Annotated in this window: 46 protein-coding genes and 1 pseudogene (2 of these 47 running past the window's edge); 30 read left to right on the forward strand and 17 right to left on the reverse strand. The window is 75.5% G+C overall.

Features of this window, described 5'->3' with window-relative positions; genetic code table 11:
- The 3 genes in view from lnt to fxsA are tightly spaced (at most 3 nt apart) and all read left to right on the forward strand, a layout consistent with a single transcriptional unit that may run on beyond the window.
- Nucleotides 1-540, forward strand: partial view of an apolipoprotein N-acyltransferase gene (lnt, locus tag ACTWP5_RS12620; protein ID WP_443220967.1) — the 3' portion only. Its footprint begins 1,125 nt before the window's first position; only the last 540 of its 1,665 coding nucleotides appear in the window; the start codon falls outside the window, past its left edge; its stop codon occupies nt 538-540.
- Nucleotides 537-1,328, forward strand: coding sequence for a polyprenol monophosphomannose synthase (locus ACTWP5_RS12625; protein WP_443220968.1), 792 nt, complete (start codon nt 537-539; stop codon nt 1,326-1,328). Before lnt ends, ACTWP5_RS12625 begins: the two co-directional genes overlap by 4 nt.
- A gap of 3 nt (nt 1,329-1,331) precedes the next feature.
- The gene (gene fxsA, locus ACTWP5_RS12630; RefSeq protein WP_443220969.1) at nt 1,332-1,937 is read left to right on the forward strand and encodes an FxsA family membrane protein; all 606 of its coding nucleotides are present in this window, start codon (nt 1,332-1,334) and stop codon (nt 1,935-1,937) included.
- A gap of 142 nt (nt 1,938-2,079) precedes the next feature.
- On the opposite strand, the gene ACTWP5_RS12635 is transcribed toward fxsA, so the two are convergent.
- Nucleotides 2,080-2,454, reverse strand: coding sequence for an RNA polymerase-binding protein RbpA (locus ACTWP5_RS12635; protein ID WP_443220970.1), 375 nt, complete (start codon nt 2,452-2,454; stop codon nt 2,080-2,082).
- A gap of 229 nt (nt 2,455-2,683) precedes the next feature.
- Nucleotides 2,684-3,328, reverse strand: coding sequence for a membrane protein YczE (gene yczE / locus ACTWP5_RS12640; protein WP_443220971.1), 645 nt, complete (start codon nt 3,326-3,328; stop codon nt 2,684-2,686).
- Nucleotides 3,329-3,436: 108 nt separating this feature from the next.
- Here yczE and yczR point away from each other — a divergent pair, with 108 nt between their 5' ends.
- Entirely contained in the window at nt 3,437-4,942 is a 1,506-nt protein-coding gene (yczR, locus tag ACTWP5_RS12645) for a MocR-like transcription factor YczR (protein ID WP_443220972.1), read from the forward strand.
- A gap of 18 nt (nt 4,943-4,960) precedes the next feature.
- On the opposite strand, the pseudogene ACTWP5_RS12650 reads toward yczR, so the two are convergent.
- Nucleotides 4,961-6,682: pseudogene (locus ACTWP5_RS12650) on the reverse strand (bifunctional 3'-5' exonuclease/DNA polymerase); the annotation flags it as partial.
- Between the two features lie 202 nt (nt 6,683-6,884).
- Here ACTWP5_RS12650 and ACTWP5_RS12655 point away from each other — a divergent pair.
- On the forward strand, nt 6,885-7,148 hold the full coding sequence (locus ACTWP5_RS12655) for an SHOCT domain-containing protein (protein WP_443221061.1): 264 nt from the start codon (nt 6,885-6,887) through the stop codon (nt 7,146-7,148).
- 83 nt (nt 7,149-7,231) lie between these two features.
- Here ACTWP5_RS12655 and ACTWP5_RS12660 read toward each other — a convergent pair whose 3' ends face one another.
- The gene (locus tag ACTWP5_RS12660; protein ID WP_443220973.1) at nt 7,232-8,068 is read right to left on the reverse strand and encodes a DeoR/GlpR family DNA-binding transcription regulator; all 837 of its coding nucleotides are present in this window, start codon (nt 8,066-8,068) and stop codon (nt 7,232-7,234) included.
- 167 nt (nt 8,069-8,235) lie between these two features.
- On the opposite strand from ACTWP5_RS12660, the gene ACTWP5_RS12665 reads away from it, so the two are divergent.
- Nucleotides 8,236-10,734: a hypothetical protein gene (locus ACTWP5_RS12665; RefSeq protein WP_443220974.1), complete on the forward strand. Its 2,499-nt coding sequence runs from the start codon at nt 8,236-8,238 to the stop codon at nt 10,732-10,734.
- Nucleotides 10,735-10,805: 71 nt separating this feature from the next.
- On the opposite strand, the gene ACTWP5_RS12670 is transcribed toward ACTWP5_RS12665, so the two are convergent.
- The gene (locus tag ACTWP5_RS12670; protein WP_443220975.1) at nt 10,806-13,274 is read right to left on the reverse strand and encodes a right-handed parallel beta-helix repeat-containing protein; all 2,469 of its coding nucleotides are present in this window, start codon (nt 13,272-13,274) and stop codon (nt 10,806-10,808) included.
- Nucleotides 13,275-13,633: 359 nt separating this feature from the next.
- On the opposite strand from ACTWP5_RS12670, the gene ACTWP5_RS12675 reads away from it, so the two are divergent.
- A complete protein-coding gene (locus ACTWP5_RS12675) occupies nt 13,634-15,037 on the forward strand; it encodes a family 2B encapsulin nanocompartment shell protein (RefSeq protein WP_443220976.1) in 1,404 nt (467 codons plus the stop codon).
- Nucleotides 15,038-15,089: 52 nt separating this feature from the next.
- Here the strand turns inward: ACTWP5_RS12675 and ACTWP5_RS12680 are convergent, their stop codons facing one another.
- The gene (locus ACTWP5_RS12680) at nt 15,090-15,674 is read right to left on the reverse strand and encodes a DUF6643 family protein (protein ID WP_443220977.1); all 585 of its coding nucleotides are present in this window, start codon (nt 15,672-15,674) and stop codon (nt 15,090-15,092) included.
- 249 nt (nt 15,675-15,923) lie between these two features.
- On the opposite strand from ACTWP5_RS12680, the gene ACTWP5_RS12685 reads away from it, so the two are divergent.
- The 4 genes from ACTWP5_RS12685 (at nt 15,924) to ACTWP5_RS12700 (ending at nt 19,445) form a co-directional block, all read left to right on the forward strand.
- The gene (locus tag ACTWP5_RS12685) at nt 15,924-17,240 is read left to right on the forward strand and encodes a TerD family protein (RefSeq protein WP_443221062.1); all 1,317 of its coding nucleotides are present in this window, start codon (nt 15,924-15,926) and stop codon (nt 17,238-17,240) included.
- Between the two features lie 52 nt (nt 17,241-17,292).
- Complete coding sequence (locus tag ACTWP5_RS12690; RefSeq protein ID WP_443220978.1) at nt 17,293-18,081, forward strand: glutamate racemase; 789 nt, start codon at nt 17,293-17,295, stop codon at nt 18,079-18,081.
- Nucleotides 18,082-18,091: 10 nt separating this feature from the next.
- The gene (locus ACTWP5_RS12695) at nt 18,092-18,583 is read left to right on the forward strand and encodes an NUDIX hydrolase (protein WP_443220979.1); all 492 of its coding nucleotides are present in this window, start codon (nt 18,092-18,094) and stop codon (nt 18,581-18,583) included.
- Nucleotides 18,584-18,680: 97 nt separating this feature from the next.
- Nucleotides 18,681-19,445, forward strand: coding sequence for a class I SAM-dependent methyltransferase (locus tag ACTWP5_RS12700; protein WP_443220980.1), 765 nt, complete (start codon nt 18,681-18,683; stop codon nt 19,443-19,445).
- A gap of 116 nt (nt 19,446-19,561) precedes the next feature.
- On the opposite strand, the gene ACTWP5_RS12705 is transcribed toward ACTWP5_RS12700, so the two are convergent.
- From ACTWP5_RS12705 to dhaK, 3 genes are read right to left on the reverse strand one after another with little or no spacing between them, the layout of a single operon-like run.
- Nucleotides 19,562-19,984: a PTS-dependent dihydroxyacetone kinase phosphotransferase subunit DhaM gene (locus tag ACTWP5_RS12705; RefSeq protein WP_443220981.1), complete on the reverse strand. Its 423-nt coding sequence runs from the start codon at nt 19,982-19,984 to the stop codon at nt 19,562-19,564.
- Nucleotides 19,977-20,618 carry a dihydroxyacetone kinase subunit DhaL gene (dhaL, locus tag ACTWP5_RS12710; protein ID WP_443220982.1) on the reverse strand — a complete coding sequence of 214 codons (642 nt, stop codon included), beginning with the start codon at nt 20,616-20,618 and terminating at the stop codon, nt 19,977-19,979. The genes ACTWP5_RS12705 and dhaL overlap by 8 nt, the downstream gene beginning before the upstream one ends.
- 7 nt (nt 20,619-20,625) lie before the next feature.
- A complete protein-coding gene (gene dhaK, locus ACTWP5_RS12715; protein WP_443220983.1) occupies nt 20,626-21,618 on the reverse strand; it encodes a dihydroxyacetone kinase subunit DhaK in 993 nt (330 codons plus the stop codon).
- A 608-nt stretch (nt 21,619-22,226) separates the two neighbouring features.
- Here dhaK and ACTWP5_RS12720 point away from each other — a divergent pair.
- Together ACTWP5_RS12720 and ACTWP5_RS12725 are read left to right on the forward strand one after the other, a co-directional pair.
- On the forward strand, nt 22,227-23,468 hold the full coding sequence (locus ACTWP5_RS12720) for a GTP-binding protein (RefSeq protein WP_443220984.1): 1,242 nt from the start codon (nt 22,227-22,229) through the stop codon (nt 23,466-23,468).
- A 42-nt stretch (nt 23,469-23,510) separates the two neighbouring features.
- The gene (locus ACTWP5_RS12725) at nt 23,511-24,362 is read left to right on the forward strand and encodes a class I SAM-dependent methyltransferase (RefSeq protein ID WP_443220985.1); all 852 of its coding nucleotides are present in this window, start codon (nt 23,511-23,513) and stop codon (nt 24,360-24,362) included.
- Between the two features lie 146 nt (nt 24,363-24,508).
- On the opposite strand, the gene ACTWP5_RS12730 is transcribed toward ACTWP5_RS12725, so the two are convergent.
- From ACTWP5_RS12730 to ACTWP5_RS12740, 3 genes are read right to left on the reverse strand one after another with little or no spacing between them, the layout of a single operon-like run.
- Nucleotides 24,509-25,549, reverse strand: a complete 1,041-nt coding sequence (locus ACTWP5_RS12730; protein ID WP_443220986.1) for an ABC transporter substrate-binding protein — start codon at nt 25,547-25,549, stop codon at nt 24,509-24,511.
- Nucleotides 25,546-26,331, reverse strand: a complete 786-nt coding sequence (locus ACTWP5_RS12735) for an ABC transporter ATP-binding protein (protein WP_443220987.1) — start codon at nt 26,329-26,331, stop codon at nt 25,546-25,548. The genes ACTWP5_RS12730 and ACTWP5_RS12735 overlap by 4 nt, the downstream gene beginning before the upstream one ends.
- The gene (locus ACTWP5_RS12740; protein ID WP_443220988.1) at nt 26,331-27,428 is read right to left on the reverse strand and encodes a FecCD family ABC transporter permease; all 1,098 of its coding nucleotides are present in this window, start codon (nt 27,426-27,428) and stop codon (nt 26,331-26,333) included. The genes ACTWP5_RS12735 and ACTWP5_RS12740 overlap by 1 nt, the downstream gene beginning before the upstream one ends.
- Before the next feature lie 339 nt (nt 27,429-27,767).
- On the opposite strand from ACTWP5_RS12740, the gene ACTWP5_RS12745 reads away from it, so the two are divergent.
- The 11 genes from ACTWP5_RS12745 (at nt 27,768) to ACTWP5_RS12795 (ending at nt 45,376) form a co-directional block, all read left to right on the forward strand.
- The gene (locus ACTWP5_RS12745; protein ID WP_443220989.1) at nt 27,768-28,475 is read left to right on the forward strand and encodes a TMEM175 family protein; all 708 of its coding nucleotides are present in this window, start codon (nt 27,768-27,770) and stop codon (nt 28,473-28,475) included.
- A 404-nt stretch (nt 28,476-28,879) separates the two neighbouring features.
- The gene (locus ACTWP5_RS12750; protein ID WP_443220990.1) at nt 28,880-30,778 is read left to right on the forward strand and encodes a BTAD domain-containing putative transcriptional regulator; all 1,899 of its coding nucleotides are present in this window, start codon (nt 28,880-28,882) and stop codon (nt 30,776-30,778) included.
- Between the two features lie 5 nt (nt 30,779-30,783).
- Nucleotides 30,784-32,979 (forward strand): TOMM precursor leader peptide-binding protein, encoded by a 2,196-nt coding sequence (locus ACTWP5_RS12755; protein WP_443220991.1) that lies wholly within the window; start codon nt 30,784-30,786, stop codon nt 32,977-32,979.
- Entirely contained in the window at nt 32,966-34,924 is a 1,959-nt protein-coding gene (locus ACTWP5_RS12760; protein WP_443220992.1) for a TOMM precursor leader peptide-binding protein, read from the forward strand. Before ACTWP5_RS12755 ends, ACTWP5_RS12760 begins: the two co-directional genes overlap by 14 nt.
- Nucleotides 34,925-34,977: 53 nt before the next feature.
- Nucleotides 34,978-36,606: a nitroreductase family protein gene (locus tag ACTWP5_RS12765; protein ID WP_443220993.1), complete on the forward strand. Its 1,629-nt coding sequence runs from the start codon at nt 34,978-34,980 to the stop codon at nt 36,604-36,606.
- A gap of 11 nt (nt 36,607-36,617) precedes the next feature.
- On the forward strand, nt 36,618-39,404 hold the full coding sequence (locus ACTWP5_RS12770) for a lantibiotic dehydratase (protein WP_443220994.1): 2,787 nt from the start codon (nt 36,618-36,620) through the stop codon (nt 39,402-39,404).
- Nucleotides 39,404-40,504: a lantibiotic dehydratase C-terminal domain-containing protein gene (locus tag ACTWP5_RS12775; protein ID WP_443220995.1), complete on the forward strand. Its 1,101-nt coding sequence runs from the start codon at nt 39,404-39,406 to the stop codon at nt 40,502-40,504. Before ACTWP5_RS12770 ends, ACTWP5_RS12775 begins: the two co-directional genes overlap by 1 nt.
- Nucleotides 40,505-40,509: 5 nt before the next feature.
- A complete protein-coding gene (locus ACTWP5_RS12780; protein ID WP_443221063.1) occupies nt 40,510-41,607 on the forward strand; it encodes a peptidase M50 in 1,098 nt (365 codons plus the stop codon).
- Nucleotides 41,608-41,680: 73 nt separating this feature from the next.
- The gene (locus tag ACTWP5_RS12785) at nt 41,681-42,595 is read left to right on the forward strand and encodes an ABC transporter ATP-binding protein (RefSeq protein ID WP_443220996.1); all 915 of its coding nucleotides are present in this window, start codon (nt 41,681-41,683) and stop codon (nt 42,593-42,595) included.
- 106 nt (nt 42,596-42,701) lie between these two features.
- Nucleotides 42,702-43,457 (forward strand): ABC transporter permease, encoded by a 756-nt coding sequence (locus ACTWP5_RS12790; protein ID WP_443220997.1) that lies wholly within the window; start codon nt 42,702-42,704, stop codon nt 43,455-43,457.
- On the forward strand, nt 43,454-45,376 hold the full coding sequence (locus tag ACTWP5_RS12795) for a TOMM precursor leader peptide-binding protein (protein WP_443220998.1): 1,923 nt from the start codon (nt 43,454-43,456) through the stop codon (nt 45,374-45,376). Before ACTWP5_RS12790 ends, ACTWP5_RS12795 begins: the two co-directional genes overlap by 4 nt.
- A 150-nt stretch (nt 45,377-45,526) precedes the next feature.
- Here the strand turns inward: ACTWP5_RS12795 and ACTWP5_RS12800 are convergent, their stop codons facing one another.
- On the reverse strand, nt 45,527-45,703 hold the full coding sequence (locus ACTWP5_RS12800) for a thiazolylpeptide-type bacteriocin (protein WP_139667391.1): 177 nt from the start codon (nt 45,701-45,703) through the stop codon (nt 45,527-45,529).
- Between the two features lie 196 nt (nt 45,704-45,899).
- On the opposite strand from ACTWP5_RS12800, the gene ACTWP5_RS12805 reads away from it, so the two are divergent.
- Together ACTWP5_RS12805 and ACTWP5_RS12810 are read left to right on the forward strand one after the other, a co-directional pair.
- Nucleotides 45,900-47,156 carry an amidohydrolase gene (locus tag ACTWP5_RS12805; protein WP_443220999.1) on the forward strand — a complete coding sequence of 419 codons (1,257 nt, stop codon included), beginning with the start codon at nt 45,900-45,902 and terminating at the stop codon, nt 47,154-47,156.
- Nucleotides 47,153-47,401, forward strand: a complete 249-nt coding sequence (locus ACTWP5_RS12810; RefSeq protein ID WP_443221000.1) for a hypothetical protein — start codon at nt 47,153-47,155, stop codon at nt 47,399-47,401. The genes ACTWP5_RS12805 and ACTWP5_RS12810 overlap by 4 nt, the downstream gene beginning before the upstream one ends.
- 129 nt (nt 47,402-47,530) lie before the next feature.
- Here ACTWP5_RS12810 and ACTWP5_RS12815 read toward each other — a convergent pair whose 3' ends face one another.
- Nucleotides 47,531-48,556, reverse strand: a complete 1,026-nt coding sequence (locus ACTWP5_RS12815; RefSeq protein ID WP_443221001.1) for a LuxR C-terminal-related transcriptional regulator — start codon at nt 48,554-48,556, stop codon at nt 47,531-47,533.
- Nucleotides 48,557-48,783: 227 nt separating this feature from the next.
- Nucleotides 48,784-49,365 carry a DUF6328 family protein gene (locus tag ACTWP5_RS12820; protein ID WP_443221002.1) on the reverse strand — a complete coding sequence of 194 codons (582 nt, stop codon included), beginning with the start codon at nt 49,363-49,365 and terminating at the stop codon, nt 48,784-48,786.
- 202 nt (nt 49,366-49,567) lie between these two features.
- On the opposite strand from ACTWP5_RS12820, the gene ACTWP5_RS12825 reads away from it, so the two are divergent.
- The 3 genes from ACTWP5_RS12825 to ACTWP5_RS12835 all read left to right on the forward strand — a co-directional run bounded on the left by ACTWP5_RS12825 (nt 49,568) and on the right by ACTWP5_RS12835 (nt 53,693).
- Complete coding sequence (locus ACTWP5_RS12825; RefSeq protein ID WP_443221003.1) at nt 49,568-51,121, forward strand: MFS transporter; 1,554 nt, start codon at nt 49,568-49,570, stop codon at nt 51,119-51,121.
- 167 nt (nt 51,122-51,288) lie between these two features.
- Nucleotides 51,289-53,148, forward strand: a complete 1,860-nt coding sequence (locus ACTWP5_RS12830) for a protein kinase domain-containing protein (RefSeq protein ID WP_443221004.1) — start codon at nt 51,289-51,291, stop codon at nt 53,146-53,148.
- Nucleotides 53,149-53,195: 47 nt separating this feature from the next.
- The gene (locus ACTWP5_RS12835) at nt 53,196-53,693 is read left to right on the forward strand and encodes a hypothetical protein (protein ID WP_443221005.1); all 498 of its coding nucleotides are present in this window, start codon (nt 53,196-53,198) and stop codon (nt 53,691-53,693) included.
- A gap of 86 nt (nt 53,694-53,779) precedes the next feature.
- Here the strand turns inward: ACTWP5_RS12835 and ACTWP5_RS12840 are convergent, their stop codons facing one another.
- A complete protein-coding gene (locus tag ACTWP5_RS12840) occupies nt 53,780-54,904 on the reverse strand; it encodes an aminoglycoside phosphotransferase family protein (RefSeq protein ID WP_443221006.1) in 1,125 nt (374 codons plus the stop codon).
- A 247-nt stretch (nt 54,905-55,151) separates the two neighbouring features.
- Here ACTWP5_RS12840 and ACTWP5_RS12845 point away from each other — a divergent pair, with 247 nt between their 5' ends.
- On the forward strand, nt 55,152-56,621 hold the full coding sequence (locus tag ACTWP5_RS12845) for a DNA-binding protein NsdB (protein ID WP_443221007.1): 1,470 nt from the start codon (nt 55,152-55,154) through the stop codon (nt 56,619-56,621).
- Between the two features lie 106 nt (nt 56,622-56,727).
- Here the strand turns inward: ACTWP5_RS12845 and ACTWP5_RS12850 are convergent, their stop codons facing one another.
- On the reverse strand, nt 56,728-56,760 hold the final stretch of the coding sequence (locus tag ACTWP5_RS12850; RefSeq protein WP_443221008.1) for a PP2C family protein-serine/threonine phosphatase. 1,470 nt of this gene lie beyond the right edge of the window; 33 of the gene's 1,503 nt are visible here — the last part of the coding sequence; the start codon falls outside the window, past its right edge; the stop codon is at nt 56,728-56,730.

Here is a 56,760-nt window from a genome sequence, read left to right on the forward strand (position 1 = left end):
CACCCGGTGCCGTTCGGCGAGTACGTGCCCTTCCGCGAGCAGCTGAGCGCCGTCATCAGCCGCCTGGAGCGCGTCCCGCGCGACTTCTACCCCGGCGAGGAGCCGGGCGTGCTGGACGTCGGCCCCGCCCGGCTCGGCGACGTCATCTGCTTCGAGGTGGCCTACGACGGCATCGTGCGCGACACCGTCAACGCCGGCGCCCGCGCCCTGGTGGTGCAGACGAACAACGCCACCTACGGCCGCACCGGCCAGCCCGAGCAGCAGCTGGCCATGTCCCAGCTGCGCGCCGTCGAGCACGGCCGGGCCGTCGTCACCGTGGCCACCAGCGGGATCAGCGCGATCGTCGCCCCCGACGGCACCATCGAACAGCGGACCGAGGAGTTCACCCAGGACGTGCTCACCGCCGAGCTGCCGCTGCGCGACGACATCACCGTCGCCGACCGGGTCGGCGCCGCTCCGGAGTGGGCGCTGGCCGGCGGCGGCCTCGTGGCCTGGGCCTTCGTGGTGGTGCGCGCCCGGCTCAGCAGGGAGCGGGCGTGAGGGACCCGGAACGGGACCCGGAACGGCCGGGTGACGCCCCGCCCGGCCCCGCCCTGGTGATCATCCCGACCTACAACGAGGCGGAGAACCTCCCGCCCCTCGTCAGCCGCCTGCGCCAGCGGGTCCCCGAGTGCGACGTCTTGGTCGCCGACGACAACAGCCCCGACGGCACCGGCAAGGTCGCCGAGGAGATCGCCTCGGCCGACGAGCGGGTCCACGTGCTGCACCGGCCGGGCAAGGAGGGACTGGGCGCGGCCTACCTGGCCGGCTTCGAGTGGGGCCTGGCCCGCGGCTACGGGGTGCTCGTCGAGATGGACGGCGACGGCTCCCACCAGCCGGAGGAGCTGCCACGGCTGCTGGACGCGCTGCGCGGCGCCGACGTCGTCCTCGGCTCCCGCTGGGTGCGGGGCGGCAGGATCGTGCACTGGCCGAGGTACCGCGAGCTGCTGTCGCGCGGCGGCAGCGCGTACGCCCGCCTCCTGCTGGGCCTGCCGATCCGGGACGTGACCGGCGGGTTCAGGGCGTTCCGTGCCCACGTGCTGGCCGACGGTCTGCTGACGGACGTGGCCTCCCAGGGGTACTGCTTCCAGGTCGACCTCGCCCACCGCGCCGTCCGCGCCGGGCACCGCGTCGTCGAGGTGCCGATCACCTTCGTGGAGCGCACCCACGGCGACAGCAAGATGAGCAGGGACATCGTCGTCGAGGCGCTGTGGCGGGTCACGGCGTGGGGGATCGCCGCGCGGCTGCGACAGGCCCGTCGCGTACTCGGCGGCTCCAGGCACACTTGAGACATGAGCACCGGCACGCCGAACCCGTATCTCGCGCAGGGACCCCGGGGAGCCGGGGGCACGCGCCCCACCGGCCCGCCCCGGCGCCGCCGCCGGGCCCTGCTGCCGCTGCTCGTCGCGGCCTGGGCCCTGCTGGAGATCTGGCTCCTGACGCTGGTCGGCCAGGCCGCCGGCGGGCTGACCGTCTTCCTGCTGGTGGTGGGCGGCCTCGTGGTGGGGGCCGGCGTCGTCCGCTGGGCCGGCCGCCGCGCCTGGCTCCGCTGGGCCGCGCGCGTGCGCGCCCGGCCGGGGCAGGGGCAGGACGAGGGCTCGCCGGAGCCGGCGGAGACGGCCGCCGCCTCCCGCGGTGGCGGCAACGGGCTGACCATGCTCGGTGGCCTGCTGCTGATGCTGCCCGGCCTCGGCTCCGACGTCCTCGGGCTGCTGTGTCTGCTGCCGCCCACGCGCGCGCTGCTGCGCCGCGCCGCCGTGCGGTACGTGCACAGCTCTCGTGGCCCCCTGGGCTCGCTGGTGAACGAGCTCAGGCGCGCGGAGGAGCAGCGCAGGATTCGACGGCACGACGGCACGGTGGTCCAGGGCGAGGTCGTCCCCGAGGACGACGACGCCTGACGCGCGGATCCCCGAGGTGGACACCCGGAGCGCCGGTGTGCCCGCGCGCCGACGCGACGGGCCCCACGGAGGGCCGCCGCGCGGCGCGCGGAAAGGGGCCAGGCCGCCGCTGACGGCCTGGCCCCCTCATGACGCGCGGCGGCTACGCCGACTTACGGCTGTCCCTCGGGTGGACCGCGAGGTTCATGGCACCGGAGCGCAGGACCGCAAGCCGCTCGGCGAGGACCTCCTCAAGCTCCTCGCGCGTGCGGCGCTCCATGAGCATGTCCCAGTGTGTCCGGGCGGGCTTGGCCTTCTTCTCCTCGGGGCCCTCCCCGTCCACCAGCAGCGCCTGGGCGCCGCAGACCTTGCACTCCCACTCCGGCGGAATCTCGGCCTCCACCGAGAACGGCATCTCGAACCGGTGCCCATTCCGGCATGCGTACTCCACCGCCTGTCGCGGCGCCAGGTCGATGCCTCGGTCCGTCTCGTAGCTGGTCACCACGAGCCGCGTGCCGCGCAGAGCTCGCTCACTCATGAATCGTGCCTCCCGGGCTGGTCGCCCACAGGACAGGTGTCACTGTCGTCATCGCTTGAGTCAACGTCCGGTCGGCGATGAAGATTCCCGCAGGGGTCATGCGTCGCCCGTCGTACCGCCCTTCTTGTACCCGCCGGGGTCCGGTTTGTCACATCTGGCAGGAGATGTCACCCGGGGTTCGCACAGGATAACCGTGCGGTGATGCTGTCCGGCGCGCCGGACGCGTAGGTTACCCCCTCGCGGCCCGTGGCCGAAATCCGGCCCAGCGTCCCCCGCTCTCCTCCGGTATCGCGAACACACCGAGGAACACCTGCGCGAGCGGGCCGATCGCCAGGGCGTACAGCACCGTGCCGACGCCGACGGTGCCTCCCAGCAGGAACCCGACGGCAAGCACCGTCAGTTCGATACCGGTGCGCACCCGGCGCACCGAGGCCCCCGTCACCCGATGGAGCGCCGTCATGAGCCCGTCCCGCGGACCGGGCCCGAAGCGCGCCGAGATGTACATGCCCGTCGCGACGCCGTTGAGCACCACGGCCGCCGCCAGCAGGGGGAGCTGCGCCACGAGCCCGTGGACCGGCCCCGTCACCGCCAGCGTGGCGTCCATCGCCACGCCGATCAGCACCACGTTGGAGACCGTTCCCAGGCCCGGGCGCTCCCGCAGCGGGATCCACAGCAGCAGCACCGCCGCGCCCGTGAGGATGACGACCGTGCCGATGGACAGGCCGGTCAGCTCGGAGACGCCCTGGTGGAAGACGTCCCACGGATCGAGCCCGAGCCCGGCGCGGACCATGAGCGCGGCGCTGACGCCGTAGAGCACGAGGCCCCCGTACAACTGCACCAGGCGGCGTGGCAACCGCCTGACGTGGTGCTCCATCGAGCATTCCTCCTCGGCCGTGGTGGCGCGACTGGCATGACGGATGACACGATGTGGCCTGAATGGTCGGCCCGACCATGGCCAATCGCGGAGAAGTGGACTGATGGCATGCCCGAGTGGACCTCGACGGTGAGCGCGGCCCGGCTCGCCCGGCTGCTCGACTCCCAGGAGCTCGCCGACCACGGCACGGGCGGGCGCCGCCGCCCCGCCTACCGGGCGCTGGCCGACGGCGTCCGCCTGCTGGTGCTGGAGGGCCGCCTGGCCGTCGCCGCCCGGCTGCCCGCCGAACGGGAGCTCGCCACCGCGCTGGGAGTGAGCCGCACCACCGTCGCCGGGGCGTACGAGACCCTGCGGGCGGAGGGCTTCCTGGTCTCCCGGCGCGGCTCCGGCAGCTGGACCGCCATCCCCGCCGGACGCCCGCTGCCGGGACGCGGGCTGGAGCCCCTGCCGCCCGAGGCGGTCGAGTCCGTGATCGACCTCGGCTGTGCCGCGTTGCCCGCGCCCGAGCCCTGGCTGACACGGGCCGTTCAGGGCGCCCTGACCGAGCTGCCGCTGGCCGCCCGCACCCACGGCGACTTCCCGGCCGGGCTGCCGGCGCTCCGTCAGGTCCTGGCGGACCGGTACACCGCCCGTGGCGTCCCCACCATGCCGGAACAGATCATGGTCACCACGGGGGCCATGGGAGCGGTGGCGGCCATCTGCCGGCTGCTCGCCTCCGGCGGCGAGCGCGTGGCCGTCGAGCACCCCTCCTACGCCAACGTGTTGCAGCTGATGCGCGAGGCGGGCGCCCGCCTGGTGCCGGTGCCCATGGCGGACGGCCTGGCCGGCTGGGACCTCGCCGCCTGGCGCCGCGTGCTGGAGGTCGCCTCCCCCCGCATGGCCTACGTGGTCGCCGACTTCCACAACCCCACCGGGGCGCTGGCCAGCGAGAGCCAGCGGGGTGAGCTGGTCGCGGCGGCCCGCGCGGCCGGCGCGGTCCTGGTGGTGGACGAGACCATGGCCGACCTGGCCCTCGACCTCCCCCCCGGCGAGCGGCCACCCCGGCCGGTGTGCGCCTTCGACCGGGGCGGCTCCGGCGTCATCACGGTGGGGTCCGCCAGCAAGACGTTCTGGGCCGGGCTGCGCATCGGCTGGGTGCGTGCCGCCCCCGACCTGATCCGGCGCCTGGTCGCCGCCCGCGTCTCGGCCGACCTCGCGAGCCCGGTCCTCGAACAGCTGGCGGTGGCGTGGCTGATGGCCACCGGCGGCTGGGACGAGGCGATCGCCGGCCGCCGCGCCGCCGTCCGGGACAACCGCGCCGCCCTGGTGGCCGCGCTGACCCGGCAGCTCCCCGACTGGGACTTCCACGTCCCCTCGGGCGGCCTCACGCTCTGGGTGCGCACCGGGGGCCTGTCCGGCTCACGGATCGCCGACGTCGCGGAGCGGCTCGGCGTGCGGGTGCCCTCCGGACCCCGCTTCGGGCTCGACGGCGCGTTCGAGGGCTATCTGCGCATCCCGTTCACCGTGGACGCCGCGACCGCCGAGGAGGCGGTCTCCCGCCTGGCCACGGCCTCCCGCCTGGTCACCGAGGGTGGCGGGCACCTCCTCAGCGGACCCGTCGGCGCGATCGCCTGAGGGCCCGTCGGGCGCGTCCTTGGCGTCGGCGTAACACTCGACCACGGCGGTGGTGAAGGAGAAGCTCACGGGGGTCGGGCCGAACGCCAGGCGGCCGGCCTCCTCCCCGGCCGCGCCGACCGCCGTCACCACCGCTGCGGCCTCCTCGGCGGGGCAGTGCACGATCACCTCGTCGTGCTGGAAGAAGACCAGCTCCGCCCGCATGCCGCGCAGCCTGCCGCGCAGGGCGGCCAGCATCAGCAGCGCCCACTCGGCGGCGCTGCCCTGCACCACGAAGTTCCGCGTGAACCGCCCACGGGCCCGCGCCGCCGCGAGGCCGCGCGCAGCCCCGCGAGGGGCCTCCTCCTCCAGCGCCTGCCCGTCCGGCTCGCCGGCCCACGCGTCGCCCCCCGCGCCGTCCTCCGAGGCCCCGCCGGCGGCCGCCACGGGCGGGCAGGTGCGGCCGAGCCAGGTGCGCACCAGACGCCCCTGCTCGCCGGCGCGCGCCGCCTCGTCCACGTACGCCACGGCGGCGGGAAAACGCCGGCGCAGGAACGCCAGGTGGCGCAGCCCGTCGCCGGAGGTCTGGCCGTAGATCGCGCCGAGCAGCGCCAGCTTGGCGTGCGCCCGGTCCCCGGAGAAGCCCCGGTGCGCGAGCGCCGTGTACAGGTCCTCCGAGCCGCTGGCCGCCGCCATCAGCCCCCGGTCGCGCGAGATCGCCGCCAGCACCCGCGGCTCCAGCTGGTTCGCGTCGGCCACCACCAGCCGCCAGCCGGGGTCGGCCACCACCGCGCGGCGTATGACGCGGGGGATCTGCAGGGCGCCGCCCCCGTTGCTCGTCCAGCGGCCGGTGGGGGTGCCGCCGGGCAGGTACTCCGTGCGGAACCGACCCTCGCGCACCCAGGAACGCAGCCACGACCAGCCGTGCGCGGTGTGGATGCGGTAGAGCTTCTTGTACTCCAGCAGCGGCGCGACGGCCGGGTGGTCGACCTCCCGCAGCTCCCAGGAGCGCGTGGAGGTGAGCCTGACCCCGGCGCGGGCGAAGGCGCGGATGACCTCCGCCGGGAGGTCGGGCCGGACCACCACGCCCTGACCGAACGCGCGTGACACTTGCTCCGCCAGCTCGGCCAGCCGCCGCGGCTCGCCGCCCGCGTACCGCTCGCCCAGCAGACGGGTCAGCAGCTGCCGGTGGATGTCCGCCCGCCACGGCAGCCCGACGCGGGTGAGCTCGGCCGCCACCAGCGTCCCCGCCGACTCGGCCGCCGCCAGCAGCCGCAGCCGCCCGGGATGCTCGGCGGCCCGCGTCCGCGCCAGCTGCGCCGCGTGGACCGCGACGAGGGCGTCGAGCGGGTCGGCGTCCCCCGGCAGCGCGCCCGCGACCGTCTCGGCCGCGTCGAACAGGGACGGCTGCGCCGTGGCGGGCGCGGCGGGCGGCGGATCGGGAGGCACGGGCAGGCCGCGCAACCTCGCCCAGGCCGCGCCCAGCGACCGGGGCTCGCCGTACCGCCCCTCGTACCCCAGCAGCAGCGCCTCCGTGGCCTCCACGTCGTGGCAGCGGGCCACCGACACGCCCGCCCGCAGCAGCCGGGGATAGACCGCCGCGGTGGCACGCCACACCCAGCGCGAGACCCCGGGCCTCGCCCGCACCGCCTCGGCCAGGGAGGGGGCGTGCGCGGCCGGGCCGGCCGCGAGGCCGTGCTCGTCGAGCTCACAGACCCGGACCGAGCCGTCCGGATACTCCGCCAGCGCCCATCTGCCCATGGCGCGAGTCTGACAGCCACCACTGACAGCGCCCGGGAGAACGCGGCGGCAGGGCGGCTCCCGCTACTCCCGCGGGAGCAGCGGGATCGCCGCTGCCCGTACGACGACGGGGCCGGCCCGCTCCAGCAGCCTGGGGAGTGACACGGGACGAGACACCAACCGAGGCGACGACCAACGAACGAACGAAGGGAACGTGAGCCACATGGAGACGCTGGCACATGCCTGGGAGGACGGCCCCGGACCGTGGGTCGTGCTGTTCCCCCTGGTCTGGGCGGCGATCGTGGTCGGAGCGATCTGGCTGCTGCGCCGCACCGTCCGGCGTGGCGGGCACGGGCACCACGACGGCGGGGACTCACCCCTCGCCCTGCTCGGCCGCCGCTTCGCCGCGGGCGAGATCGACGAGGAGGAGTACCGCGGCCGCCGGGCCGTCCTCACGGAGAACAGATCCCGTGGCGCGACGGCCTGAACCGCTCCTCCCCGCGGCCGGCCGCCCGAGCGGCGGTCGGCCGCCGCCACGCCCCCACGGCCGTTGGTCCCCTCCGGGACCGCTCAGCCCACCCCGTCCGCACCGCCGGCGATCACCAGCTCCGCCAGGTGCGCCCCGATCTCCTCGCGGTCCGCCGACGCCAGCCCGGCGTCGGTCACCAGCGTGTCCACCTCGTCGAGCGAGGCGAAGGAGCTCAGCCCCGTCGTCCCCCACTTCGTGTGGTCCGCCACGACCACGACCCGGCGCGCCGAGCGGATGAAGTGCCGGTTGGTCTCCGCCTCCGCGAGGTTCGGCGTGGACAGCCCCGCCTCCACGGAGATGCCGTGCACCCCGAGGAACAGCACGTCGAAGTGGAGCGAGCTGATCGCCGCGTCGGCCACGGGGCCCACCAGCGCGTCCGACGGCGTGCGCACGCCGCCCGTCAGCACCACCGTCGCGGCGGGCGAGCCGGCGGGCCTACCGCCCTCGCCCAGGTGCTGCGCGTTGTGGAACACGTCGGCGACCCGCACGGAGTTGGTCACCACCGTCAGGTCGGCCACCTCCAGCAGCTGGTGCGCCACGGCGAAGGTCGTCGTCCCGCCGGAGAGGGCCACCGCGCTGCCCGGTGTCACCAGCGCCGCCGCCGCCCGCGCGATCTCGCTCTTGGCGGAGAGCTCCAGGGACGACTTGGCCTCGAATCCCGGCTCGTGGGTGCGGGCCTCGGCCACCGGGACCGCGCCGCCGTGCACCTTCTCCAGAGCCCCCTGTCGCGCCAGCACATCCAGGTCACGGCGCACCGTCATGTCCGAGACCTGGAGCATCCGCGTCAGCTCGCTGACCCGGATGCCGCCCCGGCGGCGCACCTCGTCAAGGATGAGCGCGCGCCGTTGCCCGGCCAGCAGGTTCTGGTTGTCGCTCACGCTACTCCTCATCGTTCCCTCGATCCGGGGTCATCCTCGCACGTTCCGCCACCCGTCAACCGACGGGAGATTCAGTCGCGTTCCGTCCGCCCGCCAGCCGGGCAGACCCTCACCACGGGAGACGAGTGGACGGCACGCCGTGACGACGGCGGGGGAGGACGGCACCCATGGCGACGGAGAGCATCACCCCGCCACCCGACGACGCGGCCCCGCCAGAGGTTCCCACCGGGCCGGACGTCCCCACCCCACCGGACCTCCCCGCGCCGCCGGAGGCCCCCACCCCGCCAGACGCCCCCACACCGCCCGCGGACACGGTGCCGCCCGCGCTGGAGCTGCTGGTGCACGGCGTCGGCGGCGCCACCCCGCAGGACATGCTGCACGACCCCCGCACCACCCGCGTCACCGGTGACACCACCGCCAGCGTCCACCGCCGCACCGACGACCAGGCCGACCGGCCGTGGGACGACGCGGCTCCGCTGCGCGAGGCGTACTCCTGGTCGGGCCTCACCTCGGGCAACGCCGCCAGGGCCCTGTGGCTGCTCCTGCTGCCGTTCATGGTGGCGAACCTGGCGCACTGGATGCGCCCCGCCGGGCACGGCCGCCCCCGCACCCGCCGCGCCTACGAGACCCTGGTCCGCCTCCTGGCCCTCTCCCTCACCGTGATGCTGGTGGCCGGGGCCTGCGCCGTCTGCCTCGACCTCGTGGCCTGGCAGTGCGCCGGCTCGGCCGCCTGCGTCGACACCGCCTCCTGGCTCGGCCCGCTCGCGGGCCCGGACGGCGGCTGGTGGTCCGAGCCCGGCCGGCGGCTGGCGGTGGCCGCGCTGGTGCCCACCGCCGTCGTCGCCCTGCTGTGGTGGCTCTCCCGCCGCACCTGGAGCGCCTACGAGTCGGCCTCGCCGCCCCCGCGCCCCCGCGGGGACCACCAGCGCGAGGCGGCGCTGAGCCTGCCCGGCTTCTGGTACGGCAGGGGCATCGTCGGCCGGCTGCGCGCCGCCCACACCACCGTGGGCCTGCTGACCGTCTGCGCCGCGCTGCTCGCGGCCACCGGCCCCCACGACCGCGGCCCGCGGGGCGCCACCGCCCTGGCCGTCACCGGCTGGCTGCTGACCGGGCTGGTCGTGGCGGGCCTCGCCGCCGTCGCGGTGCAGCAGACGCGCCACGGCCGCACGGAGGAGGAGATCGACGAGCAGTCCCTGCCGGCCGCCATCCGCGCCCTGTCGCCCGCCGCCCTCGCGCTGCTGGCGCTCACCCTCCTCCACACTGCGTGGAGCAGGCCCGGCTGGTCGACGAGCGGCGAGCACCCCGGCGGCGGGATCTTCGCCGCCCTCGCGGTGCTCCAGGGCCTCCTCGTGGTCGGCGTGGCGCTGAGCGCCCGCCGGCTCCACCGGCACGCCCCGCGCGCCGACCGCGGCGCCCTCGCGGGGCTCGGCGGCGCGGCCGTGGCGCTGCTGGCCTGCACGCTGGGAGGGGTGTTCACCGGGGGAGTGGCGCAGCGGGTCGCGGACTGGCTCGACCCGCACGCCGCGCCCGGCGACCCCGACGCCACGATCGCCGGCCCGCCGGTCCTGCTCAGCTGGCAGGCCGCCGCCGTCCCCGCGTGGCTCCTCGTCGTGCTGGTGCTGGCCGTCGCGGCGCTGGCGCGCCTCGCCCGCCGCCGGCGCGTCCTGGCCCCCGACGTGCGCGTCGTGTACGTCGGCGAGCCGGCCGAGCCGCTGACGGAGCGCAGCGGACGCATCGCGGGCGCCCTGGCGCGGGCGGAGCTGACGGACTCCGCGCCCGTGGTGGTCGGCTGGATCACCGGGGCCAGCCTGCTCCTCGGGCTCACCGCCGTCACCGGCTCCCTGACCGGCGAGTCCCCCGCCCAGGCCGCCTCCGACGCCCCGGGCCCCGTCGCGGGGCTCGCCGACTTCTGCCAGCAGTTCGGTTCCTGGCTGATGGGGATCGGCGTGCTGCTGCTGCTGGCCATGGGACGCCGGGCCTACCGTGACGCGTCGGCCCGCAGGACCGTCGGCATCCTGTGGGACGTCGGCACCTTCTGGCCGCGCGCCGCCCATCCCTTCGCCCCACCCTGCTACGCGGAGCGGGCCGTGCCCGACCTCTCGTGGCGGATGGGCACCTGGACCGAGGTCACCGGCGGGCGGCTGGTGATCTCCGGCCACTCCCAGGGCAGCGTGCTGGCCGCCGCGGCCGTGTGGCAGCTGGACACGGCCACACGGGCCAGGATCGCGCTGCTGACCCACGGCTCGCCGTTGCAGCGGCTCTACGGGCGGTGGTTCCCGGCGTACTTCGGCGCGACGGCGCTGCGCTGCCTCCACCGGGACCTGCCCCACTGGCGGAACCTCTGGCGCGCCACGGACCCCATCGGCGGCCCCGTCGGCGTGACCGGGGACGACGGAACCCCCGTCGACCGTGGCCCCCTGACCGATCCGTTGCACTACGGCCGCAGCCTGCTGTGGCCGCTGCCCGAGCCGATCCTCGGGCACACGGACTACGAGGCCGACCCCGCGTTCGCCGAGGAGCGCGCCGCGCTCCACCGCCGTCTGCCCGGAGCCCCGCCCGGCCCTCGTCCCACCGCGCCCAAGGCGGCCGCGGCACACGCCGCGACGGAGCCGCTCGTCCGGGACGTGCCCGTCGCGCCCCAGGACACCGCCGGGAACGCCCCCTGAGGGCTCTCCCGTCCTCCCGGGCGGGCCGACGGGGCGCCGGCCACGGGGCGCGGGGTGGCGGGGCGGTCCTTCTAGGACACGGCCGCCGCCTCCGGCAGGTCCGCCGGGTAGAGCAGCGTCAGCTCCTGCGTGCTCGGGTCCGGCAGCCGCGCCACCCGCCCGGCGTGCCGCTCCACCATCGCCTCGAACGTCTGCCGTGCCGTGCGACCGTTGCCGAACGACGGGCCGCGCTCCAGCCCCTCGAAGTACCCGAGCAGCGCCTCGGGCGTCCCCTCCGCGAGGTCGTACTCCTGCTCGCGCGCCTGCTGTTCGACGATGCGCAGCAGCTCCTCGGGCGCGTAGTCGCCGAAGGTGATGGTGCGGGAGAAACGGGACGCCACCCCGGGGTTCGCGGCCAGGAACCGCTCCATCTCCCGGGTGTACCCGGCCACGATCACCACCACCGCCTCCCGGTGGTCCTCCATCAGCTTCACCAGGGTGTCGATGGCCTCCCGGCCGAAGTCCCGACCGGCGTCCTCGGGCGTGAGCGCGTACGCCTCGTCGATGAACAGCACCCCGCCCCGCGCCCGGTCGAACGCCTCCTGGGTGCGGATCGCCGTGGACCCGATGTGCTCGCCGACGAGGTCGACGCGGGAGACCTCCACCAGGTGGCCGCGCTCCAGCACCCCGAGGGAGGCGAGGATCTCGCCGTACAGCCGCGCCACCGTCGTCTTCCCCGTGCCGGGCGAGCCGGTGAAGACCAGGTGGCGCCGGACCGAGGCGGCCTTCAGACCGGCCCGCTGCCGGCGGCGGCCGACCTCGATCATGTCGATCAACGCGCGGACCTCACGCTTCACCGTCGTAAGGCCCACCAGCGCCTCCAACTCGGCGAGCACCTCGGCCGACGCCCGGGTCGCGGGCTGCCCCGCGGCCGTGGCGTCGGCCCCGCCACCGGGAGCCCCGCCGGCACCGGCCGGCAGCGTGCTCTCGCCCTGCCGTGCGCGGGCGGCGGCCCCCGCCGTGTCGGAGCTCTCCGCCGGGGAGTCGGCGGCGGTCACGCGCACGTCGGCGCCCGGCCGCGCCACCTCGTCGCTGCGGCAGTCGGTCAGCACCGGTCCCGGCTCGCCCGCCACCTCGCCGACGACGTACCCGCCCCGGGCACAGCGCGCGGTCCGGCAGCCGACGAGCTCGCTGCGGCAGCCGTCGATGATGTGGAAGCCGTACCCCTGGGAGCCGGTGACGCGGCAGCGGGTGAACGCGCCACGCCCGCGCGCCGACACGTAGAACCCGGCCTCGCTCGGCTCCGCCACCGCGCAGTCCGTGACCTGCGGGTTGGCGCCCTTGGTGACGATCACGCCGGTCCTGGGGCGCTCGATGGTGCAGCCGGTCACCGTCCCGCCGCTGCCGGCGTCGCGGAACCACGCGCCCGTGCCGACCTCCGCCAGCCGGCAGCCGTCCATCCGCGCGGTGGCGCCGTCGCTCACCGACACCGCCGAGCCCCGCACCCGCTCGATCCGGCTGTCCACGACGTCTGCCCGGGAGCCGGGGTCGAGGACGAACAGGGCGTCCGGCACGTCGTGGACGCGGCAGGACTCCAGCACGGCCGTGGCGCCGTCGCTGACCCACACCGCCGGATAGTCGCCGGTGCTCTCGTGGATCTCGCAGTCGTGGGCGTCGGCGTGGGTGCCGGCGTCCCACGCCGACACGCCGTTGCGCCCGAAGCGACTGATCGTCGTGCGTTGCAGCGTGAGGACCGAACGCGACCTGAGGTCGACGGCGTTCTCCGGGATGTCGTGGACCTGGCTGTCGGCCAGGGTCAGCACCGCCTCGCCGTCGAGCGTCACGCCGTCCGCCGTCGTCTCGCTGACCCGGCAGTCCGTCAGGTGGGCGGTGGCCCGGTCGGCCAGGCGCACGCCGGCGCCCCGCACGCCGTGGATGCCGCAGTCCGTCGCCTCCACCGCGCTGCCCTCGCCGCTGACCGCGAGGCCCGCGCCGCCCGCGTCCCTGATCCGGCACCGGTCCAGCCGGACGTGCGCCGGGCCCTGCACCTGAACGCCCGGCTGCCCGGACTCGGCGACCTCGCACTCCTCGAACAGGCCGCCGGCGCCGTCGGCGACGCTGATCCCGCTGCCGGCCGCGTTGCGCACGCCGCAGCCCCGCACCGTGGGACGCGCGCCGCCGCGCACCGCGATGCCCGTGGCGGAGGAGGTGTGCACCGTCAACGCCGCCAACTCGGGCGATCCGGCCTCCACGAGCACGGCGGGCACGGCCGTGTCCTGACCCTCGATCCGCAGGCACCGCACGGTGGCGGAGCCGCGCACCGTCAGCGGCACCCCCTCGGGCGGCGCGATGCGGGCGGGGCCGTCCTTGGACTCCTCGGGGCCGCGCATCGTGACCGCGTGCTCGATGACCAGGTTCTCCCGGTAGGTGCCGGGGGCCAGGACGAGCACGTCGCCGTCGACCGCGACGGCGAGCGCCTCGGCGACCGTGCCGTAGACGGCGGTCCGGCGCCGCCAGCGTGAAGTCCCGGAGTGCGTCACCTGGACCGAGCCCGTAGCCATGGACCGACCTGCCCCAACCTCGTGCGATGAGCGAGCGCCAACGTGGCGGCTCCACCGTAGCGTGCCGCGGTGGGGTGACATGACCGGCCAGCGCTGGTGGCTGCGCGCCCCTACGCGCCCCTGTGCGCGCCTATGCGCCCATGCTTCGCCGTCATCCGCTGTACCGAACGGCTGTTGGCGCGCGGTTGGACGAGAGCGTCATTCCGGAACGAGCCCGCCGCCAATACCCCGGAAAGCGCCGTGGGAATCCCGGAATACCCGCTCTTTCGAGTGATTGCACTCCCTTCCGGCGGGCGGCTAGCTTCGTTTCGCAGGGGCCCCATGACCATCTGAAAACCCGTAGATTGGCGGTTTCTCGCATGACGACGTCCACCGAGCCGACTCCGGACGAAGCGGCACAGCAGTCCCAGCTGAGCCTGGCCACGGCCGCCGCGCGGAATCTGGCGACCACCACCAAGACGCCGCCCCAGATGCAGGAGATCTCCTCCCGCTGGCTGCTGAAGGTGCTGCCGTGGATGCAGGTGACCGGTGGCACGTTCCGGGTCAACCGCCGGCTGACCTACACCCTGGGGAACCGCCGCGTGGAGTTCGTCTCCACCGGCTCCGAGATCCGCGTCATCCCCGCCGAGCTCACGGAGCTGCCGCCGCTGGCCGGGTTCGAGGACGAGGAGGTGCTCAACGCGCTCGCCGCCGCGTGCGCGCAGCGGGACGTCACGGCGGGGGAGGTCGTCGTCGAGGCGGGAGCGCCCGCCGACCAGGTCGTCCTCGTGGCACACGGGAAGTTCGGCCTGCGCGCCCCCGGCCCGTACGACGAGGAGGCCGAGCTGCGGGTGCTCGCCGGCGGCGAGTTCTACGGCGAGGAGGTGCTCGCCGCGGATCCTCCCGAGACCTTCGAGCACACGGTCGCGGCGCTGACCAGCGGCACCGTGCTCACCCTGCCCCGACAGGCCTTCGAGGACGTGCTGGGCCGCTCGGAGAGCCTGCGCGCCCACCTGGCCGCGGTCCGCGCCGCGATCCCCGCCCAGCGCAACGCGGAGGGTGAGGCGGCGATCGAGTTGGCGTCGGGTCATGCGGGGGAGCCGGTGTTGCCGGGGACGTTCGTGGACTACGAGGTGAGTCCTCGTGAGTACGAGTTGAGTGTGGCGCAGACGGTGTTGCGGGTGCACACGCGGGTGGCGGATCTGTACAACGAGCCGATGAACCAGCTGGAGGAGCAGCTGCGGTTGACCGTGGAGGCGCTGCGGGAGCGTCAGGAGCACGAGATGGTCAACAACCCGGAGTTCGGCCTGTTGCACAACGCCGACCTCGGTCAGCGCATCCACACCCGCGGCGGCCCTCCCACCCCCGACGACATGGACGCGCTCGTCACGCGCCGCCGCGGCACCCGGGTCCTGCTCGCCCACCCGCGCGCCATCGCCGCCTTCGGCCGCGAGTGCAGCAGGCGCGGGATCTACCCCCGCGAGGTCGACCTCCAGGGCACCCGCGTCCGCGCCTGGCGCGGCATCCCCCTCCTGCCCTGCGACAAGATCCCGATCCACCGGGACAACACCAGTGCGGTCATCGCCATGCGCACCGGCATGGAGGACGAGGGCGTCGTCGGCCTCCACCAGCCGGGCATTCCCGACGAACGCGAGCCCAGCCTGAACGTGCGCTTCATGGGCGTCAACGACCAGGCGGTCGTCTCCTACCTCGTCAGCGCCTACTTCTCCGCCGCGGTGCTGGTGCCCGACGCCCTCGGTGTGTTGGAGGACGTGGAGGTGTGAGGAGTCCGATACGGGGCCTTCGCCCCAAGGCCCCGGTCGGATTCCCGTTGGGTCAGCGGCCCGCCCCCTGGTCTCCCCAGTACCCCTGACCCGGATACGGGTGCTGCTGCGCCTGGCTGGGTGCCTGCGGCTGCTGCGGCGCGGGGTAGGGGTGCTGGTATCCGCCCGGCGTCAGCCGCGGCCCGGGGGCCGGCTGGGGGGCGGCGGGACGCGGCGCCGCGGGCCGTGGCGCGGCCGGCCGCATCTGCTGCGGCGCGGGGGCGTGAGGGCCCTGCGGCGCGGGATAGGGCCGCTGCGCGGCCGGCTGCGGGCCGTACGGCCCGGGCTGCGGCGCGGGGGCCTGCATCGGGGCGGTGGCCGGCCGCGGCTGGCGCGCCGGCGTCGCCTGGTATCCGGGGTAGCTCGCCGCCTGGGGCGGCTGGTGCGAGGAGGGCCCGGCCGGCAGCGCCGGCAGGGCGGCGGGGAGAGCCGGCTGGGGCGCCGCGGGAGCGTATCCCAGCGGCTCGTAGGCGGCCGGGACCCTGATGGGCGCGATCTGCGGGGTTCCCCGCTCGGCCACCAGACTGTCGTAGATGGGGGTGTCAGGGAAGGACGGCGAGGAGTAGTACCCACCGCCGTAGGGGCGCGGGGAGGTCATGCCCCATAAGTTAAGCCCACCATGTGCTGGTTGGGGAGACCGATTAGAGGGTCATTTCATGTCCCTGAGCTGACGACAGACCCCCAATACGATGGAATACCGGATAAAGAGGCAATGGGCCGCACACAACGGGTCCTGTCCGGGGCGCGTCCGGGATGACCGACGGCGGGTGGCATAGTTGAGGTGCCCGCCGCTGATCAGGCGGAGCGCCGACGCTCGTCCGACGGGGAGGAAGCCGAGATGCCCACGATGCTCAAAGGTGCGAACGTCCCGGTGACGGCGCGGTCGGTCCGCGTCGAGATCGGTTGGCAGACCGCTGCCGGGGTGCCCGACGTGGACGCCTCCGCGCTGTTGCTGACGAGCGCCGGCCGGGTCCGCTCGGACGACGACTTCGTGTTCTACAACCAGCCCCGCCACGCCTCCGGCTCGGTCCGGCACGAGGGCAAGCAGCCGCAGGGGGCCTCGGTCACCGACCGCCTCGCCGTGGACCTGCCCGGCGTCGAGTCCGACATCGACAAGGTGGTCCTCGCGGCGTCCGCCGACGGCGGCACCTTCGGCCGGGTGCCGGGTCTGCACGTGCGGGTCCTCGACGCCGACAGCGGCGCCGAGATCGCGCGTTTCGACAGCCAGGACGCCAGCACCGAGACGGCCTTCGTCCTGGGCGAGCTCTACCGGCGCCAGGGCGCCTGGAAGTTCCGCGCCGTCGGCCAGGGGTACGCCACGGGCCTCGCCGGGCTCGCCACGGACTTCGGCATCTCCGTCGACGACGCGCCGCCGCCGGCCCCGGTCGCCACGCCCGCCACCCCGGCCCCCGCGCCGGCCGCACCGCCCCCGCCCCCCGCCCCGGCGCCCGTCGCCCCGCCGCCCGCACCTCCCGCCGCGCCGCCGACCGCGCCGGCGGCCCCCACCGCCGGCGGCCCGGTGCGGCTGAGCAAGGTCACGCTCACCAAGAGCGCCCCGTCGATCTCGCTGGCCAAGCAGGGGGGCACCTCCGGCCGCCTGCGGGTGAACCTCAACTGGCAGCAGGGCGCCCCGCAGCAGCAGAAGCTCGGCTGGAAGGAGCGGCTGAGCAAGGCCATGGCAGGCGGGCTCGACCTCGACCTGTGCGCGCTCTTCGAGCTCGCCGACGGCCGCAAGGGCGTCGTCCAGTCCCTCGGCAACGCCTTCGGCTCGCTCCACCAGCCGCCGTACATCCACCTCGACGGCGACGACCGCACGGGCGCCGTGGCCACCGGCGAGAACCTCACGATCAACCTCGACCACGTCAGCGCGCTGCGTCGCGTGCTGATCTTCGTGACGATCTACTCGGGCGCCGCCAGCTTCAAGGACATCACCAACGCCACGGTGACCCTCACCCCCGAGCGCGGCGCGCCCGTCGAGTTCTTCCTCGACGAGTGCACGGTCCCCTCGCCGGTCTGCGCCCTCGCGCTGCTGACCAACGAGGGCGGCGAACTCGTGGTCCACCGCGAGGCGCGGTACCTGGTGCCCGAGCGGGGCGTGAGCCCTCAGCGCACCGCGGACTACGCCTACGGCTGGGGCATGCAGTGGACACCGGGCCGCAAGTGACGCGGGTGAGTCGCCCCGGCGCGGCGGCACGGCGCCGGTACGCTCCTGCGCCATGAGGATCGCCCTCGTCGACTCCGGCCTCGGACTGCTGCCCGCGGCCGCCGCCGTGCGCCGGCTGCGGCCGGACGCCTCCCTGGTCCTGTCCGGCGACCCGGACGGCATGCCGTGGGGCCCCCGGACGCCGGCAGACATCGTCGAAAGGGCCCTGGCCTGCGCTCGCGCCGCCCTCGCCGAGGCACCCGACGTGCTGGTCGTCGCCTGTAACACCGCCTCGGTGCACGCCCTTCCCGCGCTGCGGGCGGAGTGGGAGCCGGCGGTGCCGGTCGTCGGCACGGTGCCGGCCGTGAAGCCGGCCGCCGCCCACGGCCCGTTCGCGGTCTGGGCCACCCCCGCGACGACCGGCAGCCCGTACCAGCGCCAGCTGATCCACGCCTTCGCCGCCGGGAGCGGCGCGGAGGCCGTCGAGGTGCCCTGCCCCGGCCTCGCCGAGGCCGTGGAGCAGGCCGACGAGGCGGCCGTCGCCGCGGCCGTCAAGGCGGCCGCCGAGCTGACCCCGCCCGCCACGCGGGCGGTGGTGCTCGGCTGCACGCACTACGAACTCGTCGCCGACCGCATCCGCGAGCAGCTCACCGCGACACTGTCGGGCCCGGTCACCCTGCACGGCTCGGCCCACGCCGTCGCCGCCCAGGCGCTGCGCCGTGCCGGCGTGACCCCCGACCCGGGCGCGGAGCCCGGCGGCACCCTGCGGGTCCTCGCCAGCGGTCGACCCGCGGCGCTGCCGCCCGCCGCCCACGCCTATCCTGAGGCCCGCCTGCTGCCGGTCCTCGCGCCCACCCCGTAGGCTCGGCTCCATGGGCACGCCCCCGTTCATCCGCGAGCTGCGGGAGAGCATCGGCCACGAGCTGCTGTTCCTCCCCGGCGTCAGCGCCGTCGTCCTCGACGACGCCGACCGGGTCCTGCTGGCGCGCCGTGCGGACGACGGCCGCTGGTCGATCATCGGCGGCATCCCGGAGCCCGGCGAGCAGCCCGCCGACGCCGCCGTCCGCGAGGTCTACGAGGAGACGGCCGTCCGCTGCGTCCCCGACCGGGTGCTGCTGGTGGAGACCCTGGCCCCGGTGCGCTACGCCAACGGCGACCGCTGCCAGTTCGTGGACGTCAGCCTGCGCTGCCGCGCCGTCGGGGGCGCGGCCCGGGTCAACGACGAGGAGTCCGTGGAGGTCGGCTGGTTCCCGCTCGACGGGCTGCCGCCGCTGCGTGAGTTCGCCACGACCCGGATCGGGTTGGCCACCCGCGACGCCCCCGCGTGGTTCGCGCCGCCCGCCTCCGACCCCGCCCCGCGGTAGGCGCGCCCTCCGGGGAGCGAGGGGGGAGGTGGCCGGCGGGCTGGCCGCGACGGTAATTCCGTTGCCGAGCCACTGGCGTCCCCGGTGCAATGCCCCCATGACCCATGATCGGCTCACGGACCACGTCGAACGGAACCGACGCTTCTGGGACGAGGAGGCGGCCGGGTGGCACGGGCCGCTCGCCCGCGACCACTGGGAGCAGACGGAGCCGCGCTGGGGCCTGTGGGCGACCCCCGAGTCGCGGGTCCGCGTGCTGCCCGAGGAGCTGTCCGGGACGCGCGTCATCGAGCTGGGCTGCGGCACGGCCTACGTGTCCGCCTGGCTGGCGAGGGCCGGGGCCGAACCGGTGGGGATCGACCTCTCCCAGCGGCAGCTCGCCACGGCGCGGGCCATGCAGGAGGAGTTCGGCATCGACTTCCCGCTCGTGCTGGGCAACGCCGAGAACGTGCCCTACGAGGACGACACGTTCGGCCTGGCGATCAGCGAGTACGGCGCCTCCCTGTGGTGCGACCCCTACCGGTGGATCCCGGAGGCGGCCCGGCTTCTCGTGCCCGGAGGTCGACTGGTGTTCATGCGGTACTCCCCGTTGTTCGCGCTGTGCGCGCAGCCCGAGGGGCCGGTGTCCACCCGTCTCGTGCGCGAGCAGTTCGGCCTCACGCGGCTGGGCCGGGGCAGCCACGTGGAGTTCGTGCTGCCCCACGGGGAGATGCTGCGCCTGCTCCGGTCCTGCGGCTTCGTCGTCGAGGACCTGATCGAGATTCAGGCGCCCGATCCCACGCCCCGGGACTACGACGAGATCCCCGTCGACTGGGCCCGGCGGTGGCCCAGCGAGGAGATCTGGAAGGCCCGGCTGGCGGGCTGAGAGCAGGGCGCGATCCGCGCCGCCTCGCACCGGTCCGACCGCTGGCCCGACCGCCGGTCGGACCGGCGCGCCCGTCACGTCCTGCTTGTCACGTCCTGCTTGTCACGTCCTGCTTGTCATGTCTTGCGGAACGTGTACGCCTCGCCCGCCGCCGCCGCGACGGCCCGCAGGTCGGCGCCGGCCGAGGCCGTGACCACGGCGGCCACCGCCCCCTCCACGAACGGCGCGTCAACCAACTGCGTGCGCTCCGGCAGCTCCTCGCCCTCGGCCAGCAGCGCCTGCACCGTGAGCACCGCGCTGCCGAGGTCGGCCAGGACCGCGACGCCCGCGCCCCCGTCGGCGCGGTGCGCCGCCGCGGCGATCAGCTCGGCGCTGGTGCCGACGCCCCCGTCGGCGGTGCCGCCGGCGGGCACGACCTCCGCCAGGTCGCCGCCGCCGGCCAGGTCCCGCGCCAGACGGGCCACGGACTCGGCCACCTCCCGGCTGTGGGAGACGAGCACGACCCCCACGCGCGACGGCTGTCGCTCCCGCTCAGCCATCGGCCGCGGCCTCCCCGACGACCTGCTCGAGCGCCGCGAACAGCAGCGCGGCGGAGGCCGCCCCGGGGTCCTCGTGGCCGACGCTCCGCTCGCCGAGGTAACTCGCTCGCCCCTTGCGGGCCCGCAACGGCACCGTGGCCACGGCGCCCTCGGTCGCCGCGCGGCGCGCCGCCTCCACGTCCGGCAGCGCCTCCGTCGCCGGCAGCAGCGCGTCGAGCATCGTCTTGTCACCCGCCGCCGCGCCGCCCAGCCGCGCCACCGCCGCCACGCCGGCCCGCATCGCCTCGGCGAACGCCTCGGGCGAGACGCTCGGGACGTCGCCGAGGTCCTTCCCCGCGCCGCGCAGCAGCGTGCCGTAGAGCGGGCCGGCGGCGCCGCCGACGGTGGACACCAGCGTCCGGCCGGCCAGCACGAGCGCCGCGCCCGGCGTCGCCGGCTCCTCACGCTCCAGCGCGGCCACCACGGCGGCGCTGCCGCGGCGCATGTTGCTGCCGTGGTCCGCGTCTCCGATGGCCGAGTCGAGCTCGGTCAGCCGCCCGGCCTCCCTGTCGATCTCGGCCGCCGCCGCGGCCAGCCATCGCCGCACGAGCCCGGCGTCCACCTCAGCCGTCCCCACAGCCACCTCCTCCTCCATCCGGCCGTCACCGGCCCCAGCGCAGCCCCGGGGTGCGCACCGGCGCGTCCCACAGCCGCAGCATCTCGTCGTCCACCTGGCACAGCGTCACCGAGCAGCCCGCCATGTCCAGGGAGGTCACGTAGTTCCCGACGAGGGTACGAGCCACCGCCACGCCGCGCTCGGAGAGCACGCGCTGCACCTCGGCGTTGAAGCCGTACAGCTCCAGCAACGGCGTGCCGCCCATGCCGTTGACCAGCACCAGCAGCGGCAGCGAGGGCTTCAGATCCTCCAGCAGCGCGTCCACCGCGGCGTCGGCGATCTCACCGGAGGTCATCATGGCGCGCCGCTCCCGGCCCGGCTCGCCGTGGATGCCGATGCCGAGCTCCAGCTCCCCGGCGGGCAGGTCGAAGCTGGGGCTGCCCTTGGCCGGGGTCGTGACGGCGCTGAGTGCCACCCCGAAGCTGCGCGAGGACTCGGCGGTCCGCCGCGCGACGGCCGCGACCCGCTCCAGGGGCGCGCCCGCCTCGGCGGCGGCGCCCGCGAGCTTCTCCACGAACAGGGTGCCGCCGGTGCCGCGCCGGCCCGCCGTGTACAGGCTGTCGGTGACGGCGACGTCGTCCTCGACGAGCACCCGTTCGACGCGCACGCCCTCGTCCTCGGCGAGCTCGGCGGCCATGTCGAAGTTGAGGACGTCGCCGGTGTAGTTCTTCACGACGAACAGCACGCCCTCGCCGCTGTCCACGGCCGCGGCGGCCCGCAGCATCTGGTCGGGGACGGGGGAGGTGAACACCTCACCCGGGCAGGCGGCGTCCAGCATGCCGGGACCGACGAAGCCGCCGTGCAGCGGCTCGTGCCCCGAACCGCCGCCGGAGACCAGGCCCACCTTGCGTTCGACGGGGGCGTCCCGGCGCACGATCACCCGGTTGTCGACGTCCACGACCAGTTCGGGATGGGCCAGCGCCATACCCCGCAGGGCGTCTGCCACCACCCGCTCCGGCACGTTGATCAACATCTTCATGTGGCTGTCCTCCTGGCTCGGCGTCCGTCGCTTCGACCCGGAGCTTCGCGGGGCGCAGCGGCGGTGGCGACGTGTTGGTCCCGGCGCTGCCCGGCGCGGCGCGGCCTTGCGGGGCGGTGCCCGGCGGGGCTCCTGCTGGCCCCTCCAGCTGACCTCCTGCCGACGGTGCCGACGGTGCCGACGGCGCGTCAGGGGCGTGGTCGGCGTGGTCGGGGCGTACGGCCTCGGCCACGGGTGCGGTCCACGTTCGTCGGAACCGGCGCGGCAGAGGGCACATGGCGATCCGACCCGTTTCATACGGAGCTCAGCTGACCTTGCGTGCTGATCAGGGTAGGGGCGTCGGACGTGATCGCAAGCCATTGAACAGCGAGGACGCCCACCCCGCGCGTTCGCCCGCGGTGCGACGCGCCGGACGACGCTATCGCTCATGAAAATCGTTGTCGTATGCTGGTGCTCATGGCGCGCAACGATCTCCCCGGGGTGCCGGGGCGAGCCCTCTCCCACGTCGCTCGACGGCTGCCAGCCACCAGACGATCGAGTGGGGAGGTCGCCGCCGGCCGCGTGGAGCGCTGCCGGCGACGGCACGGCGCCGCCGCGGGCGGTGCTCGGTGACCGGGCGCGGGGCGCCGCCGCCGGGGCCGCTGCCGGTGGTGGTGGTCGCCGGACTGCACGTCGAGGCGCGCGCCGCCGCCGTCACCCGGTTGCTGCGGACCGTGCCCGGCAGCGTCGCCGTCCACCACGACGTCTCCGCCGCCCCTGACGGCGCGTCGGTCCGGCGCGTCCTCCGCGACGCCGTCGGCGAGCTCGACCGCGCCGAGGTCCCGCCGACCGGCCGCTGTGGCTGCTGCGCAGTCCGGCGGGACCTGCCGGGCGTCCTCGGGGAACTGGCCGCGTCCGGTCGGCACCGCATGGTCGTGGTGGAGCTGTGGGAGTCCGTCGAGCCCCAGGGCATCGCCGAACTGATCGCCCACGGGGCCCAGCAGGACGGCGGCCCGCCCGTGCGTCTGACGCAGGTGGTCACCGCCGTCGACCCGGCGCTGGTACTGGCCTGCCTGTCCAACGGCGACGACCTCACCGACGCCGGCCTCGCGGTCTCGGTGGACGACCGTCGCGTGGTCGCCGACACCTTCGCCCGGCAGCTGGAGTACGCGCCGGTCCTGGCCGTGGCCGACTCCTCACACGTCTCGCACTCCTCCCACTCCTCCCACTGCTCCCACTCCCCACGGGCCACAGAGGAGGACCGGGCGCTGCTGCGTCAGCTCCACCCGACCGCCCACCAGGTGCGCGTGGAGGGGGCCGAGCTCGCCGTGGCCGCGCTGGCCGGTTTCGACGCCTCGGCCGCCGCGGCGGCCCAGCATCCGGCCTGCGCCCGGCTGCCCCAGGAGGCCGAGGAGGCGGGCGTCGCCACGGTGGTGTGGCGGCGCCGGCGGCCGTTCCACGCCGGGCGGCTGGACCAGGCGTTGGAGCGGATCGCCTGCTCGGCACTGCGCAGCCGGGGACGGTTCTGGCTGGCCGACCGGCCCGACGTGCTGCTGTCCTGGGACGCCGCCGGCGGCGCGGTGTGCGTGGACAGCGTCGGGCCGTGGCTGGCCGCCCTGCCCGGGGCCGCGTGGGAGATGGTCCCGCCCGAGCGGCGGGCGGCGGCGGCCCTGGACTGGCACCCGCACCACGGCGACCGTGGCCAACACCTGGTGTTCACCGGTCCGCGCGTCGACCGCGCGGACCTGACGGAGCTGCTGGACTCCTGCCTGCTCACCCCCGCCGAGGAGGCGGCCGGACCGGCGGCGTGGCGGGCCGCGTCGACCGGCTTCGACGCCTGGCTCGACTCCGTCACCGACCGACTGCCCTGACCACCCGCCCTGGCGAACCACCACTCACGACGGAGGACCGAGATGAACGACGACCCCAGCACGCCGGGGGGCGTGCGACTGGGCACGGTGCAGGAGACGCTGCTCATACCGCTGTACGGCCGCGCCGTGGACCAGTCGCGCGAGGAGCCGGTGCTGCGCGACCCCCGAGCGGCGGAGCTGGTCGAAGCGATCGACTACGACTTCGCCCGCTTCGACGGCCTGCCCAGTCTGCTCGGCGCGGTGGTGCGGACGGCGCTGTTCGACCACTGGACGCGTGCCTTCCTGACCGACCACCCCGACGGCACGGTGGTCGAGATCGGCACCGGCCTCAACACCCGCTACGAACGCGTGGACAACGGCCGGGCCACCTGGTTCGACCTCGACCTGCCCGACGTCATCGACCTGCGCCGGGCGCTGTTCGCCGCGTTCCCCGACTCCCCGCGCCGCACGATGCTGGCCGCCTCGGTCACCGACCCCGCCTGGCCTCGGGCCGTGGCCGCCGACCGGGGCGCTCCCGTGCTGCTCAGCGCCGAAGCCGTGCTGCCGTTCCTGACGGTCCAGGAGGTGCGCGGCACCCTCGCCCTGCTTGCCGACCACTTCCCCGGCGCCCGGCTGGCGCTGGACAGCGCCGGCCCGGCGATCGTCTCCGACCAGGCGAACCACGACGCGCTGAGCAAGGTCGCCGCCCGCATGCGCTGGTCCTGCCCGGACCCCGCCGAGGTCACCGCCTGGCTGCCCGGCGCCACGCTGCTCGGCTCCCACACGCTGACCACGCTGCCGGCGGAGCTGGTCGCCGGCCTGCCGGAGTGGTGCCGCCAGACCATCGACGGCTTCGCCGAACAGCCGCCCCCACAGGTCACGGAGTACCGCCTGAGCCTCTTCCAGCTGCCCTGACCAGTCCGCCGTGCCGCCGCGGCGGGCCCAGGGCCGTGCCCGCCGCGGGAGCGCGTCGCTTCCTCGGTCGGCCGACGACCGCGCCAACCGTCGCCGGCCGCGTTGATGTCCGGGGCGGGCCCCGGCGTCGGTGGGGCCGTAGCCGCCTAGGAACGGCCCAGGTCCGCCGTGCGCAGGTACTCGCCGAGGCTCTCGGCGCCGTCGACGACGCGTGGACCGCTGATGGCCTCGTTGTAGTCGAGGACGTGGAAGGTGTCGTTGCGGACGGCGGTGAGCTGGGAGGTGACGGGGGAGGACTTCAGGAAGTCGATCTTCTCCTCGACGGGCTGGTCCTCGTAGTCGACGACGACGATGACCTCCGGGTCGGCCTCGACGACCGCCTCCCAGCTCACGCTGGTCCAGCGGTCGGTGAGGTCGTGGAAGACGTTCTGGCCGCCGGCGATGTCGATGATCTCGTGGGGCGGGGCCTGGTTGCCGGAGGTGAACGGCTGGTCGGTGCCCGAGTCGTAGACGAAGACGCGGGGCGGGGGCCCCTCCGGGGCCTGTTCCTCGACGGCCGCGACCCGGTCGCGCAGCGCGTCGACGACCCGCTCGGCGCGGTCCTCGACGCCGAAGATCCGACCCAGGAGCCCGAGGTCCCGGTACAGGCCCTCGAAGGGTGTGAACGTGGCGGGGTGGCCGGGGTAGTTGTAGCAGGTCTCGCTGTGCAGGAAGCTCTGGATGCCCAGGCCGTCCAGGATCTCCGGCGTGATGCCGCGCTCCTCGCTGAAGCCGGAGTTCCAGCCGGCGACGACGAAGTCGGCCTCGGCGTCGACGACGAGCTCGCGGTTCAGGAGGTCATCGCTGAGCATCTCGACCCTGGCGTACTCCTCGGCCCAGGGCGACTCGGCCACGGGCGGGTTCGCCGGCGGCATGACGTATCCGTGGACGTACCGGGTGAGGCCGAGGGCGAACATCTTGTCCGCGCTGCCGCCCTCGTAGACCACGGCCCGCTCCGGGCGCCGGTACTCGACCTCCTCGCCGCAGCGCGGCACGGTCACCGTCTCGTTCCCGCCCCCCGCCGCGTCGTCCTCGACGTCCGCGCCGCACGCGGGCAGCAGCAGCGTCGTGGCGGCGAGCGCCGTGGCCGCCAGGCGGGTGCGACGGGCGCGACGGGCTCGGCGGGCGGGGCGGGTGCGAGCGGTCATGGAGGGCCTCCCAGGGAGTAGAGCAGTTGTGGGTCACCGGTCAGGGGATGGGGGACGACGGTGGCGGCGACGCCGAAGACCTCGCGCACCAGTTCGGGGGTGAGCACCTCCCGGGGTGCGCCGGCCGTGACGAGCGTGCCGCCCGCCAGGACGCCGATGCGGTCGCAGACGGCCGCGGCCAGGTTGAGGTCGTGGAGCACGACCAGCACCGTCGTGCCGGTGCGGCGCAGCAGCGTGAGGAGTTCGATCTGGTGGCGGATGTCGAGGTGGTTGGTGGGCTCGTCGAGCACGAGCACGGTCGGCTCCTGCACCAGGGCGCGAGCGGCGAGCACACGTTGGCGCTCGCCGCCGGAGAGCGTGAGGACGCCCCGGCCGGCGAGGTGGAGGACGTCGAGCTCGGCCATGGCCCTGCGGCACAGCTCCCGCTCGCGGTCGCTGAGGGCCTGGTTGCCGCGCAGGTGCGGGGTGCGGCCCAGGGCGACGACCTCCTCGACGGTGAAGTCCAGGTCGGAGCCGCTCTCCTGGGTGAGGGCCGCGACCGACCGCGCGCTCTCGCGGCGGGACAGGGCGGACAGCTCCCGGTCGTCGAGCCACACCGTCCCGGTGGTGGGCTTCAGAGCGCGGTAGACGCAGCGCAGGGCGGTGGACTTCCCGCTGCCGTTCGGGCCGACGAGGCCCGTGATCCGGCCGGGGGACGCCGTCAGGGACAGGCCGTGGACGAGCGCCTGGCCGTCGACCTCGACGCCGAGTCCGTCGAGACGCAGCTTCGTGGGGTCGGCCATCAACGCCCCCCGAAGAGGTAGCCCCTGCGGCGCATCAGCGCGACGAAGACGGGGACGCCGACGAGCGCGGTGATGACGCCCAGCGGCAGCTCGCGGGGAGCCGCCAGGGTGCGGGCGACGAGGTCGGCCCAGACCATGAAGATCCCGCCGACGAGCGGGGCGAGCACGAGCACGCGGGCGTGGCGGGCGCCGACGAGGATGCGGACGAGGTGGGGCATGACGAGCCCGACGAAGCCGATCGCCCCGCTGACGGCGACCATCGCCCCGGTCATCAGCGAGGTGAGGAGGAACAGCGCCCGCCGTACCGACGCCGTCTCCACGCCGAGGCTGGCGGCGGTCTCGTCGCCCAGCGCCATGGCGTCGAGCGCGCGGCTGTGGCGGTGCAGGGCGACGGCCCCGGCGGCGACGATCGCGGCGACGACCGGCAGCGATCCCCAGGTGGCGGCTCCGAAGCCCCCCAGCGTCCAGAACAGCACGGTGTGGGTGGCCTCGCCGTCCGGCGCCAGGTAGACCAGCACGCTCATCACGGCCTGGAAGCCGTAGGCCATGGCGATCCCGGTGAGCACCAGGCGCAGCGGGGTCAGCCCGCCCCGGCTGTGGGAGGCCGCGTAGACCAGGACGGACGCGGCGAGCGCGCCGGCGAAGGCACCGGCCGACAGGGCGTAGACGCCGAGGGAACCGAGGAGACCGAAGACGGTGACGGCGACGGCGCCGACGGAGGCGCCGGAGGAGACGCCGAGGACGAACGGATCGGCCAGCGCGTTGCGCACGAGCGCCTGGACGGCGACACCGACGACGCTCAGGCCGGCGCCGACGACCACGGCGAGCAGCACGCGAGGGGTGCGGACCTGCCAGATGATCTGATAGCGCGTCAGCTCCTCCCCGGAGATGGTGCCGCCGGTGAGCGCGGCCCACAGGTAGCGGGCCGTGTCCTGGGGTGGGACGACGGCCGAGCCGAGGCCGATGGCCACCACGACGGACGCCAGCAGGAGCACGAGCAGGGCGGCGACGGGAAGGGCGAGGCCCCGGCGGGTGGCGGCGGATCCCGGATCGTCCGGCCGCTGTGGGGCCGCACGATTATCAGTAATGGAAATCATTATCGAATAGCCTCAATGGTCGCCGATCCCCTCGTCAACGGGGGTGGGATCACCGGTTGGCCACTGTTTGGTCGCTGGATGGTGAACGTGTGGCGGGGGCGGGGAGGGCGCGGTGGCCCCGTGGAGGTCGTCTCGCGACGGCGCCGCCACGAGACGGGTGAACGGGGGAGGGGCGGCCGAGCGTCGGGGCGCCCGGGACGGGGGAGCCGGAGAAGCTGGGGCGGTGTCCCGGCCCTCGCACCGATCGCTCCTTCCCTCCGCCCACCGGGGCCCGAGGCGGCCGGGGTCGGGCCGGCCGGGACCGTGTTCCGCCGTGTCCGAGGAGCGCGAGGAGGAGACGTGGGCGCCGAGACGGACCGCCCGACGGGCCCGCCGAGCCCGCCCAGCCGGCCGAGCCCGCGGGGCGCGCAGGGTGCGACCGGTCCGGGTGAGGGTGTCGAGCGCCTGACGGCGCTGTCCGACGGGGTCTTCGCGATCGCGATGACCCTGCTCGCGCTGGACATCCGGGTGCCGCCGGGCCTGGACGACGGGGAGTTCCACGAGGCGTTGTGGGAGGCCCTGCCGAACGTCGGCGCGTACGCGCTGAGCTTCACGGTGATCGCCCAGTTCTGGCGCAACCACCGCCTGATCCTGGGCGGCGGCTCCTTCGCGGCGAACGGGCACGTGGTGCGGTGGACGCTCCTCGGCCTGGCGCTCGTCGCGCTGTTGCCGTTCCCCACCTCGTTGCTGGCCGAGTACGACGACCAGGCCGTGGCCGTCGCGGTCTACGGCGGCTGCGTCGCCGCGATCAACGCCGCTCACCTGTTCCTGCTGCTGACCACCAACCGGCTGCGCCCGCCGCCCCGGGACCGGCTGGTCGCGCGGGCCCGCCGGCTGGACGCGGCCGACCTGGGCGTGGTGGTGGTCGTCTTCGGGGCCTCGACGCCGCTCGCGGCGCTGTCCCCGGCGCTGGCGATGTGGAGTTGGCTGACCCTGGTGCCCCTGAAGACCGTCATCGGCCGCAGGCAGCGGCGCCTGCTGGAGCAGGGGGCCTACGACACCGTCTGAGCGTGCGGAGCCGCCGCCCGGCGCCCCGCGGCCCGCGCCGCACCGGGCCCGCCTCGCGGCGGTCCGGTGCCCTCTGCCCGGACCCTGGCGAGGTGGGTCAACATCCGTACCTCCAGGTGGGTTTGACCGCCCGACGGTGCCTCCCGCTTCCGCCCGATCTGGCCACAAGCTGCGCCCCAGCGCTGCAACATGCTGACGCGCGAGCCCCTGCCGAGCCCAGGTTTACGCGAGTAGCGTCGGCCCCCGTGTCCGCGCCCCACCCCCTTTCGACCTCCATCCCCTGAGGATCAGGCGGCCCGCATGACGACCCGGAACACGCCCCCATCCCGACCCGCTCTCCGCGTCCGCGCCCGTTCCGCCGCACCGCCCCCGCTCCCCGTCCGCGCAGCAGCCCGGGGTCGCGTGTGAGGGGCGTCCGCTTCCAGCTGCTCGGCCCGCTGAGCATCACCGACGGCGACGAGACCGTGGTGCTCCACCCCTCCAAGCCGGCCAACCTGCTGGCCGCGCTGCTGCTCAACTCCAACGCCATCGTCTCCGCCGAGTACCTCCAGCGGATGGTGTGGGGCGACGAGCAACCCGCCACGGCGCGGGCCGCGTTGCAGACCTGCGTGCTGCGACTGCGTCGCCTGTTCACCAAGCACGAGGTGGTCGACACCCCCATCGAGGCGGTGCCCGGCGGCTACCGGATCACCGCCGACGCCCGCTCCCTCGACCTGGTGGACTTCCGCGAACGCGTGCGGGGCACGCAGGCGCCCGGGACGTCGCCCGAGGCCGCGCTGACCGGGCTCCACGGCGCGCTCGGGCTGTGGCAGACGGGGGTACTGGCCAACGTGCGCTCCGAGGTGCTCCACCGCGACGAGGTGCCGCGCCTGCTGGAGGAGCGGCTGCGGGTGCTGGAGCGGCTGTGTGACCTGCGGCTGGAGCGGGGGCAGTGCGGGCAGGCCCTGGTGGAGCTGTGGAGCGTGACCCGCGCCCACCCCGACCACGGCCGGTTCCGCGAGCAGCTGATCGAGGCGCTCTACCGCACCGGGCGGCAGACGGAGGCGCTGGCCGAGTACCGCAGGTTCGCCGCGTACCTGCGGGAGAGCCTCGGCGTCGGGCCCTCGGCCGCGCTGCAACGACTGGAGCTGTCCATCCTGCGCGGCGAGGACCTGGGCCCGGCGAGCGAGCCGCCGTCCCGGGTGAGCGCCACCGCGATCGCCCCGGCGCCCAAGGTACCGCCGCCCACGCTGCCGGCGGTGCCGTGGTTCACCGGGCGGGAGGAGGAGGTCGCGGCGCTGCTGGGGCGGCTCACGGCACGGTCGGACGCCGCGCGGCCGCCGGTGGCGGCGTTGGTCTGCGGCGGCCCCGGGATCGGCAAGACCGCGCTGGCCCAGCAGGTGGCGCACCTGGCGCGGGACCACGTCCCCGGCGGGCAGCTGCTGGTGCGGATGACGCGGTCCGACGGCTCGCCCCGGGCGGCGGCGGAGGTCACCGACGAGATCGCCGACCGGCTGGGCGCGCGTGCCCCGGGCGGGGGGGACCGTGCACTGCTGCTGCTGGACGACGTCGTCGAGGCGGCCCAGGCCAGGGCGGTGCTCTCGGCGGTGTCCGGGCACGACGTGCTGCTCACCAGCCGGCTGGGGCTGGCCGGTCTGGTCGCCACCCACGGGGTGCGGGTCCACCGGCTGGGCACGCTGCGGGCGCAGGAGGCGCGGGACCTGCTGGCGGCGGTGCTGGGCGCCGAGCGGGTGGCCGAGGAGCCGGAGGCGGCACGGGAGCTGGCCGAGGTGTGCGGCCATCATCCGCTGGCGCTGGTGATCGCGGCGGCGCGACTGGGGACCCGGCCGGCGCTGCGGCTCGGTGACTGCGCGCGCTGGCTGGCCGACGACCCGCTGGCGCGGCTGTCGTTGACCGGCGACCCCCGGATGTCCGTCGTGGAGCTGCTCGACGCGGCCGTGGACCGCCTGGAACCCGAACTGGCCGCCACCTACGCCGCGTTGGGCGAGCTCGACGGGCCGGGGTGGGACGCCGTCGACTGCGCCCGGGTACTCGGCCGCCCCGCGGCGGAGTGCGAGGCGGTGCTGGAGCGGCTCGCCGACGCCGGACTCCTGGAGGACGGGCCGCCGGGCCCCTACCACCCGCATCCCCTGCTGCGGCTGCACGCACGCCGCGCCGCCCGGTGGGACGGGGGCGGCCACCGCGAGCCGCACCAGGCGAACCAACCGAACCAACCGAACAGGTCGCGACAGCCGCGACGGCAGAAACAGACGAGTCAGTCGAGCCAGTCGAGACAGCCGGCACAGCCGAGACAGAAGGTGTGAGAGGGATGCCACGAGCGTTCGAGGGCCTCGCCCAGATGCGCCCCCGGCTGCGCCGGGACGTGCTGTTCACGCAGACCCCCGGGGGTGTGCTGTTCCACAACGCCGACGGCGGGTTCCACCTGGCGGGCCGCACCGCGTACCGCTTCGCCTCGCTGATCGTGCCGCACCTCGACGGCAGCCGGCCGCTGGCCGAGATCTGCGCCGGGCTGGGCGAGCCGCAGCGAGCCATGGTGGCGGAGCTGGTCGGCTCGCTGGTGGACCGGGACTTCGCCCGGGACGCCGCGCCCTCGCGCGAGCCGGGCCCGCCCCCCGAGGTCGCCGAGCGCTTCGCGGCCCAGATCGCCTACGTGGACCACTACACGGACGAGGCCGCGGCCCGCTTCGCCCGCTTCCGGGACACCCGGGTGGCGGTGCTCGGCACCGGCGAGACCGCCCGCTGGTGCGTGCTGGGCCTGATCCGCAACGGCCTGGCCGAGGTCGCCGCCGAGGAGCGGCCCGAGGCGGCCCTCGCCGAGGCGGCCGAGCTGACCGCCGCCGGCTGCCCCGCGACGGTCGCCGACCTCGACCCGCGCGGGACGGACCTCTCGCGCTACCAGGTGCTCGTCGTCACCGGTGCCGACGCCGTGGCGCGCACCCACGCGCTGCTGGAGGCCGGGCTGGCCGAGGGACAGCTCCTCGTCCCGGCCTGGACGCTCGGGGAGCGGGTGGTGGTGGGACCGCGTTCGGGCGGGCTGACCGCCGGTTGCGTGGGGTGCGCGCTGCTGCGGCTCGCCGCCACCACCGACCAGGCCGCGGCGACCGCGCTGCTGGCCGAGGTCGCCGGGGTCGCCGCGCCCGCGCCGGCCCCGCCCGGCGGCGCCCTGACCGGCCCGGTCGCCGCGATGGTGGGCAACCTGCTGGCCTACGAGATCTTCCGCACCGTGACCGGGGCGCTGCCGTCCGAGACCGAGGGGCAGGTGCTGATCCAGGAGCTGGACTCGCTGGACGTCGTGGCCGAACCGCTGCGGCCCCACCCGCGCTGCCGGCGCTGCGCCGACCACGAGGACGGGGCCGGGGAGCTGCCGAAGGAGCTGACGGTGGCGCGGACGGTGACGGTGGAGACGGCCAGGGACGCGGAGGACCTGGTCGCCGGGCTCAACCGGCTGGGCGACGCGCTGGTCCGTCCGCACGTCGGGGTCTTCACCCGCTACCGCGACGAGGAGCTGACCCAGACCCCGCTGAAGGTCACCCGGATCGAGGTGCCGCTCGGCGCGGCTGGCCCCCGCCTGGTCGCCGCCTTCGACGTGCACCACCTGGCCGGCGCCCGGCAGCGCGGGCTGCGCGCGGCGGCGACGCTCCACGAGGAGTACGCGGTGCCCGTCAGGCCGTTGGAGAAGGTCCCGCCCGGCGTCGAGCGGATCGCCCCCGCGCGGCTGACCGCCGACGGCGGCGGCGGAGTGCCGGTGGACCAGGTGGACTCCTGGGCGCTGGTCACCTCCCTGCTGACCAAGTACGAACTCGCCGTGCCCACGGCCGCGCTGCGGCCCTTCGGGCCACCCAACCGCGACCGGCTGGTGCTGCCCGGCTCCTGGGGCACCGGAGCCGGCGAGAGCCCGGGAGAGGCCGCCGGGCACGCGCTGCTCACGGCCCTCGCGCACGACGCGCTGCTGCGCGCCGTGGCCGGCACGACGCGGGCCCGCGCGATGGAGACCGGGGAGGAGGCCGAGTGGGTCTTCCTCGCGCGCTCCGCCAAGACCCTCGGCGTCGCGGTCGAACTGCTGGACCTGGGCGAGAGGGAGCGGTCGGGCGTCACGGTGGTGCTGGCCAGGGAGGCCGGCGACGGGGCGGGACGCTTCGCGGTCGGGGCCGCGTTGACCCGCGCGGGGGCGGCCGTCGCCGCCCTGCGCGACCTGCTCGGACAGGTGCAGCTGCACGCCGAGACGGAGCAGGCGCCGGACGTCGGCGACCCGCTGCTGCCCGAGCTGGCCCCCGCCGCCGTGCCGTTGGCCGACGCCACCGACAGCCCCGACGCCACCGACAGCCCCAACGTCACCGAGGCCGACGGGGGGGAACCGGCGACGTTCCCCGCCGTGCTGGAGCGGCTGCGGGCGGCCGGCCGGGACGCGCTCTGGCGCGACACCACCCCGGCCGACCTGCGCACCGCCGGCCTCCACACCGCGCGGGTGCTGCTGACCAGGGAGGACACCGGTGGTCGTCGCTGAGGCGAAGGCGCCGGCCGCGCCGCCGGCCGCGGGCCCCTGGGGCGCCGCCTGCCGCGCGCTGGCCGCCGAACTGGCCGAGCGGCTGGCGGCCCTGGTCGCCAACCCCCCGCCGGTCGAGGTGGCGCCCCTCGGGCTGACGGACGCCTTCGCCGACCGGCCGGGCGACGCCGCCGCCACCCCGGCACGGCGGGCCGTCCCCGTGCGGCTCTACGGACGGCACGCCGTCGTCGGCCCCCTGCCCGCGGACCCGGGGCGGCGTGGCTGCGCGCGCTGTCTGGAGCGCCGCTGGCAGGCCGCCAGGTCACGGCAGCTGCGGGAGGCGGTGGAGCTGGGCTCGGGCACGACGGCCGTCGGTCGGCCGCCCCAGCTGACGCCGTTCGCCGTCGGCGCGCTGGCCGGGCTGGTCGCGGCCCGCCTGCGCCAGCCGGGCCGCCCCCGCGACGTCCACCAGCTGGACCTGGCCGAGCTGACCGTTCGCCGCTACCCGCTGGTGCCCGACCCCGAGTGCCCGGCCTGCGGCCCCGCGGAGCGGGACTCCGCCGAGGCGGCCGTGCTGGAACTCGCGCCCTCCCCCAAGCACCGTCCGGGCGCCTTCCGCACCCGCGCGCTCGCCGACTACGAACTGCCGACCGAGGCGTTCGCCAACCCGGTCTGCGGCGCGCTCGGCCCGACCGTGGTGCTGGACGTCTCCTCCACCTCGACGTCGGCGACCATCGGCTGCTTCTCGCTGCGCTCGGGCGACTACCTGCGGGAGACGTTCTGGGGCGGCCACGCCGACACCTTCCGCGACAGCCTGCGGATCGGCGTGCTGGAAGGGCTGGAGCGCTACGCCGGGATGCGGCCGAGGGCCAGGGCGACCTCGGTGCGCGCCAGCCTCGACGCGCTGACGGCCGCGGACCGCCCGGCGCTCGACCCGCGCCGCTGCGGGCTCTACACGCCGGAGTTCCACCGCCGCGAGGGCATCGCCCCCTTCACCCCCGAGCGGGAGATCTCCTGGGTCTGGGGCTACTCGTTGACGCGGCGGCGCCCGCTGCTGGTGCCCGAGGTGCTCACCTACTACCACACCCCCGGCCTCCACGAGCGCTTCGTGCAGGAGAGCTCGAACGGCTGCGCGTCCGGCGGCTCGGCGGCCGAGGCCGTCTACTACGGCCTGATGGAGGTGGTGGAACGCGACGCGTTCCTGCTGGCCTGGTACGGGCGGCAGCCGCTGCCCGAACTGGACCCGACCACCTCCACCCGGCCCGCCACCCGGCAGATGGTGGCGCGGCTCGCGATGTACGGGTACCGGGCCCGGTTCTTCGACACCGCCCTCAGCTTCCCGATCCCCGTCGTCACCGGGGTCGCCGAACGGCTGGACGGCGGCCTGGGCCGGATGTGCTTCGGGGCGGGCGCGGGTCTGGACCCGGAGGCGGCGCTGGCCTCGGCGCTGGACGAGATCGCCACCGACGCCGTCAACCTCGCCGGCCGCACCGAGCGCGAGGAGCCCCGGCTGCGGGCGATGGCCGCCGACTTCGACCAGGTGGCGGCGCTCCACGACCACCCGCTGGTGTACGGGGTGCCCGAGATGGGCCGCCACGCCGCGTTCCTGCTCGGCGAGCCGGGCGCGCCGCGCGGGCGGCTGTGGGGGCTGACAGAACGCTTCGGCGGCGGGCGGACGCTGCCCGTCTCCGACGACCTCGCGAAGGACGCCGCCGCCTGCGTCGCGGCCCTCGCCGACGCCGGCTTCGAGGTCCTCGTGGTGGACCAGACCCTGCCGGAGCAACGGGAGGCGGGGCTGTGGACGGTCAGCGTGATCGTGCCCGGCCTGCTGCCCATCGACTTCGGCTGGTCGCGGCAGCGGGCCCTTGGCATGCCCCGGCTGCGCACCGGGCTGCGGGAGGCCGGCCTGCGCGCGCACGACCTCGAGGACGACGAGATCAACCCCGCACCGCACCCGTTCCCCTGACGACACGCACGACGCCCCGGCGGCCGGGCCCCACCCGGGAGAAGGAGCAGACGATGGGATACGCCCACGCTTACGCGACCGCGATCATGCGGCGTGGCCGGGTGCCGATGGAGCCGGTGGACTTCGTGCCCGACTGGTCGGACGGCCCCCGGAAGACCAAGCACTACCCCGGCGCGGAGCGGCTGCCGCTGCCGGTGGGCACGGAGTACCCGGCCGACGCCACCGTGGAGCGCGGCCTGCTCGGGCAGCCGCCGTCGCAGCCGCCCGCGAGCGGCCCGGCGTTCGACCTGGGCCTGCTCGGCGGACTGCTGCGGGACTCCTACGGCCTGGTCGGCCGCAGGCTCGGCGTGCAGGCCAACACCGACCTCAACGCCCTGCCGTTCTACCCGCTGGCGAACTGGTCGCGCGGCACCGCCTCGGGCGGCGGCCTCTACCCGGTCTCGATCTACTGGGTCAGCGGCCCCGCCGCACCCGTCCCGCCGGGCGTGCACTACTACTCCGCGCGCCACCACGCGTTCCGGCGGCTGCTGACGGGCGACGTGACGGGCGTGGTGCGCCAGGCCCTCGGCGAGGACGACGCGCCGGGTCGGGAGACCGACCAGTTCCTGGTGCTGGGCGTCAAGTACTGGCAGAACGCGTTCAAGTACAACAGCTTCTCCTTCCACGCCGTGAGCATGGACGTCGGCGCGCTGCTGGGCACCTGGCGCATGTGGGCGGGGGCGCGGGGCACGACGCTCGCGCCGGCCCTGTGGTTCGACGAGGAGCGGCTGGCGCGGCTGCTCGGCGTGTCGGGCACCCAGGAGGGCATCTTCGCCGTGGTCCCGCTGCCCTGGGCCGGGTTTGAGAGCGGAACCGGGAGCGGGACGCCCGGCCCCGTGGCGCCGCCGGAGGTGGCCGTCCGCCGCCGCGACCAGGAGCGCTCGCGCACCGTGCTCGACTTCGAGGCGGTGACCGCGATGCAGCGGGCCACGGCCGCCGGGGCCACGGCGCGCCCCGCGCCCGGGGCACTGGCCGTGGCGGCGGCGCACGAGCCGGCCGCCTCCCGGGAGGAGACGCCGCTGCCCCCGCGGGCGCCGCTCGACCGCGACGTGCGCTCGGCACTGCGCGCCCGCCGCTCCAGCTTCGGACGGTTCGCCGCGGAACGCCCCCTCGACGGCGCCCATCTGACGACCGCGCTGGCGGCGGCGCTGGCCGGCTCCCGCCTGGGCGGGGACGCGGCGGCGGCCGGCGCGGACGGGCTGGTCAGGCTCTACGCCCTGGTCAACCACGTGGACGGCGTGGCGCCCGGCACCTACGCGTACGCCCCGGGCGACCCCGGCGCGCTGCGGCTGGTCTCCGACGAGCCGCCGGGCGCCTTCCTCCAGGAGCACTACTTCCTGGCCAACTACAACCTGGAACGCGCGGGCGCGGTGCTCGTTCCCACGATCCGCACCCACAGCGTGCTCGACGCGGTCGGCGACCGGGGATACCGGCTGGTCAACGCGTTGATCGGCGGCGTCGCCCAGGCCACCTACACCGCGGCCAGCGCGCTGGGCGTGGGCTGCGGCGTGGCGCTCGGCTTCGACAACATCGCCTACCGCGAGCGGCTTGAGCTGCTGGAGACCGACGAGGCGCCGCTGCTGATCATGATGCTGGGGCACGAGCGGCCCGACCCGTCCGACTTCCGCTTCGAGATCGCCTGATGGGGGCCGGCATGACCACGGAGGTCGCGACGACGCAGGCCGCGCCGACCGGCGGCGGGGTGGCCGAGAGCACGACCGCGCTGGGGCCGCGGTTCCTGGCCCGGGTCGCCGGGCTGCCGGTGGAGACGGTGCGGGCGCTGCGTTCCCCCGCCGTGCGGGAGTGGGCCGACGGCGTGCTGGCCGCCGAGGCCCGGCTCGCCGATCGCGCCGGTTCGGTCGGCGACCTGCTCCACGACCTGGTCGCCGGCCGCGAGGACCAGCGGGTCCGCCGCGAGCTGCTGCGGCTGCGCCGCGCCGTGTTCAACGGGCGCGGCCCCGCCGACCCCGAGGCCGCCCACGCCCTGGTCGCGGGCCTCGACCCGGACGCGGCCGGGGCGCTGCGCCACTGGCTCTCGCTGCGCGCCGAACTGGCCGAGACCCGTGCGGCGGGGGAGGCGCTGCTGGCCGCCGAACTCACCCGCACCCGGGCCGCGTTGCGCGCCGTCCTGGCCGACGAGCGGCTGCGCGACGGGGTGCTGCTCGCCTCCCCGGTGCTGGACGCGCAGCTCGACGGCTTCGCCGCCTCCGACCCCACGGCCGGCGACAAGCGCACCCGGAAGCTCGAACGCTCCCTGCTGGCCTACCTCTACCGCACGGCGTGCAAGACCAGCCCGTTCTCCACCTTCACCTCGGTGGCCCTCGGCCGCCTGGTCGATGAGGGCCACCGGCCCGAGTGCCTGCGGGCGGCCGACGAGCGGCGCGGCCACCCCCGGCTGAACGTGCTGGCCGTGGGCCGGATCGCCGACGCGGTGCTGGCCGACCCGGCGCGCCGAGCCGACCTGCCGGTGGCGCCCGCGCCCGGCTGGGGCCGCGACGAGGACCGGGTGCGGTACGTCCGGCGCTCGGTGACGGCCGGCGACGACGACACCGCCGTCACCTTCGACACCGTCAGGGACCAGCTGTTCTTCCTGCGCCGCAGCGGGGTCCTGGAACGGATGCTCGGCCTCTTCGAGAGCCGGGGAACGGTGCGCTACGGGGAGCTGGCCGACTGGCTGGCGGCCGCGCTGGACGCCGCCCCCGAGGCCGTCGAACGGTACCTGACGGCGCTGCTGGACGTCGGGATGCTGCGGGTGCCCGCGCTGGACCTCCAGGTCCACGACACCGACCCGCTGCGTGCCTTCCAGGAGGCCCTGCGCGCCCTGGAGCGGCCCTGGGCGGAGCGCACCGCGACGGCCCTTCAGGCCCCCGCGACGCTCCTGGCCCGCCACCCGGCGGCCGGGCCGGCCGAGCGCCGGGCCCTGCTCGCCGAGCTGCGGGAGCGGCTCGCGGACGTGCAGCGTGACCTCGGCGTGGGCAGCCCCCGCGTGCCGCGCACGGTGTTGTACGAGGACACCACGGCCCCCGAGGTGCTCGCCGACCGCGCCGCGTTCGAGGAGGCGCTGGCCGGACCGCTGCGCGCGGTCGAGCGGGTGCTGCCGGCGTTCGACCTGACGCTGCCCGGGCGGCTCACGCTGCGCGGCTTCTTCCTCGCGCGGTACGGCGTCGGCGGGCGCTGCACCGACCTGCTGAAGCTGATCCACGACTTCCACGAGGACTTCTTCGACCAGTACCTGTCCTTCACCTCCCGCCGCACCGCCCTCGACGAGCGGGGCGAGTACCGCCCCGAGGAGAACTGGCTGGGGCTGCCCCAGCTGCGGGCGCTGGACGCGGCGCGGCGGGCGTTCCTCGCCGGGATGCGCGAGCGGTGGGCCGCCCACCAGGCCGAGGGCGGCTTCGAACTCGTGCTGGATGACGGCCTGTTCGACGCGGTCGCGGACGAGCTCGCGGCGCTGCCGCCCGAGACGGCGCTGCACAGCCACCACGTGCAGCTGGCCGGGCCCGAACCACTGGTGGTGCTCAACCGCTCCTACGGCGGGCTGCACTTCCCGTTCAGCCGCTTCACCCACTGCTTCGACCCGGCGTCCGACGCGCCCGACGCACCCGGCACCGCCGAGGCCCCCGACACGCTGTCGGCACAGCTGCGCGCGCGGGCCCGTGACCTCCAGCCGCCCGGCGCCGTGTTCGCCGAGGTGACCGGCGGCCCGGTGACCAGCAACCTCAACCTCCACGGCAGGCTCACCGACTACGAGATCGTCTGCCCCGGCGAGACCAGCTCGGTGCCCGCGCGGCAGCAGCTGGCCCTGTCGGACCTGAGCCTGGAGCACGACGCGGCGCGTGACCGGCTGGTGCTGCGCTCGTCCCGGCTCGGCCGCGAGGTCGTGCCGGTCTACCTGGGCTACCTGGTGCCGCTGGCGCTCCCGGAGATCCCCCGCACCCTCCTGCTGCTCTCGCCGACCTCGATGTCCCCGGTGGACGTCTGGGCCGGCGTCCCCGACGGCGAGTCGCGCCAGGGCGTCACCCACCGCCCCCGCGTGCGGCACGGCCGGCTGGTGCTCGCCCGCCGCTCCTGGCGCGCCGGCGCGGCGGCGCTGCCACCCCGCGCCGCCGGCACGGGCGACGCCGACTGGCTGCTCGCCTGGCACCGGTGGCGCCGCCACCACGAGCTGCCCGAGCGGGTGTTCGCCACCGTCCACGACGACGCGGCGCGCGGCGCCACCGGCGCCAAGCCGCAGTACGTCGACTTCGACAGCCCGCTGTCGCTGCTGGCCTTCGAGGGCCTCCTCCGCACCGACCGGGCGCGCGTCACCTTCCGCGAGGCCCTGCCCGACGAGGCCGGCCCCCACCTGACCACCGACCGCGGCGGCCACGTCCTGGAGCTGGCCGTGGAGACGAACCCCGCCGCGCCCCACCCCGCGAGCCCGGAAGGGGAGACACCGTGATGACCGGACAGCCAGGCGGCGGCCAGGCGAGCCGTCCCGGCGCGTGGCAGGCCCTCCACGTCTACTACGCGGCCAACCCCGTTCCGATGCTGCTCAGCTGCGTCCGCCCCCTGGTGCGGGAGCTGACCGAGGACGGGCTGCTGGACGGCTGGTTCTTCATCAACTACTGGCTGGAGGGCCCCCACGTCCGGCTGCGGCTGCGGCCCGTCTCCGCCGCGGCCGAGGCGGAGGTGCGCTCGCGCGCCGAGCGGGCCGTCGACGCGTTCCTCGCCGAACGGCCGGCGCTGTACCAGGTGGACTCCGGCTTCCTCAACGAGTTCTACAACCAGCTGTTCGACATCGAGTTCACGGCCGAGGAGCGCGGCGGCTACACCGACGCCGAGGGCCGCATGAACCTGCGGCCCAACAACTCCCTGGCCTGGCTGCCCTACGAGCCCGAGTACGGCAAGTACGGCGGCCCGGCCGGCGTGGCGTTGGCCGAGTGGCACTTCGCCCACTCCAGCGAGCTCGTGATCGACGCGCTGCGCGGCAAGAACCTCCACCTGCGGACGGTGCTGCTCGGCACGGCGGCCCAGCTGATGCTCGTGATGTCCACCGCGTTCCTCCCCGAGGACGAGCGGCTGACCGACTTCCTGGACCGCTACTACGCCTTCTGGCACCGGGCCTTCCCCGACACCGGCTTCATCGGCAGCGCCGAGTACGAGCGCAGGGCCGACGAGGTCGCCCCCGGCCTGCTCACCTGGCACCGGCGGGTCCGTGCCGCCGCCGCTGGCGGCGAGGCGCTGCCGGCGCTGCTGGCCCGCTGGGCCGAGCACTGCCGTGAGCTGCGGGCCCGCGTCGTGGAGCTCGCCGAGCGCGGCGAGCTGGTCTTCCGGTCCTGGGACGGCAGCAGGGACGAGCCGGTCGGCGACCCCGACGAGGCGCTGGAGCGGCTGCTGTCCCCCTACATGCACATGACGAACAACCGGCTGCACGTCACCATCCAGGACGAGGCGTACCTCTCCTACGTGCTGGGCCGGGCGTTGCGCGCCCCCGCCGGTGCCCCGGCCGGTGCCCCCGCCAGCGCCCCGGCCGAGGCGGGCGGAGGGCCGGGGCGGTGAGCGCGATGGACTCCCTGGCCACCCACCAGCCCCGGCTGCGCCCCGAGGTGCTGGTCAGCGACGCGCTGCTGCACGGCCCGCGCATCGTGCACCTGGTGAAGGACACCGCCACCGGCCAGTCCTTCGAGGTCGGCCCCCGCGAACGCTTCCTGATGGTACGGATGGACGGCTCCCGCACCGTGGCGGAGCTCGGCGCCGAGTACGCGGCGGCGTTCGGGCGCCGGCTGGGCGAGGCGCACTGGGGCCGGCTCTTCCAGCTCCTCGGCGGGCGCGGCCTGCTGGACGGCTCGCCGCGCCCCGAGCCGGCCCCACGGCCGGCGGGGCGACCGGCGGGCGGCCCGCTCGCCGGCACCGTCCGGCTGGTCGCCGACGCCCACGCCACGGCCGGCCGGCTCCACCGCGCCACCGGCTTCCTCCTCGGCCCGGTCTGGTCGGCGGCGACGCTGGCCGCGCTCGCCGCGATGCTGCTGGTGCTGGCCTGGCACCCGGGCGAGCTCGTCGACGGAGCCGCCGCCGTGTTCACCCAGCCGGTGCTGCTGGTGGCCGTCGCCACCGCGCTGTGGCTCTCCACCGCCCTCCACGAGCTGGCGCACGGGGTGGCCGCCCGGCACTACGGCGGCCGGGTCGGCGAGATCGGGCTGCGCTGGCGGCTGCCCGTGGTGATCATGTACTGCACGGTGGAGGACTACCCGTACCTCTCCCGCCGCCGCCACCGCGTCGTGGTGGCGGGCGCCGGGGCCGTGGCCAACCTGCTCTTCCTCCTGCCGTTCCTCGTCTGGTGGCTGCTGGCCCCCGAGGGCGCCACCCGCGAGGGCCTCGCCGGACTGCTGTTCCTCGGCGTCCTCCAGGCGGCGGCCATGCTGGTGCCGCTGCCACCGCTGGACGGCTACACCATCGCCGGCCAGGCACTCGGCGCGCTCCGCCTGGCCGAGTCCAGCCGGACCTACCTCGGGCTGGCGTTGCGCCGCTCGCCCGAGGCCGCCGCCTACCCGCGCCGCGCCAGGCTCGTCTACGTCGGCTACGCGGCCGGCGCCCTGCTGACGGTCGCGGCCCTCGCGGTGGCGCTGGTGCTGCTGGTCCGCGCCGTGGTCCTGGCGGCCTAGCCACCCCGAGAGCCCCTCGCCCGCCCCGTCCCCGTCGCCCGTCAACGCCGCACCGCCCGTGAAGGAGAGCCCCGTGACCGACAACCCCGCCGGGGAGAGCCCGGCCGTCCGCCTGGAGGCGGTGCGGAAGCGCTACGGCGACGTCCACGCGGTGGACGGCGTGTCGTTCACGATCCGGCGCGGCGAGTTCTTCGGGCTGCTCGGCCCGAACGGCGCCGGCAAGACCACCCTGATCGAGATCATGGAGGGGCTGCGGCAGGCCGACGGGGGAGTGGTGGAGGTGCTCGGCCAGGCGCCCTGGCCCCGCGACACGGCGCTGCTGCCGCGCCTGGGCGTGCAGACCCAGAGCTCCGCGTTCTTCGTGCGGCTGACCGCCCACGAACACCTGCGGACCGTGGCCGCCCTCTACGGGGCCGAACGCGCCGCCGTCGACCGCACCCTGGCCCTCGTCGGGCTCGGCGACCAGGCCGGCGTCCGGGTCGAGGATCTCTCCGGCGGGCAGCGCCAGCGGCTGGCGATCGCCTCGGCCCTCGTGCACGCGCCCGAGCTGATCTTCCTCGACGAGCCCACCGCCGCGCTCGACCCGCAGGCCCGCCGCACCCTGTGGCAGCTGCTGCGGGAGCTGAAGAGAGCCGGCCGCACCATCGTCTACACCACCCACCACCTGGACGAGGCCGAGGCGCTGTGCGACCGGGTCGCGATCATCGCCCGCGGCCGGGTCGCCGCCCTGGACAGCCCCGGCCGGCTGGTGGCGCGCGGCGGCTCCTCGGTGTGGCTGCTGGTCCCGGCCGAGCGGCTGAGCGAGGCGGACGCCAGGGCGCTGCCCGGCGTCACCGAGGTCACCCGCGAGTCCGACGCGCTGGTGCTGCGCACCGAGGACGCCGGCCCCGTCCTCGCCGCCGTCGAGAGGGTCGCCGGGCTGCACGGGGTGCGCACCCGCACCGCGAGCCTGGAGGACGTCTACCTCCACCTCACCGACCAGAGCTAGCGATGCCCACGACCCAGCCCACCACCCAGCCCACGACCCCACCCCGCCCCGCGAGGGCCCGTCCGCTCCCCGGCCGTCCGGCCGGGGCAGCCACGAAAGGCATCCGATGAGTGCCCGTTCCGCGCTGGCGGAGGCCGGCTACCGGGCCTACACCCGGGACAAGACCACGCTCTTCTTCACCTTCGCCTTCCCGCTGCTCTTCCTCGTCGTCTTCGGGCTGATCTTCCACGGCCAGACGGTGGAGGAGAGCGGCCGGCCCTACATCGCCTACATCGCGCCCGGGGTGCTGTCCTGGGGCGTGGCCAACGCGGCGGTCTTCGGCGTCGGGTTCGTGCTGATGCAGTGGCGCAGGGACGACATCCTGCGGCTGATCCGCATGACGCCGACGCCCCTCGGCGCCGTGCTCGGCTCCCGCTACGTGCTGGCGCTCGGCATCGGACTCGTGCAGGCCGTGCTCTTCGTGGCGGTGGCGCTGCTGCCCGCGCTGGGCCTTCGGCTGGACGCCGGCTGGCCGCTGGCGCTGCCCGTGCTGGTGCTCGGCATCACCGCGTTCCTCGCGCTCGGCGCCATCGTGGGCTCCTTCACCAGGACCCCCGAGGCGGTGGCCGCCGTCGCCAACTGCCTGATGGTGCCGATGGCGTTTCTGTCGGGCTCGTTCTACCCGCTGGACGCGATGCCGTCCTGGATGCAGGCGCTGTCGTGGGTGCTGCCGCTGCGGCACCTCAACGACGGGATCGCCGCCGCCCTCACCGACGCGGGCGGCGGCGCGGACGTCGCCGTCGCCTGCGGCGGGCTCGTGGCGTTCGCGCTCGTCCTCGGTGTCGTGGCGTTCCGCGTCTTCCGCTGGAGCGACCGCACATGACGACCGCGACCAGGGACACGGACGCAGACACGGACATGGCCGCCGCGCCCTTCGAGGCTGCCACGGCCCGCCTCGCGGACGCGCTGCGCCGGCGCTGGGCCAGCGAGGGCGGCCGGGGCCCCGCACCCGTGGTGGTGCCGCTCGGCGTGGGCGACACCCTCCACCCCGACCGGGACCGCTGGTCCGCGACCCGCCCGGCCGCCACCGTCCACCTCAGCTCCCGCGCGCTGCTCGTCGGCCCCTGGGGCGCCGACCCCGCGCGGCCCGCCTGCGGGCGGTGCCTGGCGATGCGCTGGCAGCGGCTGCGCACCCGCTCGGAACGGGAGGCCCTCGAAGGCGGCTTCGCCCCCGTCGGCGGCGCCGCCTGGCCCGTGCTGACCGACCACGCCGTCGACGCCGTCCGGGCCGTCTGCCGCGCCGTCACCGGCCGCTCCTCGCCCGACGGGCTGCCCCGGGTCACCCGCGTCGACCTCGGGACCCTGGCCCTGGCCACCGTCCCGCTGCTTCCCGAGCCGCTGTGCCCCTCCTGCGTGACACCCGCGGACGACGCGCCCGAGCACGGCCGCATGCGGCTGGACCCCGCGCCGAAGCCGGCGCCCGACGTCTACCGCGTCAGCCCGCTCCACGCCCTCGCCCTGCCCGAGGCGGCGCTCACCAACCCGGTCTGCGGCGCGCTCGGCTCGACCACCCACCTCAACCCTGCCTCGACCACCACGGCGCCGATCTCCGGCAGCACCTTCGTGCGCGGCTACGCCGGCCTCAACGACGTCACCTTCAGCGGCCAGGCCGACGCCTACGCCACCAGCAGGACCCTGGCCCACCTGGAGGGGCTGGAACGCTACGCCGGCACCCACGCGCGGCGCGGGCTGCGCCCGGTGACGGGCTCCCTCGACGCGCTCGTCGAGGCCTGGGGCGAGGCGGCGGTCGTGGACCCCCGGCGGTGTGGGCTCTACGCGCCGGAGACGTACGAGAACGACCCGATGGTCGAGCCGTTCGACCCGACCCGCCCCATCCCGTGGATCTGGGGCCACGCGCTGCGCGGCGACCACCCGGTGCTCGTGCCCGCCCGCCTGGTCCACTACGGCGCGGGCGTGCCCTCGGACAACTTCGTCTTCGAGTGCTCCAACGGCTGCGCCACCGGCGGCAGCCTCGCCGAGGCCGTGCTCTTCGGGCTGCTGGAGCTGGTCGAGCGGGACGCGTTCCTGCTCGCCTGGTACGGGCGGCGCCGGCTGACCAGGGTCGACCCCCGCTCGACCGGCGACGCCCGGGTGCGCGGGATGCTGGACCGGGCCGCGCTGCTCGGCTACCAGGTGCGGGCCTTCGACACCCGCAGCGACCTCGGCGTTCCCGTGATCACCGCGCTGGCCGTGCGGGAGGACGGCGGCGAGGGGCTGCTGTCCTTCGGCGCCGCGGCGAGCCTGGACCCGGGCGCGGCACTGACCGGGGCGCTCAGCGAGGTGCTCACCTACATCCCCCACCTGCCCTACCAGGTGGCCGAGCGCCGCGCCGAACTGGAGGCGATGGCCGACGACTTCGGCCTGGTGCGGCACCTGAAGGACCACGCGCAGCTCTACGGCCTGCCCCGGATGGCCGAGCACGCCGAGGAGTTCCTCACCGACGCCCCGGCGCTGCCGCTGGCCGAGGTCTTCGCCGACTGGGCCGCGGCGCGGCCGGCGACCCGGGACCTGCGGGACGACCTGCGGCTGGTCACCGAGGCGTTGGCCGCCCGGGGACACGACGCGGTCGCCGTCGACCAGACCTCACCGGAACAGCGCGCCGTCGGGCTGCGCACCACCGCCACGGTGGTGCCCGGCCTGCTGCCGCTGGACTTCGGCTGGCACCGCCAGCGCGCGCTGCTGATGCCCCGGCTGCTGGACTCCGCCGGGCGGCCCCGCCGCGTGCCGCACCCGTTCCCGTGACGACCCGTGCTCCCTCCGGCCGTTCCCTCCGACCCGTCCCCTGCGGGCCCGTCCTCGTGGCGGTACCCGGAAACGCCGCAGCCCTCGCGGGAGGTTCTGACTCCGTCCCGGGAGGGCTGCCTGGCGTGCGAGATCAGTCGCGACAGCGCGTCAGGCGCTGCACGAGGTGGTGCTGGTGGTGCTGGAACAGGTCGAGGTGGACGAGCACGAGGTGGAACCGGCGAGCACGACCTCGGCCTGGTCCGAGTAGTCCGAGATCTCGAAGGTCTCCGACTCCAGCTCCAGGATCTCGTCGGCCAGCGTGGACAGCTGCGGCTTGTCAGACATCGCGACTCCTTTCGTCGTTGGGCGGGCGTCCCACCGGGAACGGCGGTCCGCCGGTCGTTCCCTCATTGAAGCCAGGGCCGCCGCCAGAGCCGCCCACCGACCGCTGTCACTTCGCTGACCACCCGCGACAGCGGCCTGAGTCCGCGCTGATCACCCCGTCCGACAGCCTGGGGCCGCCAGGGAAGGAGCGTGGCGCATGGCCGTTCCCGCCGAAGTCCTCCGTGCCGCCGTGGAGTGCTGCCTCGACGTCCACCTCCATCCCGAACCCTCGGGCGCGGAGGAGCGCACGGCCGGGGTACTGGCCGACTGGCTGACCGCCGACGGCTACGCCGTCACCCGGGGCGTCGGCGGCCACGGCGTCGTCGGCCTGCTGCGCCGGGGCGAGGGGCCCACGGTGCTGCTGCGCGCGGAACTCGACGCGCTGCCCGTCCACGAGGCCAGCGGGCTGCGCTACGCCAGCACCGTCCCCGGCGTCTCCCACGCCTGCGGCCACGACCTCCACCTCGCGGCGCTGGCCGGCGCGGCGCGACTGCTGGCCCGGGACGTCGACGGCTGGCGCGGCACGCTCGCGGTCGTCGGGCAGCCGGCCGAGGAGACCCTCGACGGGGCGCGCGCCATGCTGCGCGACGGGCTCTACGAGCTGACCGGCCGGCCCGACGTGGTCCTCGCCCAGCACACTGCGCCGCTGCCCGCCGGCACCGTCGCCCACGCCGGCGGCCCGGTGCTGGCCGGCTCCCTCGCCGTGGACGCGGTGCTGCACGGCACCGGCGGGCACGCCGGGGCGCCCCACCTGACCGTGGACCCGGTGGTGGCGGCGGCTGCGGCCGTGCTGCGCCTCCAGACGCTGGTCGCCAGGGAGTGCGCGCCCGCCGAACAGGCCGTGCTGACGGTGGGCCGTCTCGCTGCGGGCACCGAGGCCAACGTGATCCCCGACCGCGCCGAGCTGGGCATCAGCCTGCGGGCGTTCGACGACGGCGCCCTGGAGCGGCTGCTGGGCGGGGTGCGGCGGGTGCTGACCGCCGAGGCGGAGGCCTCGGGCGCGCCCCGGCCGCCGGAGGTCACCGTCCGGGCCCGCTCCCGGGCCCTGTTCGCCGACCGGCCGCTGACCTCGCGGCTGCGCGCCGCGCACGCCGCGGCGTTCGGCGCCGGCCGGGTCCTGGAGTGGCAGCCGGCCACCGCCACCGAGGACGTCGCGTGGTTCGGACCCGCCGGCGCGGAACTCCACGGCGGGCGGGACATCCGGCTCGGCTACTGGATGCTGGGCACCGTCTCCGCCGCCGCCCGCCGGGAGGCGGCCAGAACCGGCCGCCCCGTGCCGGGCAACCACGCGCCCGCCTTCGCGCCGGACGTCAGAACGACCCTGCCCACCGGCGTCGAGGCGCTCGCCGTCGCCGCCCGGCAGGCGCTGCGCCCCGCCCGGGAGCCGGCAGGCGTCCCGGAGGCAGCACGATGACCGCCCGGCACACCGTGGAGGTCGCGGTGGTGCGCCACGCCCTCGACGCCCCGCCCGCCGAGACCACCGCCGTCCGCCTGCTGTGGCTGCTGCGCGCCCACCTCCCGCACGGCCTGCGGGTGGAGTCCGAGCGCATCCGCCTGCGGCTGGCCGTCCCCGAGGACGCCGCACCCCTGCTGGCCCACCGCGCGATGGGCGACGCGCTCACCCACCGCGCCTGCGCTGGCTGGTCGGTGGAGCCCTGAGCCGACGGCGGGTCGGCGGCGCCGGCAGGGCCGGCACACGACCGCCCGGCACACGACCGCCCGGCACACGACCGCCCGGCACACGACCGCCCGGCACAGGGCCGCCGGGCACACGACCGCCGGCCGCCGTCAGAGCCAGCCGCGTTCGCGGGCCAACAGGGCCGCCTGCGCCCGGGTCGAGGCGCCCAGGCGCCGCATCACGTCCGCGATGTGACGGCGGTAGGTCCGCACCGAGACGCCCAGGTCGCGGGCGCCCGTCTCGTCCTTGCTGACCTCGCACATCATGCGCAGCACGCGAAGCTCCGGCTCCGACAGCTCCGGGCCCCGCTCCCCGCCCGGCTCCCGCAGCTCGACGGCCACGTCCTCGGCCTGGTCCCACACCTTCTCGAACAACCCCAGCAGGGTGCTGACCAGCGCCCGGCCCCGCACCAGCAGGGCGCCGTGCTCGATGTTCTTCGGATCCTGCGGCATCAGCGCCACCCTGCGGTCGTAGACCGCGACCTGGTCCGACATCTGCGCCGCCACCCTGACCTGCCCACCCCTGGCCAGCAGCTCCCGCAGATAGCCGGCGACCGGCGCGTGCCGCAGCGCCTCCGGCGGCACCACCAGCCGTCTGCGCACCCCCCGCCGCAGCGCCCGCCACTCCAGCGCCCGCGCCTGGCCGACCCGCGTGGACATCAGGTCGACGCCCGGCTCGACCGAGACGATCTCCTCCCTGGCGAAGAACGCCAGGTCCTCCATCCGACTGCGCAGCTCCTCCTTCCCGTCCAGCTCCTCCACACCGCTCTCGCCGCCGAAGCCGCCCGCCATGCCTCCCTCCGCCGAGGCAGCCGAGCTCTCCGCGCGTAGCCCCGCCAGCACGTGCCGGCTCTGGGTGAGGCGCTGGACCTCCTGGTAGACGTCCCGCAGGCGCAGCTCGGTCAGCCGCGCCACCGCCATCTCCGGATCGGTCGGACACATGCACTCCGGCCGATCCCCGGGTCTGAGCAGGCGTAGCTCGACGAGCCGCGCCACGGCCCGGTCCAGCGCGCGCTGTTCGACGCCGAGCGCCACGAGGGCACCCTCGACAGCCGATTCCGGGTGCCGGAGAAAGTGCCGGTACACCCTCTCCTCCAGAGGGGAAACCCCGAAGACGTCCATGTCGTTGCCGTGCACGGCGAGCCTCCTGCGGTGAGCGGCTGTGCTGGTCAGGCACAGGGCAGGTGTGGGGACGCGAGACGCCGTCAGTCTCGGATGATCCCATGGTTCCTGCCCACTGCCGCCCGTGGGTGAACGTGGGGAGAACGCCAGGCGGTGGCGCCGCCCGGTCCCACGCCCGCGGCCACTGACGGCGTGTCAGCTCACCTGGCGCGCGCCGCCCCACGGAGGCCGTCGGCGACGCGTCACCTCGGGGCGCCGGGGCCCCTGGGCCCGCCCGGAGGACGGTCCCGGCCGTCCGCGTGGCGGTGCGGTCGGCGCGGCGTGGCGCGGCCGACGAGGGCCGGGAGGGCGCCCCACAGGCAGCCGCACAACACCAGGCAGCCCACCGCGACGGCGATGCCGGCACCCCGCCCCTCGACGACGTCCACCACCAGCAGCAGCGCGCCCGTGAACGTCAGCGCCAGGACGCCGAGTCCCGCGGTGGCCAGGCGGGACGAGGTGTGCACGATGGCTCGCTTGTGGCCCCGCTGGAACAGCACCCGGTGGAGCGCGACCGGGGCGACGAACAGCACCGTCGCGACCATCGCGAGCAGCAGCGTCACGACGTAGACGGCGCGCTGCGTCCCGTCGAGGTCCTCGAACCCGTCGGTGAAGGCGAGGGTGAGGAGGAAGGCGAACAGGATCTGCACGCCGGTCTGGGTGACGCGCAGCTCCTGGAGGAGCTCCGCGAGGTTGCGGTCGTCCCGTTCCGCGGGGGTCTCCCGGCGTCGTGCGTGCGGGGCGTCGTCGTCGGGGAGCGGGCGGTCGTCGGCACTGCGAGGCATCGCTCACGGGTGCCCGGCGCGCCCCGCCGCAAACCAGGGTTTCCGCGCGACGGCGGAGGCTACCCGCCGAAGGCTGTACCGCCGACCGGAGGGAGTCCCGCGTGCGTCACCCGCTCGCCGACCCCGTGCGCGCCCGGACGCGCGGGCGCACCGCCCGGCGGGCCCGGCGGCCCCGTGCCGCCCGGCCGGCCAGGACCACGCCGTGACGACGCGGGCGGGAAGCGGCCGGCTCCACACCACGAACGTGCCGGCCCGGCTCGACCGGCTGCCGTGGTCGCGGTGGCACTGGACCATCGTGATCGGCCTGGGCACCGTGTGGATCCTCGACGGGCTCGAGGTCACCGTGGTCGGGAACATCGCCAGCCGCCTGTCGGAGGAGGGCAGCGGCCTGCCCATCACCGCCTCCGAGGTGACGGGCGTCGCCGCCGCCTCGTACGTCGCCGGCGCCTGCTTGGGGGCGCTGTTCTTCGGGTGGCTGACCGACGTCTTCGGCCGCAGGAAGCTCTTCCTGATCACCCTGGCCGTGTACCTGGGTGCCACCGCGTTGACCGCGCTGGCGTTCGAGTCCTGGTGGTTCTTCCTGTTCCGCTTCGTCACCGGCTTCGGCATCGGCGGGGAGTACGCGGCGATCAACTCGGCGATCGACGAGCTCATCCCGGCCAGGTACCGCGGCCGGGTCGACCTGATCATCAACGGCAGCTACTGGCTGGGCGCGGTCGGCGGTGCCCTGCTGTCCGTCGTCATGCTGAACACCTCGCTCTTCCCGGCCGACGTCGGCTGGCGGCTGACCTTCGCGCTCGGTGTGGTCCTGGGCCTGGTCATCCTGCTGGTGCGCCGCACCGTCCCCGAGTCGCCGCGCTGGATGTTCATCCACGGCCGGGGCGAGGAGGCGGAGGCGCTGGTCGCCGACGTGGAACGGCGGATCGAGGCCGAGACCGGCCGGACCCTTCCGCCCCCCGAGGGCGAGATCACCATCCGTCAGCGCCGCACCATCGGCTTCGTCACCATCGCCAGGACCGTCTTCCGCGACTACCCGCGCCGCGCGACGCTCGGCCTGTCCCTCTTCGTCGGCCAGGCGTTCCTCTACAACGCGATCACCTTCGGCTACGGCGCGATCCTGGTGTCCTTCTTCGACGTGCGGTCCGACCACACCGGCTACTACTTCGCCGTCATCGCGGTGGGGAACTTCCTCGGCCCGCTGCTGCTCGGACACTTCTTCGACACCGTCGGGCGGCGCCCGATGATCTCGGGAACGTACCTGGCCAGCGGGCTGCTGCTGTTCGGCACCGCCGCCCTGTTCGACGGCGGCCACCTGGACGCGACGACGATGACCGCCTGCTGGTGCGCAGTGCTCTTCTTCGCCTCGGCCGGCGCCAGCAGCGCCTACCTGACGGTCAGCGAGATCTTCCCCATGGAGACCAGGGCCCTGGCCATCGCGTTCTTCTACGCGGTCGGCACGGCGGTCGGCGGTATCACCGGCCCGCTGGTCTTCGCCGACCTGACCGAGAGCGGCGTGGTCGCCGACACGGTGATCGCGTTCCAGCTCGGCGCCGCGGTGATGACGGCGGCGGGCCTGGTGGCGCTCTTCCTCGCCCTCCCCGCCGAACGGCGCTCGCTGGAGTCCCTGGCCCGGCCGCTGTCCGCCGTCGGGAGCCGCGAGCACGGCCCGGCGGGCGCGACGCGCACGGCCGACCCGACGGGCACGACCGGCCCGACGGGGTCGGCGGGGTCGGCCTCCGGGCCGTCGACGCCGTGACCGCGGCCCCCGGCCCGCGGCGGGCGACGCCCCACGCGTCGGCGGGCCACGAGCCGCCCCGCGAGGCCTGATCGGGTACCAGGGCATAAGAACGGCCGGGCCTGGAAGCCATACTGGGGAGGCGTGGTGAAGGAAACCGGGCCGACGACGGGGGCGAGAGACAGGCGATGGCGCAAGGGACGCTGATCCATGGCCGCTACCAGCTGCTCGAACTGATCGGGCGCGGGGGCATGGGCGAGGTCTGGCGTGCCCGGGACGAGGCGTTGGACCGGCGTGTCGCCGTCAAGTGCCTGAAGCCGCTCGGCTCCCGCCACGAGGAGTCCTTCCTGAACGCGCTGCGCCAGCGCTTCCGCCGTGAGGCGCGCGTCGCCGCCGGTCTGCAGCACCGCGGCGTCACCGTCGTGCACGACTTCGGCGAGCACGAGGGCGTCCTCTACCTGGTGATGGAGCTGCTGGAGGGCCGCAACCTCTCCGAGGTCCTCAGCGACCGCCGCCAGGCCCCGCTGCCGGTGGTCGAGGTCACCGACATCGCCGACCAGGTCGCCGCCGCCCTCGCCTACACCCACGACCGCGGCATCGTCCACCGGGACCTGAAGCCGGCGAACATCATGCGCCTGACCGACGGCACGGTGAAGATCTGCGACTTCGGCATCGCGCGCCTCGCCCACGACATCGGCATGAGCGCCAAGCTGACGTCCGTCGGCATGGCCATGGGCACGCCGCACTACATGTCGCCCGAGCAGATCGCCGGCACCACCGTGGACCACCGCAGCGACCTGTACTCCTTCGGCTGCGTGCTGTACGAGCTGGTGACCGGTGCCCCCCCGTTCGACCTCGGCGACCCCTACGCCATCCTCGTCGGGCACCGGGACACCGCCCCCGAGCCGCCCCGCTCCCGCCGGCCCGAGATCCCCGAGGGGCTGGAGCGCTTCATCCTCGACCTGCTCGCCAAGGACCCCGACGACCGCCCCGAGGACGCGGCCGACGTCGCCCGGGGCCTCGTCGCCGCGGCGGCCCAGGACGGCCCGCGCCCCGCGATCCGCCACGCCACCGGCCAGATCGTCAGCCAGGCGACGGGACAGGTGCCCGCGCAGCGCTCGCCGGCCGAGCGGCTGCCGGAGTGGACCCGGGGCATGAGCGCCGGCTCCCGGGCGAGCGGCTCCTGGTCGTTGCGGCTGCCGCCGCCCGACCGCTCCGCGGGCCTGACCGGGCAGTGGACGGGCATGGTGAGCACCACCGTCACCCAGCTCCCGCAGGAGCGGCGCGGTCCCGCCCCCGAGTACCTCGCCGTGCTGGCGAGCCGGCAGAGCGCGGCGCGCAGCCTGGGCCGGCTCGGCCGCTGGCCGGAGGCGTACGAGGTCCACAGGACCGTCGCCGCCGAGCGGGAGCGCGTCCTGGGAGCGCACCACCCCGAGACCCTCGACAGCCGGTTCGAGACCGCCTACGCCCTGGGCCGGCTGGGCCGCTGGGAGGAGGCGCTCGCCACCTACCAGGAGGTCACGCAGGCCCGCGCCGCCGTGCTCGGCGCCGACCACCCGACGACGCTCGACGCGCGCTACGAGATCGGCATCAGCCTCGGCCGCCTCGGCCGCCGCGCCGAGGCGCTGGACCTCTACCGCGAGCTGGTCGTCGCGCGCACCCGCAGCCAGGGGCGCGCCCACCCGGAGACGCTCCGGGCACGCCACGGCCTCGGCATCAGCCTGGGACGGATGGGGCACTGGGACCAGGCGCTGGCCGAGGCGCGCCAGGTGTGGGCGGCCCGCTCCCAGATCCTCGGCCCCGACCACCCCGACACGTTGGTCAGCCGCCGGGAGATCGCCGTGGCGCTCGGCTGGCTCGGGAGGTGGGAGGAGGCGCTGACCGAGTACCGCCAGGTCCGCCAGGCCCGTGAGCGGGTGCTGGGCGCCGGGCACCCCGACTCGCTGCTGAGCCGCAACGACGAGGCGCACTGCCTGGAGCGCCTCGGCCGCGCGGGCGAGGCCGTCGAGCTCTACCGTCAGGTCGCGGCCCCCCGCGACGGCGGGTAGGCCCCTCGGGCCGAGCCGCGCCGGCGGAGCCCACGTACCATGGCGGCATGTCGTTTCTCCGCCGCCGCAGCTCCGCTTCGCCCGCCGGGCCGGACTTCGACGTCCTGGCCATGGACCCGGGGGACTGGCCAGGCATACTCGGCGCGGGACTGCTGCCCGCCGCCGACGGCAGCTGCCAGGGTGTGGTCCTCCGTTACGACCTGTTCGGCGGGCGAGGGCCCGCGATGGTCATCGGCAACCTTCCCGAGGGCTCCCCGGCCCGCGAGGTCGGCGAGGACGACGTGCCCTTCGAGGTCCACCAGCTTCTCGCGGCCCTCGGCATCGAGGAGGACGTGAGGGCCACCGGCACCGAGGAGATCCCCGTCATGCACGACGGCAACCTGCTGATCGTGCGCCGGATCTCGTGCACCGAGGGCCGCGTCTCCTGCGTCCAGTTCGACCGCAGCGACGGGGTGCTGGTGACCATCGCGTCCTGGGACCGCCCCATCAGCGAGGAGCTCTACCAGCTGCTCAAGCCCCTGCCGGCGGAGATGTTCCAGCGCTGAGGCCCGCCCCCGGCCCTCTCACCCGCCCCAGCCCTCGCCCCGGCCTGGTCCCGGTCCGCGCCCCGCCCCGCCCCCGCCGCGCCGGATCACCTGGTGCCCACGGCCGCCCTCACCGCGCGCCGCACGAGCGCGCAGTCGTCGTACAGCCGGCGCAGGAGAAGCCGCTGCTCCTCGCCGTACGCCAACGCCCCGGTGACGCCCTGGCCGCTGGGCGGCAGCACCGACGGGGAGCGCATCGCGCGCTGCACCGCGGCCTCGCAGAGGCGGATCTCCCGGGTGAGGACCAGCATCAGGTTCACCAGGAAGGCGTCCCTGCCCGCCGGGCCGTCCACCTGGGCGAGCTGGCTGATCCGGCGGCGGCCGAGGCTCGCGCTGCCGACCAGCACCCACAGCGTCGCCAGGTCGTAGCCCGGCAGGTACCAGCCGGCCGCCTCCCAGCCCACCATCACGGGCCCGGCCGGCGAGAGCACCACGTTCGTCAACGGCGAGCCACCGTGGCAGAACTGCCGCGGCAGCTCCTGCGGGCCGTGTAGCCCGCTCCGGACCCGCAGCCCGAGCAGCAGGGTCTGAAGGTCACTCACGTCGCGGTCGGTGAGCAGGCCCAGCGCGTGGTACCGGGAGAGCTGCGCCGGATAGCTCGGGGCGTGCGGGAAGAAGCCGACGGGCGGACGCCACGCGTTCAGTCGCCGGAGCGCTCCCATGACCACGCGCAGGTCGACCGCCGACGGCGGCACGGCGGGATGGCGGTGGGAGGCGGCGGTCCGGCCGGGCACGAAGTCGACCACGAGCGTTCCCTGGTGCGCGTCGGCCGCGACCAGCGCCGGCACGCGCACCAGCGGTCGGTGGCGGACGAAGCCGCGGTAGACCGCTATCTCCTGCCGGAGGCGCTCCGCCCGGGGGCCGCTCGGCTCCAGCAGGCAGGTGGCCACGGCCGCGCGCCGGCTCGTGGTGCCGAGCAACGTCACGGAGTGTCGGTCGTCCCGTAGGGCCCGCACCGCGTTGAACTCGGGGCAGATCTCGTGCACGGCGAGGAGGGCCTGGCGCAGCCGGGCGCCCCGCGCCCCGGCGAAGTCCAGTCGCCCGCCGGGCGGCAGCGGCAGCCCGGTGCGGCGCGCCCGGCGCGGGCGCTGGTCCACGCCGGGGGCGCCGCTCACCTGGCCGCCCATCCGCGAACGGGCCCGGGTGGCCACGGGGGAGGGTGCTGGGTACATAGGCGGGCATGATCCCTTCATGTTCCGGAATATCCCGAAGTGCGAACCGCGCCCCCGGCCCAGGGTGGCCCGACCGGCACCCTGGGGAAATGCCGTGGAGGTCACCCAGGCCGGGGTGGCGCGTTTCTACCCCACTCCCTCGCGCGGGTGGCACACCATCTGGCGTGCCCTGGCGAACCCTGGCGAATGGTCTTCGGGCCGCCGAGCGGCGGCTAGGGTCAACTCAGCCGAGATCCTGGGGGCTTGAGTGACCGGAGGACCCAACAACCGTCTCGCGGACATGTTCCGGCTCGCCGGATGGTCCAAGGGCGAACTCGCCAGGCTGGTGAACCGGCAGGCGGCGGCCCAGGGCTATCCCCAGCTGGCCACGGACACCTCGCGGGTGCGGCGTTGGATCGACGGGGGGGAGACCCCGCGCGATCCCGTGCCCGAGGTGCTGGCGTTCCTCTTCACCGAGCGACTCGGCCGTGTCGTGACCATCGAGGATCTCGGGTTGCGCCGGCCAGGGGACGCGGGGAAGCGGCGGCCGACGATGGAGCTGCCGTGGGCTCCCCAGCGGACAGCCGAGGTCCTCACCGAATTCACGGGAATGGATCTCATGCTCAATCGACGCGGCGTGGTGAGCGCGGGAGCGGCCCTCGTGGCGGGCTCGGCGCTCAGCGACGCCCTGTACGACTGGCTCCGGGCAGACCCGGACACCACCTCCCCCGACGACTCACCGTCCGTCAGCGACCCCGTGGGCCTTGACCGGTACGAGGCCGTGCCGCTGGGCGCCGAGGAGATCGACGCGCTGGAACGCTCCGTGGAGATCTTCCGCGCCTGGGACGCCACCCGCGGCGGTGGCCTCCAGCGCAAGGCCGTGGTGGGTCAGCTGAACGAGGTCGGCGGCATGCTCGCCTACCGCCACGCCCCGGTGCTCCAGCGCCGCCTGTGGGGCGTGGCGGCCAACCTCGCCGTGCTGGCCGGCTGGATGTCCCACGACGTGGGCATGGAGCCGACCGCCCAGCAGTACTTCCTGATCGCCGCGCACGCCGCCCGCGAGAGCGGTGACCGGCCACGCGCGGCCGAGGCGCTCTCCCGCGCGGCGCGTCAGATGGTGCACCTCTCCCGACCGGGGGAGGCGCTGGACCTGATGCGGCTGGCGCACGCGGGATCGGGGCGGGAGGCGCTGCCGCGCACCCGCTCGATGCTCCTGACCGTCGAGGCGTGGGCGCACGCCGCGACGGGGAACCGGCAGGCCGTGCACCGCACCCTCGGCCAGGCCGAGGAGCTGTTCGTCTCCGACCGGCGTGACGAACCCACGCCCACCTGGATGCAGATGTTCGACGAGGCGGACCTGCACGGCATGCAGGCGCTGGCGCACCGCACGCTGGCCGAGCACGAGCCGTCGGCCGCCCGCCCCGCCGAACGGCACGCCAAGCGGGCGCTGGAGCTCCGTGCCCAGGGGCGGGACCGCTCGCAGATCTTCGACCACATCACGGTGGCCTCGGCGTGCTTCATCGCCGACGACCCGGAGCAGGCCGAGAGCTACGCCCGGCTCGCGTTGAACGCCATAAGGTCCAACTCCTCCCACAGGACGTGGGACCGGCTGAGCGAGATGCACCGGCTGACCGCCGCCTACGCGGACACCCCCGCGGTCAGGGAGCTGCGCGAGGAGATCGGCCAGGCCTTGGCGCGCGCGCCGGGCGGCGCGGCGGCCTCCGGTCGCGCCGTGTGAGACGGACGGGCCGCGGTGGGCGACCCGCGGCGGGCGTCCGGAGCAGGACCGGGCGGCCCCACGGATCCGTGGGGCCGCCGTCGCGTCTCTCCCGGCCGCGCGCGCCTCAGGGCACGACGCGGGCCACCAGCACGCAGGC

Source organism: Streptomyces sp. 4N509B (assembly GCF_052245655.1).
GTDB lineage: Bacteria > Actinomycetota > Actinomycetes > Streptomycetales > Streptomycetaceae > Streptomyces.

Coding starts and splice junctions, on each gene's coding strand:
- fxsA (WP_443220969.1), top strand. CDS start 1,332: ATGAGCACCGGCACGCCGAACCCGTATCTCGCGCAGGGACCCCGGGGA.
- ACTWP5_RS12635 (WP_443220970.1), bottom strand. CDS start 2,454: ATGAGTGAGCGAGCTCTGCGCGGCACGCGGCTCGTGGTGACCAGCTAC.
- yczE (WP_443220971.1), bottom strand. CDS start 3,328: ATGGAGCACCACGTCAGGCGGTTGCCACGCCGCCTGGTGCAGTTGTAC.
- yczR (WP_443220972.1), top strand. CDS start 3,437: ATGCCCGAGTGGACCTCGACGGTGAGCGCGGCCCGGCTCGCCCGGCTG.
- ACTWP5_RS12655 (WP_443221061.1), top strand. CDS start 6,885: ATGGAGACGCTGGCACATGCCTGGGAGGACGGCCCCGGACCGTGGGTC.
- ACTWP5_RS12665 (WP_443220974.1), top strand. CDS start 8,236: ATGGCGACGGAGAGCATCACCCCGCCACCCGACGACGCGGCCCCGCCA.
- ACTWP5_RS12670 (WP_443220975.1), bottom strand. CDS start 13,274: ATGGCTACGGGCTCGGTCCAGGTGACGCACTCCGGGACTTCACGCTGG.
- ACTWP5_RS12675 (WP_443220976.1), top strand. CDS start 13,634: ATGACGACGTCCACCGAGCCGACTCCGGACGAAGCGGCACAGCAGTCC.
- ACTWP5_RS12680 (WP_443220977.1), bottom strand. CDS start 15,674: ATGACCTCCCCGCGCCCCTACGGCGGTGGGTACTACTCCTCGCCGTCC.
- ACTWP5_RS12685 (WP_443221062.1), top strand. CDS start 15,924: ATGCTCAAAGGTGCGAACGTCCCGGTGACGGCGCGGTCGGTCCGCGTC.
- ACTWP5_RS12690 (WP_443220978.1), top strand. CDS start 17,293: ATGAGGATCGCCCTCGTCGACTCCGGCCTCGGACTGCTGCCCGCGGCC.
- ACTWP5_RS12695 (WP_443220979.1), top strand. CDS start 18,092: ATGGGCACGCCCCCGTTCATCCGCGAGCTGCGGGAGAGCATCGGCCAC.
- ACTWP5_RS12700 (WP_443220980.1), top strand. CDS start 18,681: ATGACCCATGATCGGCTCACGGACCACGTCGAACGGAACCGACGCTTC.
- ACTWP5_RS12705 (WP_443220981.1), bottom strand. CDS start 19,984: ATGGCTGAGCGGGAGCGACAGCCGTCGCGCGTGGGGGTCGTGCTCGTC.
- dhaL (WP_443220982.1), bottom strand. CDS start 20,618: ATGGAGGAGGAGGTGGCTGTGGGGACGGCTGAGGTGGACGCCGGGCTC.
- dhaK (WP_443220983.1), bottom strand. CDS start 21,618: ATGAAGATGTTGATCAACGTGCCGGAGCGGGTGGTGGCAGACGCCCTG.
- ACTWP5_RS12725 (WP_443220985.1), top strand. CDS start 23,511: ATGAACGACGACCCCAGCACGCCGGGGGGCGTGCGACTGGGCACGGTG.
- ACTWP5_RS12730 (WP_443220986.1), bottom strand. CDS start 25,549: ATGACCGCTCGCACCCGCCCCGCCCGCCGAGCCCGTCGCGCCCGTCGC.
- ACTWP5_RS12735 (WP_443220987.1), bottom strand. CDS start 26,331: ATGGCCGACCCCACGAAGCTGCGTCTCGACGGACTCGGCGTCGAGGTC.
- ACTWP5_RS12740 (WP_443220988.1), bottom strand. CDS start 27,428: ATGATTTCCATTACTGATAATCGTGCGGCCCCACAGCGGCCGGACGAT.
- ACTWP5_RS12755 (WP_443220991.1), top strand. CDS start 30,784: ATGCCACGAGCGTTCGAGGGCCTCGCCCAGATGCGCCCCCGGCTGCGC.
- ACTWP5_RS12765 (WP_443220993.1), top strand. CDS start 34,978: ATGGGATACGCCCACGCTTACGCGACCGCGATCATGCGGCGTGGCCGG.
- ACTWP5_RS12770 (WP_443220994.1), top strand. CDS start 36,618: ATGACCACGGAGGTCGCGACGACGCAGGCCGCGCCGACCGGCGGCGGG.
- ACTWP5_RS12775 (WP_443220995.1), top strand. CDS start 39,404: ATGACCGGACAGCCAGGCGGCGGCCAGGCGAGCCGTCCCGGCGCGTGG.
- ACTWP5_RS12780 (WP_443221063.1), top strand. CDS start 40,510: ATGGACTCCCTGGCCACCCACCAGCCCCGGCTGCGCCCCGAGGTGCTG.
- ACTWP5_RS12790 (WP_443220997.1), top strand. CDS start 42,702: ATGAGTGCCCGTTCCGCGCTGGCGGAGGCCGGCTACCGGGCCTACACC.
- ACTWP5_RS12795 (WP_443220998.1), top strand. CDS start 43,454: ATGACGACCGCGACCAGGGACACGGACGCAGACACGGACATGGCCGCC.
- ACTWP5_RS12800 (WP_139667391.1), bottom strand. CDS start 45,703: ATGTCTGACAAGCCGCAGCTGTCCACGCTGGCCGACGAGATCCTGGAG.
- ACTWP5_RS12805 (WP_443220999.1), top strand. CDS start 45,900: ATGGCCGTTCCCGCCGAAGTCCTCCGTGCCGCCGTGGAGTGCTGCCTC.
- ACTWP5_RS12810 (WP_443221000.1), top strand. CDS start 47,153: ATGACCGCCCGGCACACCGTGGAGGTCGCGGTGGTGCGCCACGCCCTC.
- ACTWP5_RS12820 (WP_443221002.1), bottom strand. CDS start 49,365: ATGCCTCGCAGTGCCGACGACCGCCCGCTCCCCGACGACGACGCCCCG.
- ACTWP5_RS12830 (WP_443221004.1), top strand. CDS start 51,289: ATGGCGCAAGGGACGCTGATCCATGGCCGCTACCAGCTGCTCGAACTG.
- ACTWP5_RS12835 (WP_443221005.1), top strand. CDS start 53,196: ATGTCGTTTCTCCGCCGCCGCAGCTCCGCTTCGCCCGCCGGGCCGGAC.
- ACTWP5_RS12840 (WP_443221006.1), bottom strand. CDS start 54,904: ATGTACCCAGCACCCTCCCCCGTGGCCACCCGGGCCCGTTCGCGGATG.